Source organism: Nitrosopumilus sp. Nsub (assembly GCF_001541925.1).
Taxonomy (GTDB): domain Archaea; phylum Thermoproteota; class Nitrososphaeria; order Nitrososphaerales; family Nitrosopumilaceae; genus Nitrosopumilus.
In genome coordinates, this window is the sequence record NZ_LQMW01000006.1 from 1 (window position 1) to 40,871 (window position 40,871).

Annotated in this window: 47 protein-coding genes and 1 tRNA gene; 29 read left to right on the forward strand and 19 right to left on the reverse strand. The window is 31.3% G+C overall.

Annotated elements, in window-relative coordinates:
* Window positions 1-253 precede the first annotated feature (253 nt).
* Window positions 254-739 (forward strand): DNA-directed RNA polymerase subunit K, encoded by a 486-nt coding sequence (locus AW732_RS00500; RefSeq protein WP_067956940.1) that lies wholly within the window; start codon window positions 254-256, stop codon window positions 737-739.
* Window positions 740-799: 60 nt separating this feature from the next.
* Window positions 800-1,090 (forward strand): DNA-binding protein, encoded by a 291-nt coding sequence (locus tag AW732_RS00505; protein ID WP_348625407.1) that lies wholly within the window; start codon window positions 800-802, stop codon window positions 1,088-1,090.
* Here the strand turns inward: AW732_RS00505 and AW732_RS00510 are convergent.
* The gene (locus AW732_RS00510) at window positions 1,087-1,503 is read right to left on the reverse strand and encodes a helix-turn-helix domain-containing protein (RefSeq protein ID WP_067956946.1); all 417 of its coding nucleotides are present in this window, start codon (window positions 1,501-1,503) and stop codon (window positions 1,087-1,089) included. The two genes, AW732_RS00505 and AW732_RS00510, sit on opposite strands and share 4 nt — an antisense overlap.
* A gap of 101 nt (window positions 1,504-1,604) precedes the next feature.
* Here AW732_RS00510 and AW732_RS00515 point away from each other — a divergent pair, with 101 nt between their 5' ends.
* Window positions 1,605-2,549, forward strand: coding sequence for an asparagine synthase-related protein (locus AW732_RS00515; protein ID WP_067956949.1), 945 nt, complete (start codon window positions 1,605-1,607; stop codon window positions 2,547-2,549).
* Here AW732_RS00515 and AW732_RS00520 read toward each other — a convergent pair.
* The 3 genes from AW732_RS00520 to AW732_RS00530 form a co-directional block, all read right to left on the reverse strand.
* Entirely contained in the window at window positions 2,546-2,692 is a 147-nt protein-coding gene (locus AW732_RS00520) for a YHS domain-containing protein (RefSeq protein WP_067956953.1), read from the reverse strand. The genes AW732_RS00515 and AW732_RS00520 overlap by 4 nt on opposite strands.
* A 111-nt stretch (window positions 2,693-2,803) precedes the next feature.
* Complete coding sequence (locus AW732_RS00525; protein ID WP_067956956.1) at window positions 2,804-3,904, reverse strand: aldo/keto reductase; 1,101 nt, start codon at window positions 3,902-3,904, stop codon at window positions 2,804-2,806.
* A gap of 33 nt (window positions 3,905-3,937) precedes the next feature.
* A complete protein-coding gene (locus AW732_RS00530) occupies window positions 3,938-4,822 on the reverse strand; it encodes a prenyltransferase (protein WP_067956959.1) in 885 nt (294 codons plus the stop codon).
* Between the two features lie 84 nt (window positions 4,823-4,906).
* On the opposite strand from AW732_RS00530, the gene AW732_RS00535 reads away from it, so the two are divergent.
* Window positions 4,907-5,113, forward strand: a complete 207-nt coding sequence (locus AW732_RS00535; protein ID WP_067957065.1) for a hypothetical protein — start codon at window positions 4,907-4,909, stop codon at window positions 5,111-5,113.
* A 2-nt stretch (window positions 5,114-5,115) separates the two neighbouring features.
* On the opposite strand, the gene AW732_RS00540 is transcribed toward AW732_RS00535, so the two are convergent.
* The gene (locus AW732_RS00540; protein ID WP_067957067.1) at window positions 5,116-5,517 is read right to left on the reverse strand and encodes a DUF2203 domain-containing protein; all 402 of its coding nucleotides are present in this window, start codon (window positions 5,515-5,517) and stop codon (window positions 5,116-5,118) included.
* A 71-nt stretch (window positions 5,518-5,588) separates the two neighbouring features.
* Here AW732_RS00540 and AW732_RS00545 point away from each other — a divergent pair, with 71 nt between their 5' ends.
* Complete coding sequence (locus AW732_RS00545) at window positions 5,589-5,867, forward strand: hypothetical protein (protein ID WP_067956962.1); 279 nt, start codon at window positions 5,589-5,591, stop codon at window positions 5,865-5,867.
* Window positions 5,864-6,262, forward strand: coding sequence for a pyridoxamine 5'-phosphate oxidase family protein (locus AW732_RS00550; protein WP_067956965.1), 399 nt, complete (start codon window positions 5,864-5,866; stop codon window positions 6,260-6,262). Before AW732_RS00545 ends, AW732_RS00550 begins: the two co-directional genes overlap by 4 nt.
* A gap of 5 nt (window positions 6,263-6,267) precedes the next feature.
* Here the strand turns inward: AW732_RS00550 and AW732_RS00555 are convergent, their stop codons facing one another.
* The gene (locus AW732_RS00555) at window positions 6,268-7,323 is read right to left on the reverse strand and encodes a Vms1/Ankzf1 family peptidyl-tRNA hydrolase (protein WP_067956967.1); all 1,056 of its coding nucleotides are present in this window, start codon (window positions 7,321-7,323) and stop codon (window positions 6,268-6,270) included.
* A gap of 201 nt (window positions 7,324-7,524) precedes the next feature.
* Here AW732_RS00555 and AW732_RS00560 point away from each other — a divergent pair, with 201 nt between their 5' ends.
* From AW732_RS00560 to AW732_RS00575, 4 genes are all read left to right on the forward strand, one after another.
* Window positions 7,525-8,424 carry a TFIIB-type zinc ribbon-containing protein gene (locus AW732_RS00560; protein ID WP_067956970.1) on the forward strand — a complete coding sequence of 300 codons (900 nt, stop codon included), beginning with the start codon at window positions 7,525-7,527 and terminating at the stop codon, window positions 8,422-8,424.
* A gap of 9 nt (window positions 8,425-8,433) precedes the next feature.
* A complete protein-coding gene (locus AW732_RS00565) occupies window positions 8,434-8,994 on the forward strand; it encodes a TATA-box-binding protein (protein ID WP_067956972.1) in 561 nt (186 codons plus the stop codon).
* Between the two features lie 424 nt (window positions 8,995-9,418).
* Complete coding sequence (locus AW732_RS00570; protein WP_348625408.1) at window positions 9,419-9,712, forward strand: peptidylprolyl isomerase; 294 nt, start codon at window positions 9,419-9,421, stop codon at window positions 9,710-9,712.
* Window positions 9,713-9,725: 13 nt separating this feature from the next.
* Window positions 9,726-9,998, forward strand: a complete 273-nt coding sequence (locus tag AW732_RS00575) for a hypothetical protein (protein WP_067956976.1) — start codon at window positions 9,726-9,728, stop codon at window positions 9,996-9,998.
* On the opposite strand, the gene AW732_RS00580 is transcribed toward AW732_RS00575, so the two are convergent.
* Window positions 9,995-11,500 carry a DEAD/DEAH box helicase gene (locus AW732_RS00580; protein ID WP_067956979.1) on the reverse strand — a complete coding sequence of 502 codons (1,506 nt, stop codon included), beginning with the start codon at window positions 11,498-11,500 and terminating at the stop codon, window positions 9,995-9,997. The two genes, AW732_RS00575 and AW732_RS00580, sit on opposite strands and share 4 nt — an antisense overlap.
* Window positions 11,501-12,034: 534 nt before the next feature.
* On the opposite strand from AW732_RS00580, the gene AW732_RS00585 reads away from it, so the two are divergent.
* Both AW732_RS00585 and AW732_RS08485 read left to right on the forward strand, forming a co-directional pair.
* Window positions 12,035-12,271 (forward strand): hypothetical protein, encoded by a 237-nt coding sequence (locus AW732_RS00585; protein ID WP_067956981.1) that lies wholly within the window; start codon window positions 12,035-12,037, stop codon window positions 12,269-12,271.
* A gap of 80 nt (window positions 12,272-12,351) precedes the next feature.
* Window positions 12,352-12,507, forward strand: coding sequence for a hypothetical protein (locus AW732_RS08485; protein WP_156416038.1), 156 nt, complete (start codon window positions 12,352-12,354; stop codon window positions 12,505-12,507).
* A gap of 2 nt (window positions 12,508-12,509) precedes the next feature.
* Here the strand turns inward: AW732_RS08485 and AW732_RS08630 are convergent, their stop codons facing one another.
* From AW732_RS08630 to AW732_RS00595, 3 genes are read right to left on the reverse strand one after another with little or no spacing between them, the layout of a single operon-like run.
* Window positions 12,510-12,662, reverse strand: coding sequence for a hypothetical protein (locus AW732_RS08630; RefSeq protein WP_172790356.1), 153 nt, complete (start codon window positions 12,660-12,662; stop codon window positions 12,510-12,512).
* A gap of 3 nt (window positions 12,663-12,665) precedes the next feature.
* On the reverse strand, window positions 12,666-13,178 hold the full coding sequence (locus AW732_RS00590) for a winged helix-turn-helix domain-containing protein (protein ID WP_067956984.1): 513 nt from the start codon (window positions 13,176-13,178) through the stop codon (window positions 12,666-12,668).
* 2 nt (window positions 13,179-13,180) lie between these two features.
* Window positions 13,181-14,515, reverse strand: coding sequence for a hypothetical protein (locus tag AW732_RS00595; RefSeq protein WP_067956985.1), 1,335 nt, complete (start codon window positions 14,513-14,515; stop codon window positions 13,181-13,183).
* A gap of 118 nt (window positions 14,516-14,633) precedes the next feature.
* Between AW732_RS00595 and AW732_RS00600 the strand changes: the two genes are divergently transcribed.
* From AW732_RS00600 to AW732_RS00635, 8 genes are all read left to right on the forward strand, one after another.
* The gene (locus tag AW732_RS00600; RefSeq protein WP_067956988.1) at window positions 14,634-14,861 is read left to right on the forward strand and encodes a hypothetical protein; all 228 of its coding nucleotides are present in this window, start codon (window positions 14,634-14,636) and stop codon (window positions 14,859-14,861) included.
* A gap of 68 nt (window positions 14,862-14,929) precedes the next feature.
* A complete protein-coding gene (locus tag AW732_RS00605; protein WP_156416041.1) occupies window positions 14,930-15,448 on the forward strand; it encodes a dCMP deaminase family protein in 519 nt (172 codons plus the stop codon).
* A 4-nt stretch (window positions 15,449-15,452) separates the two neighbouring features.
* Window positions 15,453-18,008 carry a DNA-directed DNA polymerase I gene (locus AW732_RS00610; RefSeq protein ID WP_067956995.1) on the forward strand — a complete coding sequence of 852 codons (2,556 nt, stop codon included), beginning with the start codon at window positions 15,453-15,455 and terminating at the stop codon, window positions 18,006-18,008.
* 6 nt (window positions 18,009-18,014) lie between these two features.
* Window positions 18,015-18,296, forward strand: a complete 282-nt coding sequence (locus AW732_RS00615; RefSeq protein WP_067956997.1) for a SemiSWEET family transporter — start codon at window positions 18,015-18,017, stop codon at window positions 18,294-18,296.
* 42 nt (window positions 18,297-18,338) lie between these two features.
* Window positions 18,339-18,995 (forward strand): triose-phosphate isomerase, encoded by a 657-nt coding sequence (gene tpiA, locus AW732_RS00620; RefSeq protein WP_067957000.1) that lies wholly within the window; start codon window positions 18,339-18,341, stop codon window positions 18,993-18,995.
* A gap of 27 nt (window positions 18,996-19,022) precedes the next feature.
* Window positions 19,023-21,701, forward strand: a complete 2,679-nt coding sequence (gene ppdK / locus AW732_RS00625; protein WP_067957003.1) for a pyruvate, phosphate dikinase — start codon at window positions 19,023-19,025, stop codon at window positions 21,699-21,701.
* A gap of 37 nt (window positions 21,702-21,738) precedes the next feature.
* Window positions 21,739-22,296, forward strand: coding sequence for a helix-turn-helix domain-containing protein (locus AW732_RS00630; RefSeq protein ID WP_067957006.1), 558 nt, complete (start codon window positions 21,739-21,741; stop codon window positions 22,294-22,296).
* Between the two features lie 126 nt (window positions 22,297-22,422).
* A complete protein-coding gene (locus tag AW732_RS00635; protein WP_067957010.1) occupies window positions 22,423-22,701 on the forward strand; it encodes a hypothetical protein in 279 nt (92 codons plus the stop codon).
* On the opposite strand, the gene AW732_RS00640 is transcribed toward AW732_RS00635, so the two are convergent.
* The 4 genes from AW732_RS00640 to AW732_RS00655 form a co-directional block, all read right to left on the reverse strand.
* A complete protein-coding gene (locus tag AW732_RS00640) occupies window positions 22,698-23,489 on the reverse strand; it encodes a mechanosensitive ion channel family protein (protein WP_253805517.1) in 792 nt (263 codons plus the stop codon). The two genes, AW732_RS00635 and AW732_RS00640, sit on opposite strands and share 4 nt — an antisense overlap.
* 32 nt (window positions 23,490-23,521) lie before the next feature.
* On the reverse strand, window positions 23,522-24,274 hold the full coding sequence (locus AW732_RS00645) for a DUF432 domain-containing protein (protein WP_067957016.1): 753 nt from the start codon (window positions 24,272-24,274) through the stop codon (window positions 23,522-23,524).
* Window positions 24,275-24,371: 97 nt separating this feature from the next.
* On the reverse strand, window positions 24,372-24,572 hold the full coding sequence (locus tag AW732_RS00650; protein ID WP_067957019.1) for a hypothetical protein: 201 nt from the start codon (window positions 24,570-24,572) through the stop codon (window positions 24,372-24,374).
* A gap of 34 nt (window positions 24,573-24,606) precedes the next feature.
* Window positions 24,607-25,530 carry a cobalamin-binding protein gene (locus AW732_RS00655; RefSeq protein WP_067957022.1) on the reverse strand — a complete coding sequence of 308 codons (924 nt, stop codon included), beginning with the start codon at window positions 25,528-25,530 and terminating at the stop codon, window positions 24,607-24,609.
* Between the two features lie 97 nt (window positions 25,531-25,627).
* Between AW732_RS00655 and AW732_RS00660 the strand changes: the two genes are divergently transcribed.
* Window positions 25,628-26,785 carry an Nre family DNA repair protein gene (locus AW732_RS00660; protein ID WP_067957025.1) on the forward strand — a complete coding sequence of 386 codons (1,158 nt, stop codon included), beginning with the start codon at window positions 25,628-25,630 and terminating at the stop codon, window positions 26,783-26,785.
* Window positions 26,786-26,825: 40 nt separating this feature from the next.
* On the opposite strand, the gene AW732_RS00665 is transcribed toward AW732_RS00660, so the two are convergent.
* A tRNA-Ser gene (locus AW732_RS00665) sits at window positions 26,826-26,907 on the reverse strand.
* A 49-nt stretch (window positions 26,908-26,956) separates the two neighbouring features.
* Window positions 26,957-27,220, reverse strand: a complete 264-nt coding sequence (locus AW732_RS00670; RefSeq protein WP_067957028.1) for a hypothetical protein — start codon at window positions 27,218-27,220, stop codon at window positions 26,957-26,959.
* A 69-nt stretch (window positions 27,221-27,289) separates the two neighbouring features.
* On the opposite strand from AW732_RS00670, the gene fen reads away from it, so the two are divergent.
* The 3 genes from fen to AW732_RS00685 all read left to right on the forward strand — a co-directional run bounded on the left by fen (window position 27,290) and on the right by AW732_RS00685 (window position 30,194).
* Window positions 27,290-28,312, forward strand: coding sequence for a flap endonuclease-1 (fen, locus tag AW732_RS00675; protein WP_067957031.1), 1,023 nt, complete (start codon window positions 27,290-27,292; stop codon window positions 28,310-28,312).
* A gap of 315 nt (window positions 28,313-28,627) precedes the next feature.
* Complete coding sequence (locus tag AW732_RS00680; protein ID WP_067957035.1) at window positions 28,628-29,695, forward strand: hypothetical protein; 1,068 nt, start codon at window positions 28,628-28,630, stop codon at window positions 29,693-29,695.
* Entirely contained in the window at window positions 29,682-30,194 is a 513-nt protein-coding gene (locus AW732_RS00685; protein WP_067957038.1) for a DUF6036 family nucleotidyltransferase, read from the forward strand. Before AW732_RS00680 ends, AW732_RS00685 begins: the two co-directional genes overlap by 14 nt.
* A gap of 569 nt (window positions 30,195-30,763) precedes the next feature.
* On the opposite strand, the gene AW732_RS00690 is transcribed toward AW732_RS00685, so the two are convergent.
* Window positions 30,764-31,036, reverse strand: coding sequence for a hypothetical protein (locus AW732_RS00690; protein WP_156416039.1), 273 nt, complete (start codon window positions 31,034-31,036; stop codon window positions 30,764-30,766).
* A gap of 282 nt (window positions 31,037-31,318) precedes the next feature.
* Between AW732_RS00690 and AW732_RS00695 the strand changes: the two genes are divergently transcribed.
* Genes AW732_RS00695 through AW732_RS00705 form a run of 3 tightly spaced genes read left to right on the forward strand, consistent with a single transcriptional unit; the run spans window position 31,319 to window position 35,216 of the window.
* The gene (locus AW732_RS00695; protein WP_172790357.1) at window positions 31,319-32,131 is read left to right on the forward strand and encodes a TrmB family transcriptional regulator; all 813 of its coding nucleotides are present in this window, start codon (window positions 31,319-31,321) and stop codon (window positions 32,129-32,131) included.
* A gap of 3 nt (window positions 32,132-32,134) precedes the next feature.
* Window positions 32,135-32,812 (forward strand): A24 family peptidase C-terminal domain-containing protein, encoded by a 678-nt coding sequence (locus AW732_RS00700; RefSeq protein ID WP_067957046.1) that lies wholly within the window; start codon window positions 32,135-32,137, stop codon window positions 32,810-32,812.
* 52 nt (window positions 32,813-32,864) lie between these two features.
* Window positions 32,865-35,216, forward strand: a complete 2,352-nt coding sequence (locus tag AW732_RS00705; protein ID WP_156416040.1) for a hypothetical protein — start codon at window positions 32,865-32,867, stop codon at window positions 35,214-35,216.
* A gap of 52 nt (window positions 35,217-35,268) precedes the next feature.
* Here the strand turns inward: AW732_RS00705 and AW732_RS00710 are convergent, their stop codons facing one another.
* Entirely contained in the window at window positions 35,269-35,742 is a 474-nt protein-coding gene (locus AW732_RS00710) for a chemotaxis protein CheW (RefSeq protein WP_067957053.1), read from the reverse strand.
* Between the two features lie 1,020 nt (window positions 35,743-36,762).
* On the opposite strand from AW732_RS00710, the gene AW732_RS00715 reads away from it, so the two are divergent.
* Window positions 36,763-37,842 carry a cache domain-containing protein gene (locus AW732_RS00715; protein ID WP_067957056.1) on the forward strand — a complete coding sequence of 360 codons (1,080 nt, stop codon included), beginning with the start codon at window positions 36,763-36,765 and terminating at the stop codon, window positions 37,840-37,842.
* A 983-nt stretch (window positions 37,843-38,825) separates the two neighbouring features.
* Here the strand turns inward: AW732_RS00715 and AW732_RS00720 are convergent.
* Window positions 38,826-39,476, reverse strand: coding sequence for a tetratricopeptide repeat protein (locus AW732_RS00720; RefSeq protein WP_067957059.1), 651 nt, complete (start codon window positions 39,474-39,476; stop codon window positions 38,826-38,828).
* 303 nt (window positions 39,477-39,779) lie between these two features.
* Here AW732_RS00720 and AW732_RS08635 point away from each other — a divergent pair, with 303 nt between their 5' ends.
* Window positions 39,780-39,959 carry a DUF1059 domain-containing protein gene (locus AW732_RS08635; protein WP_253805518.1) on the forward strand — a complete coding sequence of 60 codons (180 nt, stop codon included), beginning with the start codon at window positions 39,780-39,782 and terminating at the stop codon, window positions 39,957-39,959.
* Window positions 39,960-40,871 lie beyond the last annotated feature (912 nt).

Here is a 40,871-nt window from a genome sequence, read left to right on the forward strand (position 1 = left end):
AAAATAGGAGTAATTGTGAACAAATCCTTCCTTGCAACTCATAGACCATTAGATGTTTCAAAAGGTGTAATCAGGATGTTGATCAATTTTGTTGGCGATCAGTGTTGAGAATTTGCAGACATGATCTAAATTACCTTTCAAGTATAAGAATTAAAATCGCCATTGAATTGCTTTATTTCAAAGGCGTGAGTGTTTGTTTTTTGCAAATGTGCCAGACTCACATATTTATAACGTTTTAAGAAAATTTTTGTACTTGTCCAGTCCGGAAGAACCACAATTAGCTACACCTGAAACAGAAATTTCTGAAGGTGAAGTAGATGCAAATTTAGGATTAAACAAAGCTCTAGATACTTATCGAAAATTAATTGAAAAAAAGGACGGGAAAGAACCACTCTCAGAAAAGGACCAAGCAAATCTAGAAGACAAAATTAAAGAAATTGAAGAAAGAGAAGTGGTAGAAAAAATTGATGATCATGATCCAGTTGAAATCCCTTGTGAAAAAGGAAAAATTACCATTGGACCGCCAACACTAACAAGATTTGAACAAGCAAGAATTATGGGCGCAAGAGCATTACAATTATCACTAGGAGCACCACCATTTATCACAATACCAAAGAATGCAAGAATTTCTCTAGATATTTCAATGGAAGAATTAGAACAAAAGGTGATCCCTATCACAATTAGAAGAGTTTTACCAAATGGAGATTATCAAAACATCCCCATTGATTATTTCGCATAAAGAACCAATCGTCGATAAAACTTAAAAGAACAGAAAATTTTTGAATGTTGTATAATGCTCATGGAAGACGCAAATGAACCGAAAGGTCAAGAGCAGACCGAAATAAACGTTGGAAACGATCCAGTAATGCTCACTGCAGTAGATGTAGTATCAAAACTCATGAATCAAAATCACATTGTTTTGAAGGCAAGAGGAAATTCAATTCCAAAGGCAGTTTCAGTAGCAAACATAATTACAGAAAAAATGTTAAAAGACGTTACAAAAATTGAAAAAATTAATTTAGACACTGTAGAAAAAGCAGGAATTGGGAAAATGACATCCACAGTGGAAATAACTATCAATAAAATTTAGTAAACGCTGCCAGGACCTTTTAGAAGCATGTTCTCACATTCTTTGCAAACTTGTTCATCAATATCAGATTCCAGATTATGATGAATTTCACAAATCAGCAAGCTTGATTTAATATAATTACACAGTCCAATGAACTTTGAAAGACTAGAAGGAGTGTAAGCTAAATCAGAAGCAAGATTTTGACATAATTCATCAATTAACTCTGCAACTTGTTTTTCAGATAATAATTTTGCAATAAGTGAAGGATCACCACGAGTTCCTCTAATGTAATTACTAATAGCAGCTTGAGTCACTCCAAGCATTTTTGAAATCTCCTCTTCTCTAATATCGTGTTCTTCAGCCAACTTTTTTGCCAAAATTGCCCTTAATGCAGGAATTAATGTTTTTGACTCAATTTCAGCAGGAAGTAACATGTTTTGAAACCCAAATATCTGAATTTAAAGTTTACAGCAATTAAAAAGATCAATGCAGATTCTAGGCATATCTATTTTAATTTCAAATCCTATCAAAAATATTGGAAGATTTTTCTACAAAAATATATCAAATTTTAGAAAAGTCTTGTGATTTGTCACAATCACAATTAATTGCATTGTCTGGCGGTTTAGACAGTTCAATTCTAGCACACTATATTAAAAAAAGAAAACCGCAAGGAATTGCAATAATTTCAGAAGATTTTGTCTCAACAGATCTGACATATTGTCAAATTATTTCAAAAGAAACAGGCATTCCACTGACAATTTACAACGTAACAACATCAGAGATTCTTGAAGCAGTTGAGAACACAATTAAAATTTTAAAAAATTTCAACGATATTGAAATTAGAAATAATGTCGTCATGTATTTGGCAATTAAATGGGCAAAAGAAAACAATTTCAAATCAATCATTACTGGGGACGGAGCAGACGAATTATTTGCAGGATATAACTTTCTTGTAAACAAACCTGAAAACGAATTAGATGCAGAAATTAAAAGAGTGTGTTCAATAATGCATTTTCCAAGCCAAAAAATTGGCCAAGAGTTGGGAGTAAAAATAGAATCGCCGTTTTTAGATGAAGAGTTAGTCAAAGTTGCAAGTGAAATTCCATCAAATTTAAAAATTAAACAAGAAAAAGAGACCAGATTTGGGAAATGGATTTTAAGAAAAACATTTGAAAATCACATACCGTCCCAAATAGCTTGGAGAAGAAAATCACCCATGCAAGATGGAGCTGGGACTGTTGGACTAACCAATTTATTTGAATCAATAATTGATGAAGAAAAATTTGTTGAAAAAAAATTAACTGTAAAAAAAGATGACGACGTAGTGATTAGAAGTAGAGAATCCATGTATTATTATGAAATTTTTAAAAAAGGATACGGCACTCCAGTCAATAATAAAGCAGAAACTCAATGTCCATACTGCAAGCATGAAGTTATGAGTTCAAAATTTTGTAGAATGTGCGGGGCATTTCCAATCTAAACATTATTTTTGTACTTTCGTGGCTTTTTGATGAAAATTTTTCTACAGCCATTACAACAAAAGTAGAAATTTTTGCCCTTATGATCATGAATTAAAGCTATATCCTCATCTAATTCAATTCCACAAACAGGATCAACTGGCACAAATTTTTTTGATTTTATTTTCTATTTATAGATTCAGTAACATAAAGCACCAATAGGCAAATTAAATTTCATGCAATAAACGGATTTTACAAAAATCTAACAACTAAAATTTCAAGAAGTCAGTTTTTTAACTAATTCAACAAAATCATCATTTGACAGAGGAGGGACATTCATAATTTCCAAATTCTCTGAAACATGTTGTGAAGATTTTTGACCAACTAATGGTGCCAGTACTCCAGGGGAAGAGCGAATGAATTGTAGTGCACGTAGTGAGGATTTCAAATCACCAAATTCAGGCATTACGCCAGGAGCTAACAATCTACCTTGCATAAATGGAACACTTGTAAAAACACCAACTCCCAAAGTGACAGCAGATTCTAAAATTGAAACAGTTTTGTTTTGAATTTTTTGGTTTTTTCCCAACAGAGCTTGGTCATAATTCATGTTGTAAGGCAATTGAATGAATTTGAATCCATGGTTTTCTCCACCAACATTTTTTGCCATTTGAACAACATCCTCTAAAGAAAGGTGTTGAGGGTTGTCGTCTTTTACTCTAAAACATTCCCATGTAGCCATTCCATAAAATTTGATTTTTCCTTCATCACGTTTTTGCTCGTACAATTCAAAAACAGATTTTAGTTTTTCTAAAAATTGTTCTTTGCTAATATCATTAATTTGTCCCTCAATACCATTATGCAGATACATCAAATCAATACATTCAAGATCTAAATTTTTTAGACTTCTATCTAATTGATCAGATAAATAAGCGGTAGTCATACAATGGTATCCAGAAGTAATGTCTCCTTCTTTGACAATACCGGGCTTGCCCAATTCTCTCATCACATATTGCATAAAATCTTCTTGAATGTCTGCATCATTTGTCACATACCCGTTTTTACTGCTTACAAAAATTTGATTTCGATTAATTTTTTGTTCTTGAATTAATTCAGAAATTGCCTTACCAACAGAGCGTTCAGCCTTTTGGGCACGATAATTTATGGCAGTGTCAATGACATTTACCCCAGATAAAACAGACTGTTTTACAGCATTTTTTACCAGTTCGTCAGTTTGACTGTCAGGATTGCCAAGATAGGTTCCAATTCCAACATTTGAGAGATGCAAGTCTTGAAAAATATTAAAATTGCCAGGATCAACTGAGGATTTTTTTGAAAAATCTTTAGTCCCTTCAGGCGTTGCAAACCCAGAAATCATGAACTTGTTAAAAATTCTGAAATTTATGTATGTTTAGAGAGGAATTAAAAAACCAATAACAAACAAAATTCCCGTTAGACGACTAAACTTTAAACTCAAAGACATGTAAGGTTCCAAATTATTAATTGATTCAAAATGTTTCTGCAACCCAATTCCAGATTTTATCATCAAAGGAAAGCTCAACAAACTGATCAGAGTCAAGACAGGCAAATAATTTAACATGACTCCAATTATGATCACGCCATAAGCAACTGATGGAAAAATCCAAAATAATTTTCTTGCCTTGTCCTTTCCAACTGCAATCACCAATGTTTTTCTTCCCTTAGATTTATCAGCATCATGATCAGGAAAAGAGGCAATAAACAAAACTAGTGAGGATAAAGTTCCAATAACAATTCCAGCTAAAATCGATTCAACGTTTACTTGGCCAGATTGAATGTAAAATGTTCCAATAACAATCATCGAACCTTTGACTGCAACAAAAAATTCACCTAAACCAGAATCAACAATCTTTGTGGAATAAAAATAAATTGAAACGATTGCAAAACCCAAAATTATTGCAATTAAAATCCCATATGTAATGACAAAGTAACTGCCAATTAAAGAACCAAGTACTAAGAAAACTACTCCAGCACGATAAACTGAAGATGGTTTGAGCAATCCTTCAGGCAATACACCGGTTCCACCACTCATTTTTGTTCGAGTTGTTTTGGTATCAATGCCTCTTTTAAAGTCCCAATAATCATTAAGCAAATCAACACTAGCATGTAATGCCATTACACCTGCAAATGTCAAAATAGCATCAAAGTAGCCAATAGAACCATTTTGCGACCAATTTAATGCCAATCCAGTCATTACTGCAATTACAGAGGCCAATAGGAAACGTACTCGAATTACGCGTAACCAGACTGAAATCATAAGTGATAAAGCCATTTTTTACTATAAAATTTGTTAGTTTCCACATTAACTAAATTTTATATGAAAATATTTCAAAAGACAGTCATGAGGTTTGGGGAGATTCAAGAAAATGAAAAAGTTGTCAAATTCAATTTAGAATTAAAATGCAACAGTTGTGAAAAAAAAGTTCCAGGAGGAATGAAGACAGGTGAAAAATTCTTTGAGACTGAACAATTTTTTAGAGAGTTAGAGGAATTCAAAGAAACGTATCTTTGTGGAATTTGCAGAGACAAGAAAAGAGTGGATAGTTAAATTTAGACCAAAGATTCATCATTGACTTCAATTGGCTTTCGGCCCATAAATCCAGATTCTTTGTCATGCCAAAATTTTATTTCAGTTTCACCATGTTTCCAACACAGGCAAACTTCATCATCAAATCTTTTTGAAGGAAAATCAAGCAGTCCTTGATCAATACTTTTAATCATTACTCCAGTACTTTCTAAAATTTCAACTGATTGATAAAATTTAGTTATTGCAGTGTTGAGTTTTTGTTTTAATTCCATATATTTTTCAAAAGAATTGGTAGTAGAAACAGTCAGCTGTAGTTCTTTCTCAATTTTTTTAATATCATTTTTTTTGGCAAGAGAGTATTCAAATTTTTTAATGACATCAGGCAATGCGTCATTAGCTTCTTTTGCAGTAAAAAATGAAAACATATTTCTTTTCAAAAAACCTTGATTAAAAATCTTAGGCGCAAATTTATTAATCATAGATTTTACATGATCATATGAGCGAAGATCCCTTAGAAGCAATAATCGTACAAACAATTAATGGCGCAATAGCAACAATTCCAGGATATCTTGAAGAAATTAAGCAAAGTAACGACACACTGAAAGTAAAAAATCCACAAGAATTTGTTTATGGCATTGTTATGGGCATGGCATTAGGAATGAGTGGCGCCATATTGAGTGCACAAGAAAAACCACCAACGCCAGAAGATCAAATAAGGGTCAGAGACATCATTTACAAGCACATTCCAGAAATCCGTGAAAGAATTTTTAATTGATAAAATTTACAGAGTCTGAAATTGATTTTTTAAAATCAATAGAAGAGGCAAGAATCGCCACATCAAAAAACAACATCCCACATGTCAAACCAGTTTCGTTCATATTTTATGAAAATACAATAATTGTTGCTACAGACTATAACACAAAATCATTTCAAAATATCAAAACCAATCCCCATACAAGCATTGTAATGGACAGATATGTTCCAGGAAGCCACAAGGCAGTATGCATTCAAGGACAAGTAAAAATTATCGAATCAGGAGTAAAATTTATAGAATTTTACAAAATATTTTATGAAAAATTTCAATGGGTGAGAAATGATCCATGGAAAGAAAATGAGGCCCCGTTTTTACAAATTATTCCAAAACATCACACGAGTTGGGGATTAAGTTAAAAAAATTATTTTATTTTATATCTTAAAATTGCCAAAACAGAATCATCAATTTCAAGTTTTTTAATAATTTTTGGAGACATAGCAAACTCAATTTTACACGAAGTGTTTTTTGCCTCTTCTAACATTTTAAGAATATTTTTGAACTGAGGTTTAGTGTGAAAAACAGTAGAGACAATCAGTGTCTCTACACTTCCAATTTTTAATGCACGGTGAATGACATTATTTTTTTTAGCAGTTAGACCTTCTTTGAATAATTTCTCATATTTTTGCATTAATTCTTCCATGTGTTTTTTCCTATGCTCATAAAGATGATGAATGATTATTTCATGGATGTCTTTAACAGAAGTGGTAAAAGACAAACCATCTACAAATCGACACTTTGAAGTTAATTCAGAATTTAATTCATCATAAAATTCTGTTTTTCCATTTCCACTGCCTCCCAAAAGAATCAATTCAGAATTATTAGACATTAGTCTAACTTTATTTGCAACCTTTTTGAAAAAGACATGAATTTTTGTTTGTCTAGCTCGTAAAAATCTTCCTTGACTTTGTCCACCTTTTTTATGCCTTCCTTGCAAATCAATTTTTAATTTAGATTCTTGAATTATTTGACTGCCAAGATATTTTTGTATTCGTGCAGTTTTTTGATCAATAGTTACTATCAAAATATTATAATTAGTTTTAAGAATATCAGAAAATGGTTTTACATATGGTTTTTTGTTAACCATGTAAACATAAGGTAATTTTTTAGATGTGCCAATTACTTTGAGATGAATTTTATCATCAACCATCCAACCAAAAAGACACAGTGTTTTAGTAAACTTGCCAACAGATACAGGATTGTTTTTTAACTCCAGTATCTTGCTTTCAATTTTCTTTTTGATTTTTTCAACAGATTCAGATCTTTTTGTTTCTTGTAATAATTGAATTGTGTTTTGTCCTTTTCCATACGGATAGTAAACAGATACACATGGACCTTGTATCTCCTTTAATTCAAGCACGAACTGATTAATGGATAACCATTCAGAAGGTTCAATTTCAGAAAATTCAAAAACAGACATAAAAATTGATAAAATTACTATTTTAATAAGAGTTTGAAAGTGAGATCAAAAATGCCAAATTCATCAAGTGGCGCTTAGTAAAACACTGAAAATATCGATATTTTGGATAAAAAAAGGCGTTTTTTTGAATAAATTTGAAATAGCTTATATACCAATAGCGTTGTGAAATACTGTATTATTTTGGTTCAAGAAGTTTCGAATATGGATACACTTTGTGGTCGTTGTGGAAAACACGGCATTACTACAGATACTGTAACTGGAGAAAGATTTTGTGGCAAATGTGGATATGTAATTACTGAGACTTTACAAGATGCAGGTCCAGAATGGAGATCATTTTCAAAAGACGGAGGAGCAGATCCAACAAGAACTGGTGCACCAACATCATTGACAATGCACGACAGAGGACTAGCAACAATTATCAATCCACTAAACAAAGATGCATCTGGAAAACCATTATCAACTTCAATGAAGAGTACTATTGAACGTCTCAGAACATGGGACAGCAGAAGTAAAGTAAATGCATCATCAGATAAGAACCTCAGACAGGCATTAAGCGAACTAGCAACTTTAAAAGACAAACTTTCACTTTCAGATTCAGTTATAGAAAAAGCAGCTTACATTTACAGAAAAGCCTTAGAAAAAGGATTAGTTAAAGGACGTTCGATTTCTGCACTAATTGCATCAGCATTGTATGCAGCATGCAGAGATACTGAAACGCCAAGAACACTAAAAGATGTAGCAGATGCAGGAAACATCAAGAAAAAAGATATTGCAAGATGCTACAGATTACTACATAGAGAATTAGAATTGAAGATGCCAGTAGTTGACCCAACACAATGTGTTGCAAAGATTGCAAGTAAATTACAAATTTCTGAAAAAACAAAACGTTATGGAATTAAAGTACTAAGAGAAGCACAAGAACACGAAGAATCTGCAGGTAAAGACCCAATGGGACTTGCAGCAGCAGCATTGTATTTATCATGTGTAAAAAACGGCGAAGACAGAACTCAAAGAGACATTGCAGAAGCTGCTAACGTAACAGAAGTAACAATTAGAAATAGATACAAAGGGCTAAGATTGGATCAGAGTATTGAGAGGTAAAATGAGATAATGACGCAAACAAAACCAGTAATTGCAATTGTAAATGTTGTTGCATCAGCAACTATTGATCAAAAATTAGACTTGGTAGAAATTACAAAAAAATTCCCAGATGTAGAATATCATCCTGAACAATTCCCAGGAGCAGTATTTAGATTAAAAAATCCAAAGACTGCAACATTGCTATTTAGTTCAGGTAAAATGGTATGTACAGGTGCCAAATCCCAAGAATTAGCTGAAACTGCAGTTGCAAATGTTGTAAAAATATTAAGAAAAGGCAAAATCAAAATCAAAAAAGACGCCGTAGTTTCAATTCAAAATATCGTATCCTCAATTAACCTTGGAGGTAAAGTCAACTTGGAACAAGCAGCAAGAACATTGCCAAGAAGCATGTACGAACCAGAGCAATTCCCAGGTTTGATTCACAGAATGCTTGACCCAAAAACAGTCATCTTGATTTTTGCATCAGGAAAACTTGTTTGTGTTGGAGCTAAACTTGAAAAAGAGATTCACCGTTCAGTACACCAAATTCACAGTCTATTAGAAGAAAAAGACTTGATGGTTTACGACTAATAAAAAATTATTTACTCAACATTAATAGAAATTTCAAACCACCTGCCAAACATTTGTTATGAATGCACATGACTTTTTGAAGAAACAGTTCAATTCACCAAGCCCAATTTTGTGATCAAGTAAAAATAAATTTTTAAAGTTACAAGTTTAAAAAAAATATCAAAGGTAAAACAAACCATTAGAATATGAATATAGAATCAAATTTATGCTTATAATGAAATAATTGCATTCAACAATCAGATGTGGAATGTGATAATATCACAATGTGAAAAGTGTCACAATATCTGCACTTGTAATTTGATAAAAAATACAAAGATATGTAGTCAGTGTAAACAATACTAGATTACTACAAATCATTATTAAAAAAAACAGATAATCCAAAGTCTGTTTTTTATTAAAAAATAATCAAAACAAATAAGAACTGATAAAACTTTACAAAAATATGTCAAACAAAGTCAAATGTTCACACATACTAGTTGAAAAACAAAGTCAAGCTCTCGAAATTTTAGAAGAAATCAAAAACGGCAAGAAATTTGGAGCAGCAGCCAAAGAAATTTCCACATGTCCTAGCAGTAAAAAAGAAGGAGATCTAGGATACTTTACAAAAGGAATGATGGTAAAAGAATTTGAAGATGTTGCATTCACATTAAACATCGGAGAAGTTTCTCAACCAGTAAAAACAGAATTTGGATATCACATCATTAAACGATTAGGGTAAAAATTCAAACACAATGACAGTTTTAACTGAACAGACATTAAATGATATTTTACAATATTTAGAAAAATCAATTAACAGTTTAGCTGCTGAAGGATTAGATAACTTAGAAATCAATAGCGCAGAAGAGATAAAAAATTTTCTAGAAAATCAATTTGACATACGTTTAGAAAATTTACTGATTTCAAAAAACAGCAGCATACATCACCTAGAATCAGGAATGAAAAATACAGTGATACAAAAAAAGCAAGAAATCATTGAAAAAATTTCAAAACAATTAAACAATTAGATAAAAGCGTCAAGACCAGTTTTTATTGAAGGATCTTTATTTTTTTCTAAAACTTTTGTCATTTTAGAACCCATAGATTTTGCTGCAGAAATTTTTCGTTTTCCAATCCAATAGTATGTTTCATCAATGGTATTCTTTGCAATTAACACAACTAATTTTCCAGTATCCTTTCTTCCAGTTCTCCCTCTTCTTTGAATAAATCTAATTGAGCTTGGAACATTATCATAAAAAATTACCTGATTTACTTCGGCAATATCCAACCCTTCCTCTCCAACACGAGTGGCAACTAGAACCTTAAATTCGCCATCTCTAAATTTCTGCACGACTTCAATCTGCTTCTTTTGTTTCAATCCAGTGTCGCCTGCTTTTCCAATGAGAATTCCTGCAGGAATATTCATTTTGCATAGTTCAGCATGAATCATGTCAACAGAGTCACGATAACTAGTAAAAATCAGTGCCTTTCCAGGAACAGAATTCAAAATTTCTTTTAATTTAGGAATTTTTGAATGTTCAATGCCTTTTGATTTTGCTTCTTTTGCCAACGATAATGCTTTTGTAAAATTAGGATCAAGTTCAAACAAATCCTTGACTCCAACACCCTTTTTGGCTTGAGCACGTTTACAAAATTGTAAAAATGGAGATACTCCATGGGCTTCAAGAATATTCAATGCATAGTGAATTCTAATTCCAGAAAACAATGGTTTTGCAGATTTTCTACTTTTTGATAAAACAAACGGACGTAATCTCAGCAATGAAGAAAGAGACTGTTGATCATTTAATGGCAAGCCATTTTTTTTGAGTAAATCATATCTTTCATCTAGTGCAGATTTCAATAATTTTTGAATAGTTTTTAATTCTGAGGGGAGTTCTACATTTATCCATTCAGTATTAGTTTCTTGAATGTACGGTTTAACATCAGGGCTAGTTTCATTTCGTTCAGCGACAACAGATATTTGCAATCTCGTTAAAATTTCAGTGGCTTTTTCTTGCTCACTAGGAAGAGTCGCAGTCATTCCCAAAATTCGAGTAGACGAATTCTCCAAATGCTCAGCAATGCTAGAATAAGCATAATCACCAGTGGTTCTGTGAACTTCATCAAATATTACTAGACTAAATTGATTAGATTTTACAAAATTGTTGTTCATGTCATTTCTTGCAACTTCAGGTGTTGCACAAATTATTCGGTGATTCCAAAGATCTGTGCGCTTTTCAACAGAATCTTCACCAGTAATCAATACAATATCATCAAGGGTTAAATTTTTTTTTAAGAAATCAAAATGTTGGTTCACTAAAACTCTTGTAGGAGCTAGAAACAAAATGGAATTAGACTCTTTAAGCAAATATTCAGAAATTACATGTAACGCAATTGTTGTTTTTCCAAGACCAGTAGGCAATACAACAATACAATTTTCATCAACAGCCTGACTAGCAAGATTGATTTGATAATCTCTTTTTTCAACAGAGTTTTTTTGGATAAATTTTTTTTCAATGTATTCAATCAAGGTTAAAGGAAAATTAGAATTTAGGAATTTTATGTTTACTGTATCAAAAATACTACGAATAGATCAATAAAAAATTCATAATCTTTAGGCATAAAAATCACAATTCAAATATCAAAATCAACAAGATAAGTTTAGATAATTAGTGATTTCAAAAAAAATATGATTTCTAAAGGACTCGTGCTAGGGATTGTTGCAATAATTGTAGGCGCAATTTTACTAGTAATTACAACATAAAATAAAATTTTTATCTCAATACCATTAAAATGCCACCAGCAATTGTTCCACAAATTACAATGATGATCATACTTTTTCCAGAGAAAACAGAACCAGAATGTTTAGACCAAGACATGTTAATTCATTTCACAGATTTTACTAAATAGAGGTTGCTTTCAACCAAAAACACTGAATCAGTACACATTTTACAAAAATTATACATATTTTATAATAAAATATTCAATTCATCAAGTTTTTGAATCATATCAGATTCTCATCAGAGATACTGGGATACAAATAGAAGTAAGATTACAGAAAATCATGCCATTATTATGCAAGGATTGTAACGAACGAAGATTTCCAATTGCATTTCCAGACCAAAGAGATGCATTATGGCTATGTGAAAAATGTAAAAATTTTGTAAATATCAAAGATGAATTTGTCAGAGATTGGACAAAAGAAGAGATGGAAGAAAATAGGAAAAAGTTAGAAAATTTTCAAAGAGGAGTCACCACAGAAAAAACTCCTGAGAAAAAAAGACGCAGTGGCGTAAACTAGAAAATGCATTGGAATAAATAATTTAATTTCTCACACAATTTGTGGTATCTCTAAACAAGAAAAGCATTATTAGAAATATAATGTTGGCAATAGGAGGAATAATTGCACTAGTGTTTTCTATTTTGCTGATTAATGATTTAGAATCAGAAACAATTACACAATGGACTGTAATGACATCATACTTTATGATCATTTTCCTAATCATTGGCGCAGTGCTTAGAATTACTCAAAAATAGGCTCAAATATCCTGACCAGTAATTACCCATTCAAGAGTTCTTAGTGCACCCTGATAATATTTCATGGCAGCATCAGGGTCTGGCAACTTAGAAACATCAATCAATCTTTGTTCAATTTCTTTTCGAAATTCTTCAACGTCCTTTTCAGTTTTCATAAATCATATGGAAATTTTTAAAGTATAAATTAATTGATCCTGAATTTCAGAATTTATTTTAAAAATTTTCTTTGAATTTTCATATTCAATTAATACCAGATTGTCTTCAATTAATTTTGAGACATATGTAGATACAGTAGACGGAGCTTTTTGTACTTCTTTTACTAAAGAAGTAAAAGAGTGGTTTTTACAAATTAACGCCAAAAGAATTCTTTTTGGAGTAATTTGCCTAGAACGTCTAAAAATTTTTTGAGATAATTCAGACAAAGATAAAGGGTAAAAACAACTTACACGAGGAGTCCTTACTGATTTGACATATCCATCAGATTCCAATTGTCGCAAGTAATAGGAAACAACTCCATTAGATAATCCTGTCAAACTCTTTAATTCAAGATAACGAATTCCAGGATTTTTGTTTATGAGATTAATAAAAAGGGATTCTCTACTTGATAAAGTAGAAGAATCATTTGAATTTTCAATTTGTTTGTTTTGCGTTACTGATTCTAAGATAGACATGGTTAACGTAGTGTTATGTATGGGTATCCAGACGTTGTAGCTGTAGTTGCAATGATATCTAATGTGTCAGACTTTGACCATTTTTCACCATTTGGGCCAATTGTAGGCAATGTGGTATCTACATACTCTACATAGAGTGTATCGCCTTCTTGGGCATACAAGTTATCACCATTTGATTCTTCACTGTCTTGTATGTTAAAGTGATACGGTTTCTTGTGTTTCCAGTTAGAATCTTGTGTTGCATCAATTAAGATTCCAGACATATCACTATCAGACCAAACTCTAAAGTTCAAATCAATTTTATCTTTAGGCATATCACCTAAATCTTTCTCTTTGAGTTTGAATTCGACCATACTGTTAATTGGATATTCATCTTCCAAAAATTCGATTGTAGCAACATTCCAACTATACGTCATAGTTTTTGTTACAACTTTATTGTTTTCAGGATTATATTCCCAGTTAACAGTTACAGCACCATCTCGTCCAGTCTCAATTTTTGCATATTCATCAAAAGGAGAATTTTTACAACTGGTTCCACCGAGTTTTGTGTCTACAACACCATCATTATTCATGTCATGATCCATTCCACTAAGTTTTAAACGGCCATAAAACACACCAGAATTTACTGCAGTTTCAATTAACCCTTCAGAATTACTGTCATTACAATAAGACAATTCTTGATTGTTAGTACCATCACCGCGTGCATAAATTTTCAATGGCGACTCAGAAGTATGACCAATGCTATCACGTGCATTATCATCAATATTCCAGCCCGGGGCATAAATCATGACAGTTACCTTACCAAACCAGCCAACATCACCTTTAACTTCTTTTTTCAAACAAGTTTCTAGATCCTTAGCGCTTCCACAAAAGAAGATTTTTGGTTCAGCATTGTAATTTTTCATAGCATATGAAATTCCGTTTTTAGATGATTTCTCATTTCCTACAGGGAATGTAAAATCAACTTGTTGGGGTGATGAATTAACATCAGTTAACAAGAGATTTACGAGTCCTGGTTTTTCAAAAGAAATTGTTTTTGTCAAAGTTCCAGATGATGATGCAGTATCAACAACGGTTCCATCTTTAACAACATCCAAACTAAATGAGGCGTCATCAATATTTTTCTGGCTCATGCCTTCTCTAATCTCAAAATTGAATAAATAATCAATTCCAGGTTGAAGCGGTCCAGCAGGTTGCCAAGACATTCCAATATCATACTGCCCATCAGAAGTAATTTTTCTCAAATTACCATCATCAACTCCAGCATATGCAGATAGAGGAACAAAAGCAACCATTACTGTTGCAAATAAAATCAGTAACGAAGTTTTCCAAGTCATTGAAGATTTCTAAGTATGTGAGTATTTGAATAGAAAGAGCATTTCTTCTATGAAAAACATATAGATATTTTAAAAAAATAGAACAAATTCTTGAAATTATCAATTTATAGAGCACATAATGAAAGTAAAAATACAAATGCCAATTCCATGTAAATTACCAATTCTAAAAAATATCAGCTATCTTAGTGGAGCAATGTTTGCATTTACATTATTTCTTCCGATGATTTCTGAAACGCCATCAGAAGCAAATACAAATACATTAACAATGTTATCCATCACTGGAATGATCATTTCATTTGCAATAGGGATGAGAATTAGGAAAAAGTTAGCAAAAAGAAGTTTTTAAAAAATATTGATCGCAAATCTATTTACAATTAACGAGATCCATATATGGAACATTTAGAGACAACTGATATGAGTAATTCTTTTGATAGACCAAATTGGGACGAATATTTCATGTTACAAGCAGAATTAGCAAAATTACGTTCAAATTGCATTACAAGAAATGTAGGGGCAGTAATAGTAAGAGATCACAGACAATTAGCAACAGGATATAACGGAACTCCACCTGGAGTCAAGAATTGTTTTGAGGGAGGATGTACAAGATGCCAACTTAGAATGGAAGGCAAAATTGAATCAGGAGCATCATTAGATCGTTGTTTGTGTAACCACGCAGAAGCCAACGCCATAATGCATTGTGCAATTTTGGGAATCGAGGCAGGAGTAAAAGGAGCCATTTTGTATACTACATTTGTTCCATGCCTAGAATGTACCAAAATGGCAATAACAATCGGAATCAAAAAATTTGTTTGCTTAGACAAATATCCGGAAACTGATTATAATTTGTTAAATGAGGCAGGAGTTGAAGTTATCCATTTAGATAAAGAAAAAATTGGCAAGTGGGCAAAAAAATTAGCAAGTAAATATGAGTGATTAGATGCAAGTTAAAGTAGCACAAGTTGAAAAAATTGAAACGATGCTACCATCTATGTTGGTATCTGCAACATACGATGGTCCAAGTAAATCAGCAATTTTAAAATTTTACGAACCGACACAACAAAAATTATTTTTGTGGAAAGATGAAATTGGGCACAGACCATATTGTTATTCAAAATTATCACCAGACGAATTAGATTTTTTACAAGAAAGAGAAGATGTTTTAGAAATTAAAACAGTAAAAAAACATGATTTCATTCACGATAAAGAAATTGATGTTTCAAAAATTATTGTAGATAATCCACTTTCAATTGGAGGAAATTATGGTGAAAGCATCAGAAACCAAATTGAGACATGGGAATCAGATATCAAGTATTATGAAACATATCTATACGATAGAGAATTTATTGTTGGAAAATATTACAAAGTAAAAGACGGATTACTAAAACCGCACAACATGGAAATATCAGATGAGGTAAAACTTGCTCTGAAAAGTTTGTTGTGGGATAAAGTCGACAGTCAAAGCATGATAGATGCCGAAGAGTTTAAAAAATTTATTTCAGAATGGGCAGATTTGCTAAATCAGCCAATTCCAAAAATAAAAAGACTTAGTGTTGATATTGAAGTAGAGTTTGATCCTGGAAGGTTTCCAGATCCAAAACTTGCAGAAAAAAGAGTTACAGCAATAGGACTCAAAGGAAGTGACGGATTTGATCAAATATTTGTGCTCAAAACAGAAGGAACAAGCCAAGGAAACAATGAATTAGATGAAAACATCAAAGTAACATTTTACGATTTAGATAAAGAAAAAGAAATGATTGCAGATGCATTCAAGATAATTGAAGAATTTCCATTTGTAGTCACATACAACGGAGATGAATTTGATTTACCATATTTGTACAATAGAGCAGAAAGGTTAGGAATTCCAAATGAGAATAATCCATTATACATGATGAGAGATTCTGCAACTCTAAAACACGGAGTGCATATTGACTTGTATAGAACATTATCAAATCGCTCATTTCAAATCTATGCATTTAGTCAGTCATATACAGATTTTTCACTAAACAGCGTATCAAAAGCACTACTTGGAAAAGAAAAAATTGATTACGGTTTAGACTTTGATAAATTAACCCTGTATCAAACTGCAAACTATTGTTATAATGATGCACAGTTGACTTACGAACTTACAAGTTTCAATGGAGATTTGTTGATGAACTTACTTGTAATCATTGCAAGAATTGGAAGAATGCCAATTGACGATATTGCAAGAATGGGAGTATCACAATGGATTAGAAGTTTGTTGTATTATGAACATAGAAAAAGAAATGCACTGATTCCAAAAAAAGAAGAATTGCAAAGAAGAACAGAGGGAGTGATGTCAGATGCAGTAATTAAAGACAAAAAGTATCGAGGAGGATTAGTTGTTGAGCCAAAAGAAGGAATACATTTCAAAGTAGTAGTAATGGATTTTGCAAGTCTGTATCCAAGCATAATCAAAGTAAGAAATCTATCGTATGAAACAGTTAGATGTCCACATGAGGAATGTAAAAAAAATACCATCCCACAAACAAACCATTGGACATGCTCCAAAAACAACGGCCTTACATCAATAATTATTGGCTCATTAAGAGATTTGAGGGTAAATTATTACAAAAGTTTATCAAAAAAAGATACGCTTACCGATGAACAAAGACAGCAATATACAGTAGTCAGTCAAGCGCTAAAAGTTATTTTAAATGCAAGTTACGGAGTAATGGGAGCAGAAATATTTCCACTGTACTTCCTACCTGCAGCTGAAGCAACAACCGCAGTAGGCAGGTATACAATTTTAGAGACAATTAAAAAATGTGAAGGGACTGGAATCGAGGTTCTGTACGGAGATACGGATTCATTATTTATTAAAAATCCAACAGAAGAACAAATTCAAAAACTCATAGAACAAGCCAAAACTGATCACGGAGTAGATTTAGAAATTGATAAGACATACAGGTATTGTGTACTAAGTAACAGAAAGAAAAATTATTTGGGAGTAACAGATTCAGGAAAAGTTGATGTTAAAGGATTAACAGGTAAAAAATCACACACACCAGGATTCATTAAAAAATTATTCTTTGAATTGTTAGATGTATTATCAGAAGTAAAGACAATGGAAGATTTTGTAAAGGCTAAAAAAGATATTTCCAAAAAAATTGCAGACTGTGGTAAAAAAGTAGAAGCAAAAGAAATTCCTTTAGAAGATTTAACGTTTAATGTGATGTTAAGTAAAGCACCGTCAGAATATGTAAAAACCATACCACAACACATCAGAGCAGCAAAACAATTAGAATCAATTAGAGAATTAAAAAAAGGCGACAAAATTTCATTTATCAAAATACTAAACAAGCCAGGAGTCAAACCAGTAGAATTAGCAAAAAAAGAAGAAATAGATTCTAAAAAATATATGGAATTTTTAGAATCAACATTAGAGCAAATTACATCATCCATGGATCTAGATTTTGATACAATTTTAGGAAAACCAAAGCAAACAGGGTTAGACGAATTCTTTTGGAGTTAAAGTATCATGGAAGTTGATCCAATATTATTAACAGTGTTAGGGGTTGCTGCAGGAATTTTGATTTTAACTGGATGGGTTGATCAAATTTACAAAGGTTACAAATCAAAAAGTCTAAAAGATGTTTCAAGTTTTTTGATGATTTTTATTTCTGCGGGAGCAATTTTGTGGTTAATTTATGGAATTATTGTCATGGATGTGTTTATCATAGGCACAAATATTGCAGCAATTGTATTAATGTTAATTGTTTTGACAATGAAAAGAAAATATGATAAAAACATAGTTGTATAATTCAATGAAGAATTAAATACAATATAGAAAATTCAAAATAACGTGTTTATAATTAATTGTAAAAATTATGAAGAAATTTCAGGAGATAAAATAATCAAGTTTGTAAAAACTGCAGAAAAAATTTCAAAAAAAAATAAAATTAAAATTGCAATTTGCCCGCCACAACATCTCATAGGTGTTGTTGCAAATAGTTCAATACCAATTTTGGCCCAACATGTAGATGATTCCAAAATTGGAAGTACAACAGGTTTTGTAATTCCAGAACTACTAAAAAAATCCAAAGTTAAAGGCTCATTGATCAATCATAGCGAACATAGAATTTCCAGTAATGAGATAAAAAAACTGGTAATAAAATTAAAAGAATTAAAGATGATCTCAGTTGTTTGTGTGAAAGATGTTGCAGAAGCAAGAAAATATGCAAAATTAAATCCAGACTATATCGCAATAGAACCTCCAGAATTAATTGGTTCAGGAAAAGCTGTTTCAACTGAAAAACCAGAATTAATTTCAAAAGCAGTGATTGCAGTAAAAAGTGCACAAAATAATACCAAGTTATTATGCGGTGCAGGAATAGTCTCTGGACAAGATGTGGAAAAAGCATCAGAATTAGGATCTAAGGGGATCTTGGTTGCAAGTGGCATCATAAAAGCAAAGAATTGGGACAAAATTATTTCAGAATTTGCAAAGGCATTAGTTTAAAAAGCCAAAAAAATTAGAATTTTTTGCATGGCAAAGAACAAACCAGTTTATGCATTTGAAGAAGCAGATAGCAAAAAAAGAATGCTTCTAGGAGGCAAAGGTGCAGGATTAAGTGAAATGACACGCCTAAAATTGCCAGTTCCGCCAGGATTTACAATCACAACAGAAGTTTGTAACAAGTATTATGATAACAATAGAAAACTTCCAAAGGACGTAATGCCAGCAGTTATGAAAAATATTGCAAAAATGGAAAAAAAGACAGGTAAGAAATGGAATTCAACTAAAAATCCACTACTTGTTTCAGTACGTTCAGGGGCAGCAATTTCAATGCCAGGAATGATGGACACAATTTTGAATTTAGGATTAAATGAGAAAACAGTAGAAGGTTTTGCAGAACAAACCAAAAATCCAAGATTTTCATGGGATTCTTACAGAAGATTCATCCAATTATTTGGAAAAGTAGTATTTGGAGTTAATGATGAAAAGTTTGATCATGTTTTAGATGCTGCAAAAGAAAAACAAGGTGTTACAGATGACAGTAAATTAAATGTCGAATCATTAAAAGAAATCGTCACAGAATACAAAAAAATCTGTGAGGAACACACTAAAAGAAAATTCCCAGATACACCAGATGAACAACTAGTATTATCAATTGAAGCAGTTTTCAAAAGTTGGATGGGAGAAAGAGCAATAGTCTATCGTGAAAAAAACAACATTACAAAAGATATTGCAAACGGTACTGCAGTAAATGTCGTAACTATGGTATTTGGAAACATGGGAGACGATAGTGCTACAGGCGTAGTATTTACAAGAAATGGACATAACGGTAAAAAAGAGATAGAAGGAGAATACCTCATCAACGCACAAGGTGAAGACGTAGTAGCAGGAGTTAGAACTGGAAAAAGCATAGAATTACTAAAAAAAGACATGCCAAAATCACACAAGGAACTTTCCAAGGCATGTGCCAAATTAGAAAAACATTTCAGAGAACCTCAAGATATCGAATTTACAATTGAACAAGGAAAATTCTACCTATTACAAACAAGAACAGCAAAAATGAGTGCTGCAGCATTAGTAAAAACATCTGTAGACATGGTAAAAGAAAAATTGATTAACAAAGATAAAGCACTTACAAGAATTCCAGCTCAACAATTAGAAGCACTATTGCACAGAACAATGGATGAATCAAAAATCAAAGAGTACAAACAATTAGCTAAAGGAATTGCCGCATCACCAGGAGCAGCAAGTGGCATTGTAGTATTTGATGTTAAAAAAGCAATAGAATTAGGAGATGCAGGTAAAAAAGTAATCCTAGTTAGAAAAGAAACTAAACCAGAAGATGTTCCGGCATTCTTCTCTTCAGAAGGAATTTTGACCAGCTTAGGTGGAAAATCATCTCATGCAGCAATTGTTTCAAGAGGAATGGGAAAACCATGCATAGTAGGATGTCCAGAATTAAAAATAGATTATGATAATAATGTAGGTACTGCAAATGGAATGACAATCAAAGAAGGGGAAACAATTACCATTGACGGAAGTGAAGGTACTGTCTTTATTGGAGAAATCCCAACAGTCGAACCTAAAGTAACAAAAGACTTTGAACAGATACTCACTTGGGCACAAAAAACAAAAACATTAGGAATTAGAGCTAATGCAGACACACCAGACATGGCAAAACTAGCAAGAAAGTTTGGAGGTCAAGGTATCGGATTATGCAGAACAGAAAGAATGTTCAACGGTAGCGACAGAATCAATTTATTTGTAGAAATGATTATGGCTGAGAATATTGAAGAAAGAAATAAAATTTTAGAAAAATTAGGCAAGTTGCAAAAAAGTGACTTTATTGAAATTTTAAAAGCTATGGAAGGTTACGAAGTAACAATTAGATTATTGGATCCACCATTACACGAATTCTTACCAAATCCAGAAGAATTAGTTGAAAAAATACAAAAATTAGAAGCAGATGGAAAAACAGATGAAATTTCTGAAGCAAAAGTGGTTCTCAAAAGAGCAAGAGAGTTGGCAGAAGTCAATCCAATGATGGGCCATAGAGGGGTAAGGGTAGGTGTAACATATCCAGAAATATATGAAATGCAGATTAGATCAGTGTTTGATGCACTAGTAGAATTAACTAAGAAGAAAGTTAAAGCACATCCACAAATAATGATTCCACAAATCAGCAGTATTGCAGAATTAAATCACATCAAGTCAATTTATGACAGAATCAAAAAAGAGACTGAAACAAAACACAAGATGAAATTAAAAATTAATTTCGGAACAATGATAGAAGTGGTTAGAGCAGCACTAACTGCAAATGAATTAGCAGATACAGCAGAATTTTTCAGTTTTGGAACAAACGACTTAACTCAAGGAACATTTAGTTTTAGTAGAGAAGACGTAGAAGGTAAATTCTTACCAGAATACATGGAAAAAGAATTACTTGAAAGAAATCCATTCCAATCAATAGATGTTAACGGTGTAGGTAGTTTAATCAGAATTGGAATTAGTGCAGGTCGTTCAATTAGAAAGAATATGGAAGTAGGCATATGTGGAGAACATGGAGGAGATCCAAGTTCTATCAAATTCTGCCACGGTGAAGGACTAAGCTATGTCAGTGCCTCACCACATAGAATTCCAATTGCCATAGTTGCAGCAGCACAAGCAGCAATTGAACAGCCAAAAAAAGCTAAAAAGAAGAAGAAATAAGACAATTTAAAACCAAATAAAGTTCACCATAATTGAATTGCTTCCTAGAATTGAATCAATAAAACAAATAAGACAAAAAATTGGCATTACTCAAAAAAAACTTGCCAGCATGACAGGGGTAAGTACCTCTATGATTAATCAAATTGAATCAGGAAGAAGCCAACCAAGTTACGATACTGCAAAAAAAATATTTGAGAATCTTGCAAAATTGGAAGGAGAGTCATCATCACATACAGCAGGAGATTTTTGTAGTGAAAATATCATAAAATTAAAACCTTCAAACACATTACATGACGCAATTAAAAAAATGCATGAATTATCAATTAGTCAAATTCCAGTTTTTGATAATTCAAAAATAGTAGGAGTCGTATCAGAAGATGGAATTGTAAAACATTTAGCAGATTTAGGCGAAGCAGAATTAAAAAAAGCAAAACTTGCAGATACAATGGATTCAGTCCCACCAATTGTTGATTGGGATACACCAGCAAATGTACTAGTTCCATTAATCAGATATTCAAAATGTATTTTGATTTCAAAAAAATCTAAAATTGTAGGAATCATAACAGCTTCTGATACATTAAAGATGATGGAATAAAAAATAATTTAAAAAAATAACATAAAAAAATTAGTTGCGTCTAATTAGTTGCGTCTAATTAGTTGCGTCTAATTAGTTGCGTCTAATTTTAACAGCATTTAATAGAATTAAAAAACAATGTAATGCATGAACATATGGAACAAGTTTTGGAATTGGTATGAAAATAAAATTCTAGGAAGTATTGTCATAATTGCAATTATACAATTCATTCAAGTACCACACATGGTATGGAATGCAGACATTATGTTGGAAGCTGGAATGATTTCAAGAGTTCATCCAGTCATTGACTGGTTTCTTTACGGCGTAGATTTAATTGAAATAATTTCAATTGTAAACGTTGGAATGATCATGTTTAGTTTAATTAAAAAAAGACGAAATAAAAAAAAGCAAGTTAAAACGAGTTAATCCTTGCCAGTCCAAATAACTCTTTGAGGGAAAGGGATTTCTATTCCAGATTTATCAAGAGCACGTTTTAGAGTATTCAAAAGAATAGGCTGAGTATTACTCCAGTCATCACGTGGATGCCAAACATAGACATGAATATTCACACTAGACTCACCCAATTCCTCAATACGAAATTCAGGTTCAGGGATTTGAAGAACAAATGGCATAGTTTGTAAAATTTCATTTTTCATTACCAAAATAGCATGATCTATTTCAGATTGATATGAAATTCCAACAGTTGCATCAGCCCTTCTGACAGTGGATAATGTTAATGATCGAATATTGGATGTAAAGAATTTCTCATTTGGAATTCGTGTTACAGTTCCATCAAATCGCCTAACTTTACTGGAAAAGGTACCAATGTCCAACAGAGTTCCGGAAATACCCATATCAGGCAATTCAATTGTATCGCCATGTTTTGCAGGTTTTTCAACAATTAAGAATAATCCAGAAATTAAATTTGAAACTACAGACTGGGTAGCAAAACCAATAACTACAGCAAATATTCCCCCAGCAACCATAATTCCAGATAGATCAATTCCCTGACTAGACGTAAAACCTAAAAATGAAATTATTAGAATTCCAAAATAAATTAATTTACTAATATTTTGTGCAGTATCCTTAGGTAATGAAGGGGCATAATATTTGTGAAATAATAATTTTGCAATTTTAGCAATGATAACACCGCCAGCCATTATAACACCACCAATTAACAAAGACAGCAAAGTTAATTCTCCGACAATTTGCATTTCAGACAAACTCTGAAGAAATTCCAAAATCATTATTCTAACCCCATCTCCATATGCGTACTTGCTGTTTTATCTTCCCATGTGGGAGATGCAGACCAATCAGTTTCAAGAGAAATAGTTTGAACATCAGCAATATTTACAGCAGCACGTTTTTTCATGGTAATTTTTAGTCCATCAATTATTGCCTTAGAATTTTGGTAATAGAGACTGTTGTCAGTAATTGGAAAAACAACCTTACTAATTGATTGACCAAATGACATAGTGTTTTCAACAACAATTTGCATTACAGCTTCAACATAAGGGTCAGAATCATCATAATCAGTAGCCATAGAGACTTTAGCATATTTGCACAAAGTGCCAGTATCAGGAGAACCATACAAACCGAATCTAGAATTTAATGGGTCACAAGTTACCCAATCAAGAGAATCATAATTTGAATCATGAACTAAAAAAACACCTATCTCAATAGGACAATTAACAAAAATACTGGCTGCAGAATTCTCACTAAGATAGATTTCTTTATCAAATTGTAAGAAGAGATGAGTAGTTCTCCTGGCAGGATAATTGAGCGGTCTAATAGGGGCCAATTCAATTTTAACGTCAGAAGATTTTACAGGAATTATTTTTTCAACAATTTTTCCTTCAGAGTTTTCACGATAATAAGAAAAAGCATTTTCACTGATCCGGTTGAATTTGATCATAGTGTTTGGCAAAGTTAACTCTATTTGATCGTCTAAATTATAGACACCAAAATTTGAAAAAGAGATTTCAGAATTATCACTCATGATTTTCATTTTTTAATAGAATGCGAGGATAGAATTGGTAGATTAACAACTTTCATTGTCAATAACATTAGAAATCATAGACAAAAAATGTGTCAAATTAGCTTCTTGTTCGCTTTTTTATGGTAGCAATTTTCTTTGATGATCTAGATTCTTTTGTTTTTGAAGAAGATTTTGTAACTTTACCTTCTGTTTTCATACTTTTTCCACTTCTTCGGGCGGCACGAGATTGTTTAGATCTAGTTTTTTGTTCTTTTTTTGCTTTTTCCTTTTGATCATCAGTCAATTTGGCTCTAACCATACAAGATTTAGAATATTGTCATAGATAAGGATTCTTAAGAAATTTTTGAAAATGAATTAACAGGAACAATCAGATCTCCAAATTTTTCAGGATGAATGATTTTTGCCAAAATTTCCAAACCATCAATTGTTCGAATGCTAGGTTTACTAAAAAATGAATTTGCATCTACAGCATAGATTTGATTGTTTTTTACAGCTTTTAGAGAATTCCAGGCAGGATTTTTCTTTAAAATTGATTCATATTCAGATAAAGTTCTCACAGTATCAAATCCACAAGGCATCAAAATAACAACATCAGGATCAGAAGTTTCAATTTCATCCATACTCATACGTCTTGAATGTTCCCCAATTTTACTAATTAAATTAATTCCACCAGCAAGTTCAATCATTTCAGGTATCCAATGACCAGCAGTAAAAAATGGTTCAATCCATTCAATTGCTAAAACACGAGGAGGTTTTTCATAATCAAGATTTTTTAATTTTTTAATTCTTGTTTGTAATGAATTAACAATTTCTATTGCCTTTTCTTCTTTTTTTAAAATTTCCCCTAACTCAGTTACGGATTGAAGAATTTCTTTCAAATTATGTGGATCCATTGAATATAACTGAGGTTTTTGAGGAAGAATTTCTAATGCAGATTGAATGTGATTTGTATATGCGGCACAAACTTTGCACGTTTCTTGTGAAATTATCAAATCAGGATTGGCAGTAATCAGATTTTTTTTATTTAATTCAAAAATATTTTTTCCTTCATTTAATAATGTACAAGTAATTGTATTGATTTCATTACTAGTTAAATTATCTGAATTTATTACAGAAGAAATTACTTGAGGTTTTAATTTTGCATTTTCAGGATATTTACATTCATGTGTTACTCCAAATAATTTATCTGCCACATCAAATTCATAAAGTAATTCAGTAGCACTAGGCAAAAATGAAACAATTCGTTTAACAGCCATATTTTTTCTAAATCATTCAAAGTTTAAACATTTTTTTAAAAATTGTAAATTTTTGAAATTAGTCAAGTTAATAGGCACATTTTAGGCACAAATTAGCATGTCATCAAACTCTCAAGATATCAGACGATCAATTTTATCTAAATGGCACGAATCATTATCAAAATATGGAAATTTATTTTCATCAGATGAAATTAGCGGTACCAGTCCACCATCAGTTTTTGTAGGTTCGCATAATTATCCCAAAGTGTTTGTAGGTCCACTTGTTCCTCCAATTCACGGAAATACAGAATTACTAGACAATCCTGAAAAATGGAAAGGAAAATCATTAGAAGAAATTGTAAATTTTCGTTTAAATTTGGTAAGAGGAATTCAAAAAATACCTATTGAGCAAACAGAAGGAAGGTACATTGAAAATCTTCAAGAAGTAACAATGTCATCAAAACCAACAGATTTGGATTTAATATTTAACAAAAAAGTGTCATCAAACATTTCAATTAATGGTGAAAGTGCACCATTTGGTCCAATTGGAGAAATAAAATCTGCAAAATTTTCAGGAAGCACTTCATCCAAACCAATTGAGAAAATATTTTATGATAAAGACATCAATGCATCTGATGCAGTTTTAAAATTATATAATTCAGGGATTGAAATTTCCAAAATACAAAAATGTTTCAGCATAGGAATGCTAGGTAAAAAAAGAAAGTTAGTTCCAACAAAGTGGAGTATTACTGCAACAGACGATATAATTTCAAAATCAATAGTAGAAAATATTTTAGAAAATAACATAATTGATGTTTGCAAAATATTTTCTTATGAACATTTAGGAAATATTTTTTCAGTTATTTTATTCCCACGTAGATGGATGTTTGAAATGATAGAAGCATGGTATTCAAATGGAATAATAGGATTTGGTTCAGATTATGAAGATGCACGTGGAATCAAGCATCCACCACGTATTGCAGGTGCCTATTTTGCTGCAAAATTAGCTGTGTCAGAGTATCTTTTGAAAAATAAGATTCAAGCAGGAGTCTTAATTTTTAGAGAAATAAGACCAGAATATTCAATTCCAGTAGGAGTATGGCAAGTTAGAGAAGGGATTAGAGAGGCAATGAAGCAAAAGCCAAAAATCATTACAAGTTTTAATGAAGCATTAGAAATCGCATCAACAAAAACAAGTGTAAGTAAAAATGAATGGATAAAAAACGGCAAAACTTTAGATGCAATTAGACAAAAATCAATTTTAGATTATTTTTAAATGATTTACAGATAGAATTAACTTTGAATTAACAATTAAACGCCGGGAAAGGGATTCGAACCCCTGCACGCTTTCACGTAGCTGTTTTCGAGACAGCCGCCTTACCACTTGGCTACCCCGGCAATAAATCTAAAATAATCTTCATAATAAAACAAATGGGTAAAATCAATACTAATTATCTATATCAAAAAGTTCATTTTGAAATCGTTTTTTGATCTGTTCCTTTGTTTTATTCCATTCTTCATCAGATACAGTGTCAGAAAATATAGAATTGAAGTTAGAAAAAGAATCTTGACCAGATATGGAATTAATCATGAGCCGTTCCTGTTCAGATAATGGAAAATATGAAATAATTTTTTCGACAGATTGATCAGAATTAAATTTTATTTGAAAAATTTTGTCAGTTAGTTCCAAGGGCACATCTGAAACTTTCATACAAGAAACAATTAGTTGATCGATATTAAAGGATAAAGACAAAATACTGCAAATAGATGAAATTCAAGTATGGGATTAAATCTAAAGGATTTAGTTATTCGAGAGAAAACAACACTTGAAGCATTTTCAAATAAAATCATAGCAATTGATGCGTATAACGCAATTTACCAATTTTTAGCAAGCATTAGAGGTCCAGATGGATTACAATTAACAGATTCAGAAGGCAGAATAACAAGCCATCTGAGCGGATTACTATACAGAAATGTAAATTTTCTATCACTAGGGATTAAACCAGTCTATGTTTTTGATGGAAAACCACCATCTCTAAAAACAGCAGAAATTGAACGCAGAAAACAAATCAAAAAAGATGCAACCATCAAATATGAAAAAGCAATCTCTGAAGGAAATCTAGAGGATGCAAGAAAATTTGCACAGCAAACTACCAGCATGAAAGATGGAATGGTAAAAGAATCAAAAGAATTTTTAACATATTTTGGAATTCCATTTATTGAAGCACCATCAGAAGGAGAAGCTACAGCAGCACATCTAACTAATACAGGACAAGCTTATGCTTCAGCAAGTCAAGATTATGATTCAATTTTATGTGGTGCAAAAAGATTAGTGAGAAATTTTACAAGTAGTGGAAGAAGAAAAATTCCAAATAGAAATACCTACATAGACATTGTTCCAGAAATAATTGAAACTCAAAAAACACTTGAGTCAATACAAATGAGTAGAGAAGAATTGGTTGACATAGGAATTTTGATTGGAACAGATTTTAATCCAAATGGTTTTGAAAGAATTGGTCCAAAAACAGCACTCAAAATGATTAAACAGCATAAAAGACTTGAAGACATACCCCAAATTCAAGAGCAATTAAATGAGATCGAGTTTGAGCAAATAAGAAAAATTTTCCTAGCCCCTGAAGTTGCCAAAGTTGATGAAATTAAATTCAACGAAGTGAATTATGAAGGAATTGTAAATTATTTAGTTAAAGAAAGAAGTTTTTCAGAAGACAGAATCCAATCAACTTTAAACAGATTAAAAAAAGCCCTTGAAAAAAAGAGTCAGAATCTAGATCAGTGGTTTTAGTTCACAAATTCAACTTTAATACTTTAGAGTTTGACTATTAGTTGTGGTAAAACAATAATTTAAGATTGTAAAGAAATTCAATCCACAAAAAGATTATGCAATCATAATTGTCCAACCATAAACAGGATTGTACATTTTTCCACCATTATGCCAAGATGATTTAATGGAATAGTGATCTGGGAGTTTAGCTTTAGATCTGCCTACTGAATCTGATTAATCATATGGTCAAAAATTGATGGTTTCTACACAGCCAATAATGTTATACACGCATTAATATAACATTATACATATTTACATACAATAGAGGAGAACTGAATGAATGAAAGCACATTAAGGACAATCGATATCCTATCCAGAAGAATTGGTAAACCAGTTTCAATCAACAAACTTGTTGAAAAAATACATGAAAAATATGGAACTGCATACTACAGACAGATTTATGATGAAATTAAAAAATTAAAAGAAAATAACGAGATAGACATGATACGATCAGGCAAATCTACATTACCATTTCTAAATTTTAATAATCCATTATTAATTGACAAACTTTCACAAATAGAATTAGAACGTAAAATACGATTTTTACATGACAGAAAAGAGTTAGAGTTAATAATTTTTGAATTGATGGAAAAATTAAGAAAGTATGAATTAATTTCTAGTATGGGCATTGTTAATCCAGAAAGAAATGCAAAACTAAATCGTATAGAATTAATTATAATGTTACGTAATTTTGAATCAGATAACGACTGGAAACCAACATTTACAATAAGAAAACGGATTGATGCAATATCTGCACTACATAATATTAGAATTGATCCATTACTCATACAAGAAAACAATTTTATCGAATTATTAAAAGACGATAATGCAAATATTGTAAAAAACATACTCTCAAATAAAATTATAATTTCAAATCCTCAGAATTTTTGGATGATAATAAAATCAATGTCAGATAACAAGATTCAATTCTCTACAGACAATGAAATAAATCCTGCAAAAATTACCGAAGATGAATTAATGTATAATTTAGCCAAATTTGGATATAAAGAATTTGGACATGTCATTACAAAAGAATCATCAATAAGAATAGAATACATAATTACAGCAATTCTTCTCAGAAAAGAAGTTAGAATGTTAGAAGCAATTCCCATTATTTTAATTAAGACAGAGACTAAAGTTAACTATAACTTGCTATTGTTTTTATCACAAAAATATGATACTGCTTCAAAATTATTAGGAGTTCTAAATGCAATAAGGGAATACAAGCACATACACGGAGTCAAAATTGCAATAAGGAATCTTAAAGCATTGAAAACAGAAGAAATCAAAGCCAATTTTGATGATCTAGAGCGAAAAATGAGGCTGTACCATGTCATTAGATAAAAGCCAACTAGTAGAATTTTTAGAAGTCTTAGGCGAGGAATTATTTCGAGAAATCACACTTGTGGCAGTAGGAGGAACCGCACTTACATTACTAGATTTAAAATCATCAACTATGGATGTAGATTTCACAATACCCCATGAAGATTATGAAGAATTTACTAAAGCAGAAAAAGCCACACCACATGGTTTTGAGATAGATAAATGGAAAGGAGGAATGGTTTTCAGTACAATGTTGCCAGAAGACTATCTAACAAATAGCATTCCATTAAAACTAAATTTAGAAAATATCAAACTATATGCACTTCATCCTCTAGATATAGTAATTACAAAAATAGGACGATTAAATGATAGAGACATACAAGATATAGAAACTTGTATAAAAAAACACAACATAACTAAAGAACAAATCAAACAAAGAGCATCGCAAATTGGACTTGCTGGATCCGAAAAAGCATATGATGTAAATCTACAAATTGTTTTGAATACAGATTTTAACTAGAATATATTTTTTTAAGAAAAAATCCTACACTATAAAGATTAGAACTTTGAACCACTTGCTGCCTCAAGTGGTGCAGTAATTAGAAAAAAATAAACTCAAAGAAAAAATCAAGAACAAGATAAAAAATTTGGAATTTTACTTTTCAATAATATTTTTTTCAATAACTCATAGTAATGCCAGACATAGAGCATCACAAACTATCTGACAAACCAAAAAAAGATTCAAAGGTTGGAAAAATTCCAAAGAACAAGATAACTACATATTCTAAACTAAAAGGAGATTCAGGATAATTATTTTTGTGGGTTTTCTGAAACTTTACGCCTAACTCATAGGTTTTATGAGTAATGGATAATTCTCTTAATCAACATCTATTAGATCGAAGCAAAATTACCAATTCCTAAAATTTTTAATTTATTCATGATAAAAAAGAAAATTAGAAACACCCACTTTCTTTAAGGACTTCAAAAGAGTCAACATAACCACTCATTCTTTCATCATTTTTGTGGCACGAATAATATATTACAATTGTTCTATCCCCCATCTGTTTGAAGGTAAGAGCAGTATTATCTTCAGATGAGAAGATACATGGTTCTGTAAGATAATTCTACCCAATATTTTGTCTCCACATTTTCACCAAATGTTTCTCGGAACAGTTTAGCTTCTGGAGTGTTCTCTATTGTTTCCCTAAACTCTTTTTCAGTACCAATGAAATCCAAAGTTGAAAGTATAGTATAGTCAGGAGCTGTAAAAAGTATAGAGCCAGTACCAAGTATAGGAGGAATTGCAACAATTGCCATGACAGCAATTATGCTAATTGTGATTATTTTTTTATTTTTTTTCATGTAATCAAAAAAAGAAATATGAGTAAAAAGATTATGCAATCATAATTGTCCAACCATAAACAGGATTGTACATTTTTCCACCATTATGCCAAGATGATTTAATGGAATAGTGATCTGGGAGTTTAGCTTTAGATCTGCTTATGGAATTTGATTAATCATGTTGTGAAAATTGATGGTTTCTACACAGCCACTTTGAACATCAATAAGAGGATGGATTTACGTCTGATCTTCAAAAACTATATTTAGACAATATGAGTTGCCATGGTATGGGAGTACATATTATTGATTCCAATTGATCCCAAAGTAATTGAAAAACTCTCTAATTTTGGTTTGGATGAGACAGAAGCTACTGTATATACAGGATTGCTTCATGTTGGTTCTGTAACTATTGGTACTTTATCTACAAAACTTGGAATTGATAGAGGAAAGACATACAGAATTGTTTCAAATTTAAAAAATAAAGGAGTTGTTAAAACTACATTTACAAATCCCACTTTATGTGATGCAATTCCTGCAAAAGAGGCGTTTGCGACGTTAATTGAAAAGAAGGAAAATGAGATAATCACAATGAAAAAAATATCCAAAGAAATTATTGAAGAGTTGGAAAAAATATCAAATCTTACTGTTGTTGATAACAGCACTTTGGATGTAGTTCAAGGTAGGGCAAATATTTACAATAGAATATCTGCTTTACTCAAAGATGCAAAAGAGACAGTGTATCTAATTGCACCAATTGACGATATTTTGAGAATGTACCATACATCTATTCCTGAAAAAATCACAGAATTCCAAAAAAGGGGCGGTGAAATCAGATTATTGACACAGACAAAAAGTGAGGATCTATATCCACACATAAAACGATTAAACATATCTCAAACTAGAATCGGTAAACTACCTTCAAAAAGTAGATTGATTTTAGAAAAAGGTACCAAAGTTATCATGTCAGGTTCAATTCAAGAAACGATGGATCTTAATGATGAAACGGATTCAGTCATTCAAACAAATTCTGAAGAGATGGTAAATATGCTATTTACTTTATGTCAGCATGTATGGTCTAAAGCCAAACCATTTGATGAAGTTGTTTTAGAGGTATGATTTGTGTTACCCTTTGACGGAAATGAATTACGAATAATCACAGTTATTGTAATTCTTGCAGTTGCATCATACTATGATGTTAAGAGCAGAGAGGTTCATGATATTTTATGGGTGATTGGAGGAGTTACAGGAGTTGTACTTTTAATATTTGAAGAAAATATTTTGTCCTTTGTAGTAGATATTGGCATTGCAATGATTGCAGCCCCTATTGCATTAGTATTATGGCGAACGGGTTTATTTGGAGGAGCAGACGCATTTGCAATAATTATTATCTCGTTTATTACTCCGGGATTGACTTTAAGTGGGAGCGATATTTTACCTACCACTATTTTGACCAATTCGGCACTACTTTTTGTATTACCGTTTATGATAAATTTTACACGAAATGGAATAAGGCTGCTAAGACACGATGTTATGTTTGAAGATTTCGATGAGAATATTCAAAGAAAAATTGTGGCAATGTTTATAGGCTTCAAGGCAAAAAATGCAAAATTTGCATTTTCTATTGAAACGGGGCAGAAACAAAAAAAATTTTCATTTTCTTTGCATAATGCAGACACTGCAAAATTTAATGAAAAAAATGACATTTGGGTAACTTTTGCCACTCCTTACATGTTGTTTATCTTATCTGGTTTTTTAATACAGATATTTTATGGTGATATCTTGTTTTCACACATATAGTTTTCAAAAAAAACAAACAACTCATTATATCATAAAATACATAATTCTAGTCATGAAAATGGCAGTTTCTGCGTTCCCAATAATTGTATTATTGTTAATATTCTCTCCCATTTCAAACTCTTTTGCTCAAACTGATGTTGCAGATGATGATGGTTTTTTGTTTGAAGATGCAATCGGCGATGAATTAAGTACCAGAATGGTTCCTGAAAAACTAGTAAAAGGTTCTGAGGCACTATTACATATTTACCCTACTGAGAAAGGCCCAACACCAAAACAGGTTAATAATTTACGGGCAGTATCTTCAGACACGGAAATAATATCTATTGGAGATATTGAAGATGGCGGCATAATTACAACGGTAAAAATTTTGGCTCACGATACAGGTGAGGCAAAAATTGCGCTAGTAGCTGATGGATTTGAACCTACTTCTTTTACGGTTATAGTATACGAAGTAAAAAACAGACCCACTCAAATTCTTCTCAATGCCGCACCTGATACTTTTGAAATGCACGGTCCAGGAACTGGATACTATACAGTACAGTTAACAGATGATTTTGGAGAACCAGTAATTGCAGATAAAGATATAAAAATTAATCTTTCTACATCTACGGATGTAATTTCTCTTGATACAAAACAGATGTACATTGATGAAGGAGAATATTATGGGATTGGAACTTTTAATGTTAATACTTCTGGCGATGTAATGATCTTTGCTGCATCAGATGGAATGGATACTAGAAACAAAAGAATCACCATATCTGGCCCTGTAGAAAAATCTTTAGAACTTTTTTTGTTTCCCGAAGTGATCTCCTCCCAAGCTAATCAACATTCGTATGCCGTAGTTGTAATGAAAGATGAAACTGGAAAACCAACCACTGCCGAAAAAGACACCATCATAACATTACATGCAGTTTTAGATTCAGAAAAAACACAAACAGGAGATTCTCAATACTCTACAGAGGAGGGAATTGACAGGTACGGTAATAAAAAGAAATGGACAGGTTCTCTTGAACGTGTTGATGAATCTCAACTGAGAAACGAGGCAAGTCGTGCATGGGATAATTATTCAGGAGATAAAACAAAATTAGATGTTTTGATCAATAAAGGCGATTCATACGGTTATTCCTTATTGTCATCTCCTGTAGGTATTGAAGGCACATATACCATTTATGCATCATCTCCAGATTTTTCGGGGATTCAGTCAAAACAGTTAACTGCAACTCATAATTTTTACATCGATGATTCCCCTGTACAAATCAAAACAATACCTAGCATATCTGCTGGAAAAAATGTATTGATTGGATCTGTGTATTTACAAGATGGCAATATTCCAGTTACATCAGATAAATCATTAAATGTACGAATTAATCCCTCAGATACGGATTCTGTAACAATAACTCCTCCAAAAATCATCAAGGGGTCATCAGTTGGATTGATGTTTGGAGATATGGGCTATACAATCAAAGAGCCTTCTACCTTGTCTGATAACTCATGTATCAGTACTGTTACTAATGGTGGAGAAGGGTCAACAACTTCAAACTGTGTTGCAACTGATTTGTATGTAGTTGGAGGATTTGGTTCAGATTCTGCAAAACTTGATGTGTTTGGACCGACAAAAGCAGATCTAAAATTTGTGGCAAAACCAATGATTTCCAAAGTCATACCAGATACAGATTTCCCAGTTGTTGCATACATGACACGTGATGAATCATCTGTATGGTATTTCCCTGAAAACATCTACATCTCAAAGTCTCCTAGTTCAGTTATCGATATTTTAGGTGGACAGATAAAATCTGGAGACTCTCCAAAATTATTCATGGCAAATGCAAAAGATTCAGGTGCAGATGTAATTACAATGACTGCAGGAGAATATGAAACCGACATGAATATTGAGGTAATTACTGCAAAAAAACCTGCAAAACTTACTTTATCTTCTCCTGATGACGTGTATACTTTTACTGAAAGTTTATTTTTGATTCAACTATTAGATGAATCAGATAATCCAGTATTTTCAGATAGGAATTTGTTGATCAATTTATTTGTAGATGACACTAGTAAAATTAGAATTCCTGAAAGTGTTGTAATTGAAAAAGGAACTGATCATGCCACATTTACTGCAAATGCTGCAAGTGCAGGATCTGTCAAATTATTGATGCTGGCAGAAAATTTGCCGGAATTTTCAAACAATATTGAAATTGTTTCAAAACCCATTGTCGAAAATCCCCTAGTAGATAACACAAACAGTACCAAAAACGATACCGAAACCATACCTGAAAAGAAACGAAGTTTAGAGTTTATGGGTGTTGATTTGTTATTAGTTATTGTACCTGGAATTTTAGCAGGAGTTGGTATCATGTTAAAGCGTAATGGGACTTTTGATAGTTCTGGAGAAAGACTAGAATAAATTTACATCAGATCATTATCTATTTTTTCAATTTGAATTTTTTACAATTAAACTACTTCCAACTCATTCCTGAATATGGAAGTTTTTGAGCAATTGTTTTTAAAATTTTATCAGTACCTTTCAATACATTTTCCAAGTTCAACATATGGATTGTTGTTCTATTTGTTTTTATGATACTGTTAAAGAGTTTGTCACTTTCAAACATGTTTGTTTTGAATTGAACGGATTTTGAACAATCAACCATTCTACAAATTGAGCTTACCTCAATTCCAACCTTGGTTCCAAATTTTTTAACAGTAATAATTGGATGTAAATAATCATATCTTGTTTTTGGATAACCCATATTTCTTGTAATATTAATAACGGGAATTACTGCCCCTTTCTCGTTTACCATAACTTTGATTTCAGAACCACTCTCAACTATAGGCTGCATATACTTTATGTCTAATATGTTCTTTAATGGAATTCCATATGTTAGTGAATCATTTATTTCAATTTTAAATGGGGCAACAATTTCTAACTCCATGTTATTTTCATACGTATAATTTGATGTTAATTTAACGTGTGATCATTTTAAACAAGCATATAATAAATTGATTTTTTTAAGTATTTTTATTGATTTTATTTTAAAATGCCATAGTTTTTTTGAAATTTTATTATTGAATTGGTAAAATTTTTTCAAAAAAAATCATTTAATTCTGAGTTTAAACAATTGATCACATATCTAATAAAATATTTTTTTGTAAAAAACCAAAACTCAAATTTTTCTTGGAAGCTATTTTTGAAAACAATTTATTTTTAAATTTGCAATATTGTTTTTCAATTACTAATGTACTTTATGACACTTACATAAACATCCATTTGCACATTTCATTTTGAAACAATCATCATACAAATTTCTATGTGTTTTAATCATAACATTGTAAAACATTTGTAATTAACAGAAGAACTGTATGTTTAACTCATACAAACAACTTTTAATGTATCATATGTTGGTAAAATAAATCGAAAGTCGACACAATATCCCATTGTCAAAATAACTCCCCGTCGTGTTACTGGCATAAGCCTACCTGCTATGCTACGTAAAGGATGTGAAACAGTTGACTTTCAAATATTTTCAAAAAAATTGTTCATTGTCAAATATCATTTTTATACATGCAGCATAGCAAGAAAACCATTATTCTGTGTTATAGAATAAAAGTATGAGAAGCAGTTCATGATAGACACATGTCCTAGAAAAATCATGTTTACCTTGTGTCTCGTTTATTTTAAACATTTAGTTTTTTATCAAAATCTTTTTTTTAAAATTATTATACATTAGTCTCATCAATAATACAATATACAGTTAACCTATTACTAATTCTACTATTGAATCAAACCTTCTATCATAATCATGATATCAATTCTGTTATACTCCATCACATAATCTAATGATTGGTATGTGTGTGTATTTTAAACAAACATAAATGTAATAAGTAATTGCAAATATGTAAGATACGAAATTTATTTCAAGGAAAACCACTCAATTAAAAGTTGGGCGGTTTGGATGAGTCAAAAACAAACAGTAAAAACAAACAGTGATGTTGAAAAAGATTCAACATTTACGTTAAACAAGATGGCAGATATTGGAAGTGATTTAGAAAAAAATGTCCAATCTGCAATTAAAGAAATTGATTTGTTTAATTCTCAAGCAAAATTAATCTCAATTAATGCACGAATTGAAGCAAGTAGAGTAGGTGAAGCAGGTAGAGCATTTTCAATTGTTGCAGAACAGATGAATGATTTAACAAATAAAATTGGAGAGGTAAATGAAAAGATGAAGGCTCAAAGTCAAACATCAATTAAAGGCATTCATGAATTAATAAAAAAACAAGCAGTAGATATGAGGGGAAATAGACTAGTAGACTTGTCAGTTACAAATATGGATTTAATCGACAGAAATCTCTATGAACGATCATGTGATGTTAGATGGTGGGCAACAGAAAATGCACTGATTACCGCATTAGAATCAAAATCAAAAAAAGATAGCATTTATGCATCTCAAAGACTGTATCAAATTTTAGAGTCATATACTGTCTATGTGGATTTGGTTTTAGCAGATACAGAAGGTAAAATAATTACAAACGGTAAATCACATACGTATGATATTAGTAATTCAAACGTGTCCTCAACAGAATGGTTCAGGACTGCAATGAGTTCAAAACAAGGACAGTTTGGAATGCAGTCAGTTGGACGTTGTCCTCTGGTAAATAATCAAATCGTTTCAATTTTTTCATGTCCTGTAAGATCTAAAAAAGACGGTAAAGTGTTGGGAGTTTTAGGAATCATTTTCAACTGGGATCATTTTGCACACCAGATAATTGAAGAAACACCAATTGAGAAATCAGAAAAACAAAACACTAGAATATGCATAACTGATGAATCAGGGGACATATTTGGAGATTCCCAAGGAGAATGTCTAATAAAAAAATTAGATGCGTCATTTTTAACAGGATTAAAAAATAATACATCAGGATTTACAATGATAAATAATGACAATCAAACAACATGTGTTGCAAAAGCCCATTCCAAAGGATATGAAACGTATAATTCAGGATGGAGTTGTTTTATAATACAAAAAGTCTGAATGAATCAAATAAATATCAAATGTGAAATAAATTATTAAAAATATGTCAAATGGTATGATTGATTAAAAAACATCATCATTGACATTGTATACCAGTAATTAAAAACATATCAAACAAAACGACAAGGTTATTTTTCATATTTACCTGTATTTGCAGTTTCTACAATGTCTTTTCGGATTGTATTTTCATTTGTTGTCAAACTAAAAAGACAAAGGTTGTTGTGACCAAGGTTATAGTTTTATGATGGGTGTGTGGACTTGCCGGTATTTCATGTACGTACTTTTATGAACAAAAACACGGATGCAGGTATCATGTTGGAATTATTCTTCCTCACTTTATTTCTTCTTGACTTTTTACAATACACAAACAAACTTTTGCGTACTAAAATCAACCAAGAATTAGCAATAACAATTACATCCAACAACCATATTCAATTGTGGTCTTTTGTATGTGATTTGCTTTATCATAAAGCCATAAACCAACTAAATCTATTTTAAGTAAATATTTATTTTTATTTTAAATTCAATGGATTAAATTATAATGACATTGATTTGAAAGTTTCTTTATGGGATGTAATGAAATATGTCAAACATACAAAGCTGTAAAACCTTTGAAAATATCTAGATATGAAAGTGGTCAAAAAAGATGTTCAAAATGTTCCATATTTCTAATCTGGGATGGGGCATACTGCCCTTGCTGTAATGCTTTGTTAAGAACAAAACCCAAAACTACACGTTCACGTCATCGTCTGATGATTGCAAATCATATAAAACGAATTTAGACAAAAATATTTGTTATATGTTTTATTGAATCAATTTATCCATTTCTTTGTCACTCTTTGCATTAGCATTAAATTGTTAAAAACAATATATGATTTTTCACATTCTCTTTTAGGTATAATTTTGACGGGGACATGTAAAAATCACAATGTATGTAGTATAACTTTCAAATGTGTTGAAAATAGAATAAAAACTTTTGAGAATTATGTGTCTTTGACCTTTTCTTTCTTATTTTTGCTAATTATTACTTGTTCTTTTATTTTTTGAAATCCTTTTCTATTTTCTTCATTTGTTGCATTCTCCAATGCCTTATCAAAACAAACTATTGCCTCCTCATACCTATCTAATTTTGATAATGCAAATCCCATACTATTCCAGGTGAACTCTTTTTTAGGATCAATTTCTAATGCCTTATCAAAACAAACTATTGCATCTTCGGTTTTACCCATTTTATACAGTAAATTTCCTTTAATATTCCAAACTAACGCATAGTCTGGATCAATTTCTATGGCCTTATTCCATTGCTCTATTGCTTCAGCATACATATCTAATTGAATTAATGAGTTGCCTTTGAAAATATGTGCATCTCTGTCTTTTGGATTAATCTTTATGGCATTGTTGTAACATGTTATTGCTTGTTCATGCTGGTTTGATTTAACAAACTCTATTCCTTTCAAAACTAATTTGTCAGCTTTTTTTACAGGATCTTCGGCATATTCCATGGATAATTGTAAAAATGATGATTTAGATAAATTTGTTTCATAAATTAATCCCTCACTATTGTTTGTAATATTATTTTGAGTAGGAAATACTTGTTTTATTGAGAATCTAACACGCATAATCCTTTTTGTCATTGAAATTTTAAAACACCATTAAATTTGATTTTTGTGTTTGTTTAAAATACACAAACAATATGTTTTGTATGATTAATGCTTTAGCTAAACATTGACATATGATAGTGAGTATGTGAAAAGGATTGCAAAGGCAATATATGATGAAATTGACAAGTTAGATAATGACTTGAATTCCTAGTGGCAGAGAATTTTTGCCATTTTTTAAAATATTTGTATTATAATTTATTTTTCTGTTTTACTGTGTGTTTAAATTGATCAAACATGTTTTTAACATCTTTATGTTTTGATACATTCCTTATGGCCATGATGAAAAACCCTGTTGTAAAGTTACAATGTAGTGATTATGGATATGACTGTGCTTATTTTTCTTCAGATAGAAATATGTCAGTTGTAATTAACAATTTTCAAAAACATGTGAGTGACAAACATTTTATTGATTATAGTTATGAGGCAGTATTACAATTTATTTTAAGGAAACGATAAAAAATTTCTTTATCTATTGATATGCAAGGTATTTTCTTCAAACAACTATGTGATCGTAGTTTGTGATTTATTTGCCGGACACGTTATCTTGTTGTTATTTTTCACGTGTACAATCCAACATATGTCATGTCTTGATTGGATATTTTGTCTCAAATTGTAAAATGCACCTGTAACTCCCATGGAATCTTTTCCAAGATAGTTTGTTCCTTTATGTCTACTAATACATTTAGTATTTTACAGACACATTTTTTACCGCATAATATTTGATAAATAGTTTAAATAATCCAATACCTGTGAAAATTATTTTTTATGATAATTTATGTCTGAGTGGTTTTTGGATTTATTGATGGGAATATTTTCATTATCAAGTTGTGTGCATGATTGAATATTAAAAAAAATAATCATCATGTTCATTTGGAACATCATCATCTGCTTCAATTTTTATGTTAAATATTTTGATATGCTATGTCATGTTTCTCATTAAAATTTTTTGGTGAATTGTCATTTTTATCTAAAAAGATAATTTGAAATTCGCCTGTGGAATAATTTAATACTTAAAACAACTCTAAAATATGAAAAAACACTGTAAATCCATTACAGTGAGTCTTCACATTTTATAACCAAACGTCGTAAAATACGACATAATAACTTTGTAATACTTGTTAATAAATATGATCAAAAATAGAGAGTTTGATACCTCTCTTTCAAGGTACCATTTTTACACTTAAGGCAAACTCAATCGGAGTTGATTTGAGGCGACAGTGTTTTTCTTCTCTGATGTTATTAGAGTAGTTGCAGTATGTAAGATTCTGTTTGTGTGAAATGATCAGATGGTACACAAAACAGTATTGTTCAAAGTGATCACACCACACCATATAGTCTAATAATTCCCACACATCATCATGACAAAAT

Excerpts from the sequence above, each read along its gene's own strand:
- AW732_RS00505 (WP_348625407.1), top strand. The coding sequence starts at position 800 with ATGGAAGACGCAAATGAACCGAAAGGTCAAGAGCAGACCGAAATAAAC.
- AW732_RS00510 (WP_067956946.1), bottom strand. The coding sequence starts at position 1,503 with ATGTTACTTCCTGCTGAAATTGAGTCAAAAACATTAATTCCTGCATTA.
- AW732_RS00525 (WP_067956956.1), bottom strand. The coding sequence starts at position 3,904 with ATGATTTCTGGGTTTGCAACGCCTGAAGGGACTAAAGATTTTTCAAAA.
- AW732_RS00530 (WP_067956959.1), bottom strand. The coding sequence starts at position 4,822 with ATGATTTCAGTCTGGTTACGCGTAATTCGAGTACGTTTCCTATTGGCC.
- AW732_RS00535 (WP_067957065.1), top strand. The coding sequence starts at position 4,907 with ATGAGGTTTGGGGAGATTCAAGAAAATGAAAAAGTTGTCAAATTCAAT.
- AW732_RS00540 (WP_067957067.1), bottom strand. The coding sequence starts at position 5,517 with ATGTTTTCATTTTTTACTGCAAAAGAAGCTAATGACGCATTGCCTGAT.
- AW732_RS00545 (WP_067956962.1), top strand. The coding sequence starts at position 5,589 with ATGAGCGAAGATCCCTTAGAAGCAATAATCGTACAAACAATTAATGGC.
- AW732_RS00555 (WP_067956967.1), bottom strand. The coding sequence starts at position 7,323 with ATGTCTGTTTTTGAATTTTCTGAAATTGAACCTTCTGAATGGTTATCC.
- AW732_RS00560 (WP_067956970.1), top strand. The coding sequence starts at position 7,525 with ATGGATACACTTTGTGGTCGTTGTGGAAAACACGGCATTACTACAGAT.
- AW732_RS00565 (WP_067956972.1), top strand. The coding sequence starts at position 8,434 with ATGACGCAAACAAAACCAGTAATTGCAATTGTAAATGTTGTTGCATCA.
- AW732_RS00575 (WP_067956976.1), top strand. The coding sequence starts at position 9,726 with ATGACAGTTTTAACTGAACAGACATTAAATGATATTTTACAATATTTA.
- AW732_RS00585 (WP_067956981.1), top strand. The coding sequence starts at position 12,035 with ATGCCATTATTATGCAAGGATTGTAACGAACGAAGATTTCCAATTGCA.
- AW732_RS08485 (WP_156416038.1), top strand. The coding sequence starts at position 12,352 with ATGTTGGCAATAGGAGGAATAATTGCACTAGTGTTTTCTATTTTGCTG.
- AW732_RS08630 (WP_172790356.1), bottom strand. The coding sequence starts at position 12,662 with ATGAAAACTGAAAAGGACGTTGAAGAATTTCGAAAAGAAATTGAACAA.
- AW732_RS00590 (WP_067956984.1), bottom strand. The coding sequence starts at position 13,178 with ATGTCTATCTTAGAATCAGTAACGCAAAACAAACAAATTGAAAATTCA.
- AW732_RS00595 (WP_067956985.1), bottom strand. The coding sequence starts at position 14,515 with ATGACTTGGAAAACTTCGTTACTGATTTTATTTGCAACAGTAATGGTT.
- AW732_RS00600 (WP_067956988.1), top strand. The coding sequence starts at position 14,634 with ATGAAAGTAAAAATACAAATGCCAATTCCATGTAAATTACCAATTCTA.
- AW732_RS00605 (WP_156416041.1), top strand. The coding sequence starts at position 14,930 with ATGAGTAATTCTTTTGATAGACCAAATTGGGACGAATATTTCATGTTA.
- AW732_RS00610 (WP_067956995.1), top strand. The coding sequence starts at position 15,453 with ATGCAAGTTAAAGTAGCACAAGTTGAAAAAATTGAAACGATGCTACCA.
- AW732_RS00615 (WP_067956997.1), top strand. The coding sequence starts at position 18,015 with ATGGAAGTTGATCCAATATTATTAACAGTGTTAGGGGTTGCTGCAGGA.
- ppdK (WP_067957003.1), top strand. The coding sequence starts at position 19,023 with ATGGCAAAGAACAAACCAGTTTATGCATTTGAAGAAGCAGATAGCAAA.
- AW732_RS00635 (WP_067957010.1), top strand. The coding sequence starts at position 22,423 with ATGAACATATGGAACAAGTTTTGGAATTGGTATGAAAATAAAATTCTA.
- AW732_RS00640 (WP_253805517.1), bottom strand. The coding sequence starts at position 23,489 with ATGCAAATTGTCGGAGAATTAACTTTGCTGTCTTTGTTAATTGGTGGT.
- AW732_RS00645 (WP_067957016.1), bottom strand. The coding sequence starts at position 24,274 with ATGAGTGATAATTCTGAAATCTCTTTTTCAAATTTTGGTGTCTATAAT.
- AW732_RS00650 (WP_067957019.1), bottom strand. The coding sequence starts at position 24,572 with ATGGTTAGAGCCAAATTGACTGATGATCAAAAGGAAAAAGCAAAAAAA.
- AW732_RS00655 (WP_067957022.1), bottom strand. The coding sequence starts at position 25,530 with ATGGCTGTTAAACGAATTGTTTCATTTTTGCCTAGTGCTACTGAATTA.
- AW732_RS00660 (WP_067957025.1), top strand. The coding sequence starts at position 25,628 with ATGTCATCAAACTCTCAAGATATCAGACGATCAATTTTATCTAAATGG.
- AW732_RS00670 (WP_067957028.1), bottom strand. The coding sequence starts at position 27,220 with ATGAAAGTTTCAGATGTGCCCTTGGAACTAACTGACAAAATTTTTCAA.
- fen (WP_067957031.1), top strand. The coding sequence starts at position 27,290 with ATGGGATTAAATCTAAAGGATTTAGTTATTCGAGAGAAAACAACACTT.
- AW732_RS00680 (WP_067957035.1), top strand. The coding sequence starts at position 28,628 with ATGAATGAAAGCACATTAAGGACAATCGATATCCTATCCAGAAGAATT.
- AW732_RS00685 (WP_067957038.1), top strand. The coding sequence starts at position 29,682 with ATGTCATTAGATAAAAGCCAACTAGTAGAATTTTTAGAAGTCTTAGGC.
- AW732_RS00690 (WP_156416039.1), bottom strand. The coding sequence starts at position 31,036 with ATGAAAAAAAATAAAAAAATAATCACAATTAGCATAATTGCTGTCATG.
- AW732_RS00705 (WP_156416040.1), top strand. The coding sequence starts at position 32,865 with ATGAAAATGGCAGTTTCTGCGTTCCCAATAATTGTATTATTGTTAATA.
- AW732_RS00710 (WP_067957053.1), bottom strand. The coding sequence starts at position 35,742 with ATGGAGTTAGAAATTGTTGCCCCATTTAAAATTGAAATAAATGATTCA.
- AW732_RS00715 (WP_067957056.1), top strand. The coding sequence starts at position 36,763 with ATGAGTCAAAAACAAACAGTAAAAACAAACAGTGATGTTGAAAAAGAT.
- AW732_RS00720 (WP_067957059.1), bottom strand. The coding sequence starts at position 39,476 with ATGACAAAAAGGATTATGCGTGTTAGATTCTCAATAAAACAAGTATTT.
- AW732_RS08635 (WP_253805518.1), top strand. The coding sequence starts at position 39,780 with ATGATGAAAAACCCTGTTGTAAAGTTACAATGTAGTGATTATGGATAT.